At 58.5% G+C, this 55,999-nt stretch carries 59 protein-coding genes; 26 read left to right on the forward strand and 33 right to left on the reverse strand.

The features are described from left to right. Positions 1–118 precede the first annotated feature (118 nt). The 8 genes from ACTRWK_RS12735 (at position 119) to ACTRWK_RS12770 (ending at position 9,061) form a co-directional block, all read left to right on the forward strand. Positions 119–1,102, forward strand: a complete 984-nt coding sequence (locus ACTRWK_RS12735) for a response regulator (protein ID WP_037942088.1) — start codon at positions 119–121, stop codon at positions 1,100–1,102. Next, positions 1,102–1,473 carry an Hpt domain-containing protein gene (locus ACTRWK_RS12740; protein ID WP_005849092.1) on the forward strand — a complete coding sequence of 124 codons (372 nt, stop codon included), beginning with the start codon at positions 1,102–1,104 and terminating at the stop codon, positions 1,471–1,473. The genes ACTRWK_RS12735 and ACTRWK_RS12740 overlap by 1 nt, the downstream gene beginning before the upstream one ends. 169 nt (positions 1,474–1,642) lie before the next feature. Further along, on the forward strand, positions 1,643–2,920 hold the full coding sequence (locus tag ACTRWK_RS12745) for a flavin-dependent oxidoreductase (protein ID WP_289082015.1): 1,278 nt from the start codon (positions 1,643–1,645) through the stop codon (positions 2,918–2,920). A gap of 204 nt (positions 2,921–3,124) precedes the next feature. Beyond that, entirely contained in the window at positions 3,125–4,384 is a 1,260-nt protein-coding gene (locus ACTRWK_RS12750) for an imelysin family protein (protein WP_037942083.1), read from the forward strand. A gap of 45 nt (positions 4,385–4,429) precedes the next feature. Beyond that, the gene (locus ACTRWK_RS12755; RefSeq protein WP_005849086.1) at positions 4,430–5,434 is read left to right on the forward strand and encodes a porin family protein; all 1,005 of its coding nucleotides are present in this window, start codon (positions 4,430–4,432) and stop codon (positions 5,432–5,434) included. Positions 5,435–5,492: 58 nt separating this feature from the next. Continuing rightward, the gene (locus ACTRWK_RS12760) at positions 5,493–6,989 is read left to right on the forward strand and encodes a di-heme oxidoreductase family protein (RefSeq protein WP_289082014.1); all 1,497 of its coding nucleotides are present in this window, start codon (positions 5,493–5,495) and stop codon (positions 6,987–6,989) included. 1 nt (position 6,990) lies between these two features. Beyond that, entirely contained in the window at positions 6,991–8,007 is a 1,017-nt protein-coding gene (locus ACTRWK_RS12765) for an imelysin family protein (protein WP_289082013.1), read from the forward strand. Between the two features lie 4 nt (positions 8,008–8,011). Further along, positions 8,012–9,061, forward strand: a complete 1,050-nt coding sequence (locus ACTRWK_RS12770) for a DUF1513 domain-containing protein (RefSeq protein ID WP_009824322.1) — start codon at positions 8,012–8,014, stop codon at positions 9,059–9,061. A gap of 301 nt (positions 9,062–9,362) precedes the next feature. On the opposite strand, the gene ACTRWK_RS12775 is transcribed toward ACTRWK_RS12770, so the two are convergent. Further along, positions 9,363–10,328, reverse strand: coding sequence for a hypothetical protein (locus ACTRWK_RS12775; RefSeq protein ID WP_289082012.1), 966 nt, complete (start codon positions 10,326–10,328; stop codon positions 9,363–9,365). Between the two features lie 458 nt (positions 10,329–10,786). Here ACTRWK_RS12775 and ACTRWK_RS12780 point away from each other — a divergent pair, with 458 nt between their 5' ends. Further along, entirely contained in the window at positions 10,787–14,053 is a 3,267-nt protein-coding gene (locus tag ACTRWK_RS12780; RefSeq protein WP_462843948.1) for an ATP-binding protein, read from the forward strand. A gap of 12 nt (positions 14,054–14,065) precedes the next feature. On the opposite strand, the gene ACTRWK_RS12785 is transcribed toward ACTRWK_RS12780, so the two are convergent. Together ACTRWK_RS12785 and motA are read right to left on the reverse strand one after the other, a co-directional pair. After that, on the reverse strand, positions 14,066–14,494 hold the full coding sequence (locus ACTRWK_RS12785) for a flagellar motor protein (RefSeq protein WP_132997957.1): 429 nt from the start codon (positions 14,492–14,494) through the stop codon (positions 14,066–14,068). Between the two features lie 3 nt (positions 14,495–14,497). Beyond that, positions 14,498–15,367, reverse strand: a complete 870-nt coding sequence (gene motA, locus ACTRWK_RS12790; protein WP_005849072.1) for a flagellar motor stator protein MotA — start codon at positions 15,365–15,367, stop codon at positions 14,498–14,500. A 159-nt stretch (positions 15,368–15,526) separates the two neighbouring features. On the opposite strand from motA, the gene ACTRWK_RS12795 reads away from it, so the two are divergent. Next, positions 15,527–16,078, forward strand: a complete 552-nt coding sequence (locus ACTRWK_RS12795) for a flagellar motor protein (protein ID WP_289082010.1) — start codon at positions 15,527–15,529, stop codon at positions 16,076–16,078. Here ACTRWK_RS12795 and ACTRWK_RS12800 read toward each other — a convergent pair whose 3' ends face one another. The 3 genes from ACTRWK_RS12800 to ACTRWK_RS12810 form a co-directional block, all read right to left on the reverse strand. Continuing rightward, the gene (locus ACTRWK_RS12800) at positions 16,079–17,263 is read right to left on the reverse strand and encodes a flagellar motor protein MotB (RefSeq protein WP_037942066.1); all 1,185 of its coding nucleotides are present in this window, start codon (positions 17,261–17,263) and stop codon (positions 16,079–16,081) included. Positions 17,264–17,401: 138 nt separating this feature from the next. After that, positions 17,402–17,869 carry a Ros/MucR family transcriptional regulator gene (locus ACTRWK_RS12805; RefSeq protein ID WP_289082030.1) on the reverse strand — a complete coding sequence of 156 codons (468 nt, stop codon included), beginning with the start codon at positions 17,867–17,869 and terminating at the stop codon, positions 17,402–17,404. Between the two features lie 189 nt (positions 17,870–18,058). Beyond that, complete coding sequence (locus ACTRWK_RS12810) at positions 18,059–18,301, reverse strand: hypothetical protein (protein WP_074636846.1); 243 nt, start codon at positions 18,299–18,301, stop codon at positions 18,059–18,061. A 297-nt stretch (positions 18,302–18,598) separates the two neighbouring features. On the opposite strand from ACTRWK_RS12810, the gene ACTRWK_RS12815 reads away from it, so the two are divergent. The 5 genes from ACTRWK_RS12815 (at position 18,599) to ACTRWK_RS12835 (ending at position 21,911) form a co-directional block, all read left to right on the forward strand. Continuing rightward, complete coding sequence (locus tag ACTRWK_RS12815; RefSeq protein WP_289084204.1) at positions 18,599–19,279, forward strand: winged helix-turn-helix domain-containing protein; 681 nt, start codon at positions 18,599–18,601, stop codon at positions 19,277–19,279. A gap of 352 nt (positions 19,280–19,631) precedes the next feature. Beyond that, complete coding sequence (locus ACTRWK_RS12820; protein ID WP_037942062.1) at positions 19,632–20,087, forward strand: hypothetical protein; 456 nt, start codon at positions 19,632–19,634, stop codon at positions 20,085–20,087. Between the two features lie 163 nt (positions 20,088–20,250). Further along, entirely contained in the window at positions 20,251–20,652 is a 402-nt protein-coding gene (gene flaF, locus ACTRWK_RS12825) for a flagellar biosynthesis regulator FlaF (protein ID WP_005849061.1), read from the forward strand. A gap of 5 nt (positions 20,653–20,657) precedes the next feature. Beyond that, complete coding sequence (locus ACTRWK_RS12830; RefSeq protein WP_289082071.1) at positions 20,658–21,077, forward strand: flagellar biosynthesis repressor FlbT; 420 nt, start codon at positions 20,658–20,660, stop codon at positions 21,075–21,077. 9 nt (positions 21,078–21,086) lie between these two features. Beyond that, positions 21,087–21,911, forward strand: coding sequence for a DUF1217 domain-containing protein (locus tag ACTRWK_RS12835; RefSeq protein WP_064216632.1), 825 nt, complete (start codon positions 21,087–21,089; stop codon positions 21,909–21,911). On the opposite strand, the gene ACTRWK_RS12840 is transcribed toward ACTRWK_RS12835, so the two are convergent. The 5 genes from ACTRWK_RS12840 to fliF all read right to left on the reverse strand — a co-directional run bounded on the left by ACTRWK_RS12840 (position 21,912) and on the right by fliF (position 26,534). Then, positions 21,912–22,943 carry a flagellar motor switch protein FliG gene (locus ACTRWK_RS12840; RefSeq protein ID WP_009824334.1) on the reverse strand — a complete coding sequence of 344 codons (1,032 nt, stop codon included), beginning with the start codon at positions 22,941–22,943 and terminating at the stop codon, positions 21,912–21,914. Positions 22,944–23,033: 90 nt separating this feature from the next. Beyond that, positions 23,034–23,858, reverse strand: coding sequence for a flagellar type III secretion system pore protein FliP (gene fliP / locus ACTRWK_RS12845; RefSeq protein WP_132997951.1), 825 nt, complete (start codon positions 23,856–23,858; stop codon positions 23,034–23,036). Further along, positions 23,858–24,202 carry a flagellar motor switch protein FliN gene (gene fliN, locus ACTRWK_RS12850; RefSeq protein WP_064216629.1) on the reverse strand — a complete coding sequence of 115 codons (345 nt, stop codon included), beginning with the start codon at positions 24,200–24,202 and terminating at the stop codon, positions 23,858–23,860. The genes fliP and fliN overlap by 1 nt, the downstream gene beginning before the upstream one ends. Continuing rightward, a complete protein-coding gene (locus ACTRWK_RS12855) occupies positions 24,202–24,843 on the reverse strand; it encodes a FliH/SctL family protein (protein WP_132997950.1) in 642 nt (213 codons plus the stop codon). Before ACTRWK_RS12855 ends, fliN begins: the two co-directional genes overlap by 1 nt. Then, positions 24,840–26,534, reverse strand: a complete 1,695-nt coding sequence (gene fliF / locus ACTRWK_RS12860; protein WP_289082070.1) for a flagellar basal-body MS-ring/collar protein FliF — start codon at positions 26,532–26,534, stop codon at positions 24,840–24,842. Before fliF ends, ACTRWK_RS12855 begins: the two co-directional genes overlap by 4 nt. A gap of 135 nt (positions 26,535–26,669) precedes the next feature. Here fliF and ACTRWK_RS12865 point away from each other — a divergent pair, with 135 nt between their 5' ends. From ACTRWK_RS12865 to ACTRWK_RS12880, 4 genes are read left to right on the forward strand one after another with little or no spacing between them, the layout of a single operon-like run. Then, positions 26,670–27,308, forward strand: a complete 639-nt coding sequence (locus tag ACTRWK_RS12865; protein WP_064216626.1) for a flagellar basal body-associated FliL family protein — start codon at positions 26,670–26,672, stop codon at positions 27,306–27,308. A 9-nt stretch (positions 27,309–27,317) separates the two neighbouring features. Then, positions 27,318–28,274 carry a flagellar motor switch protein FliM gene (locus ACTRWK_RS12870; RefSeq protein WP_005849047.1) on the forward strand — a complete coding sequence of 319 codons (957 nt, stop codon included), beginning with the start codon at positions 27,318–27,320 and terminating at the stop codon, positions 28,272–28,274. After that, positions 28,255–28,629, forward strand: a complete 375-nt coding sequence (locus ACTRWK_RS12875; protein ID WP_037942048.1) for a hypothetical protein — start codon at positions 28,255–28,257, stop codon at positions 28,627–28,629. The genes ACTRWK_RS12870 and ACTRWK_RS12875 overlap by 20 nt, the downstream gene beginning before the upstream one ends. A gap of 3 nt (positions 28,630–28,632) precedes the next feature. Continuing rightward, positions 28,633–29,295 (forward strand): MotE family protein, encoded by a 663-nt coding sequence (locus tag ACTRWK_RS12880; protein WP_005849044.1) that lies wholly within the window; start codon positions 28,633–28,635, stop codon positions 29,293–29,295. Here the strand turns inward: ACTRWK_RS12880 and ACTRWK_RS12885 are convergent. The 8 genes from ACTRWK_RS12885 to ACTRWK_RS12920 form a co-directional block, all read right to left on the reverse strand. Beyond that, the gene (locus ACTRWK_RS12885) at positions 29,292–30,419 is read right to left on the reverse strand and encodes an EscU/YscU/HrcU family type III secretion system export apparatus switch protein (RefSeq protein ID WP_005849043.1); all 1,128 of its coding nucleotides are present in this window, start codon (positions 30,417–30,419) and stop codon (positions 29,292–29,294) included. The genes ACTRWK_RS12880 and ACTRWK_RS12885 overlap by 4 nt on opposite strands. Positions 30,420–30,421: 2 nt before the next feature. After that, entirely contained in the window at positions 30,422–31,177 is a 756-nt protein-coding gene (locus tag ACTRWK_RS12890) for a flagellar biosynthetic protein FliR (protein WP_005849041.1), read from the reverse strand. A 6-nt stretch (positions 31,178–31,183) separates the two neighbouring features. After that, entirely contained in the window at positions 31,184–33,274 is a 2,091-nt protein-coding gene (gene flhA, locus ACTRWK_RS12895) for a flagellar biosynthesis protein FlhA (RefSeq protein ID WP_009824341.1), read from the reverse strand. Positions 33,275–33,276: 2 nt separating this feature from the next. Next, positions 33,277–33,918 carry a lytic transglycosylase domain-containing protein gene (locus tag ACTRWK_RS12900; protein WP_289082069.1) on the reverse strand — a complete coding sequence of 214 codons (642 nt, stop codon included), beginning with the start codon at positions 33,916–33,918 and terminating at the stop codon, positions 33,277–33,279. A gap of 148 nt (positions 33,919–34,066) precedes the next feature. Beyond that, positions 34,067–34,336: a flagellar biosynthetic protein FliQ gene (locus tag ACTRWK_RS12905; RefSeq protein WP_005849035.1), complete on the reverse strand. Its 270-nt coding sequence runs from the start codon at positions 34,334–34,336 to the stop codon at positions 34,067–34,069. 39 nt (positions 34,337–34,375) lie between these two features. Next, complete coding sequence (locus ACTRWK_RS12910; protein WP_005849033.1) at positions 34,376–34,693, reverse strand: flagellar hook-basal body complex protein FliE; 318 nt, start codon at positions 34,691–34,693, stop codon at positions 34,376–34,378. Positions 34,694–34,702: 9 nt separating this feature from the next. After that, positions 34,703–35,113 carry a flagellar basal body rod protein FlgC gene (gene flgC / locus ACTRWK_RS12915; RefSeq protein WP_074636865.1) on the reverse strand — a complete coding sequence of 137 codons (411 nt, stop codon included), beginning with the start codon at positions 35,111–35,113 and terminating at the stop codon, positions 34,703–34,705. Positions 35,114–35,127: 14 nt separating this feature from the next. Then, complete coding sequence (locus tag ACTRWK_RS12920; RefSeq protein WP_037942041.1) at positions 35,128–35,481, reverse strand: flagellar basal body protein; 354 nt, start codon at positions 35,479–35,481, stop codon at positions 35,128–35,130. Positions 35,482–35,543: 62 nt separating this feature from the next. Between ACTRWK_RS12920 and ACTRWK_RS12925 the strand changes: the two genes are divergently transcribed. Then, a complete protein-coding gene (locus ACTRWK_RS12925; RefSeq protein ID WP_289082068.1) occupies positions 35,544–36,935 on the forward strand; it encodes a FliI/YscN family ATPase in 1,392 nt (463 codons plus the stop codon). Between the two features lie 99 nt (positions 36,936–37,034). Here ACTRWK_RS12925 and ACTRWK_RS12930 read toward each other — a convergent pair whose 3' ends face one another. The 4 genes from ACTRWK_RS12930 to ACTRWK_RS12945 form a co-directional block, all read right to left on the reverse strand. Further along, positions 37,035–37,871, reverse strand: a complete 837-nt coding sequence (locus ACTRWK_RS12930) for a flagellin N-terminal helical domain-containing protein (RefSeq protein ID WP_168592481.1) — start codon at positions 37,869–37,871, stop codon at positions 37,035–37,037. A 131-nt stretch (positions 37,872–38,002) separates the two neighbouring features. Next, a complete protein-coding gene (locus ACTRWK_RS12935) occupies positions 38,003–38,494 on the reverse strand; it encodes a flagellar biosynthesis protein FlgI (RefSeq protein ID WP_289082067.1) in 492 nt (163 codons plus the stop codon). Continuing rightward, positions 38,491–38,793 (reverse strand): hypothetical protein, encoded by a 303-nt coding sequence (locus tag ACTRWK_RS12940; protein WP_064216621.1) that lies wholly within the window; start codon positions 38,791–38,793, stop codon positions 38,491–38,493. Before ACTRWK_RS12940 ends, ACTRWK_RS12935 begins: the two co-directional genes overlap by 4 nt. After that, a complete protein-coding gene (locus ACTRWK_RS12945; RefSeq protein ID WP_039911415.1) occupies positions 38,793–39,950 on the reverse strand; it encodes a flagellar basal body P-ring protein FlgI in 1,158 nt (385 codons plus the stop codon). Before ACTRWK_RS12945 ends, ACTRWK_RS12940 begins: the two co-directional genes overlap by 1 nt. Before the next feature lie 174 nt (positions 39,951–40,124). Between ACTRWK_RS12945 and ACTRWK_RS12950 the strand changes: the two genes are divergently transcribed. After that, a complete protein-coding gene (locus tag ACTRWK_RS12950) occupies positions 40,125–40,829 on the forward strand; it encodes a response regulator transcription factor (protein ID WP_289082066.1) in 705 nt (234 codons plus the stop codon). Here ACTRWK_RS12950 and ACTRWK_RS12955 read toward each other — a convergent pair whose 3' ends face one another. From ACTRWK_RS12955 to ACTRWK_RS12970, 4 genes are all read right to left on the reverse strand, one after another. Further along, the gene (locus tag ACTRWK_RS12955) at positions 40,830–41,909 is read right to left on the reverse strand and encodes a flagellin (RefSeq protein WP_289082065.1); all 1,080 of its coding nucleotides are present in this window, start codon (positions 41,907–41,909) and stop codon (positions 40,830–40,832) included. Between the two features lie 10 nt (positions 41,910–41,919). Next, positions 41,920–43,338, reverse strand: a complete 1,419-nt coding sequence (gene flgK, locus ACTRWK_RS12960; protein WP_289082064.1) for a flagellar hook-associated protein FlgK — start codon at positions 43,336–43,338, stop codon at positions 41,920–41,922. Positions 43,339–43,364: 26 nt separating this feature from the next. Then, positions 43,365–44,666: a flagellar hook protein FlgE gene (locus ACTRWK_RS12965; RefSeq protein ID WP_005849017.1), complete on the reverse strand. Its 1,302-nt coding sequence runs from the start codon at positions 44,664–44,666 to the stop codon at positions 43,365–43,367. A gap of 129 nt (positions 44,667–44,795) precedes the next feature. Continuing rightward, positions 44,796–46,613, reverse strand: a complete 1,818-nt coding sequence (locus ACTRWK_RS12970; protein ID WP_289082063.1) for a tetratricopeptide repeat protein — start codon at positions 46,611–46,613, stop codon at positions 44,796–44,798. Between the two features lie 118 nt (positions 46,614–46,731). On the opposite strand from ACTRWK_RS12970, the gene ACTRWK_RS12975 reads away from it, so the two are divergent. From ACTRWK_RS12975 to ACTRWK_RS12995, 5 genes are read left to right on the forward strand one after another with little or no spacing between them, the layout of a single operon-like run. Beyond that, positions 46,732–47,463 (forward strand): flagellar hook-basal body complex protein, encoded by a 732-nt coding sequence (locus ACTRWK_RS12975; protein WP_240790865.1) that lies wholly within the window; start codon positions 46,732–46,734, stop codon positions 47,461–47,463. 21 nt (positions 47,464–47,484) lie between these two features. After that, positions 47,485–48,270, forward strand: a complete 786-nt coding sequence (gene flgG / locus ACTRWK_RS12980) for a flagellar basal-body rod protein FlgG (RefSeq protein WP_005849013.1) — start codon at positions 47,485–47,487, stop codon at positions 48,268–48,270. A gap of 12 nt (positions 48,271–48,282) precedes the next feature. Continuing rightward, positions 48,283–48,966, forward strand: a complete 684-nt coding sequence (gene flgA, locus ACTRWK_RS12985; RefSeq protein ID WP_037942023.1) for a flagellar basal body P-ring formation chaperone FlgA — start codon at positions 48,283–48,285, stop codon at positions 48,964–48,966. Next, complete coding sequence (locus ACTRWK_RS12990; RefSeq protein ID WP_005849010.1) at positions 48,963–49,700, forward strand: flagellar basal body L-ring protein FlgH; 738 nt, start codon at positions 48,963–48,965, stop codon at positions 49,698–49,700. The genes flgA and ACTRWK_RS12990 overlap by 4 nt, the downstream gene beginning before the upstream one ends. A 14-nt stretch (positions 49,701–49,714) precedes the next feature. Then, positions 49,715–50,170, forward strand: a complete 456-nt coding sequence (locus tag ACTRWK_RS12995) for a hypothetical protein (protein ID WP_037942022.1) — start codon at positions 49,715–49,717, stop codon at positions 50,168–50,170. A gap of 9 nt (positions 50,171–50,179) precedes the next feature. On the opposite strand, the gene ACTRWK_RS13000 is transcribed toward ACTRWK_RS12995, so the two are convergent. The 6 genes from ACTRWK_RS13000 to ACTRWK_RS13025 form a co-directional block, all read right to left on the reverse strand. Continuing rightward, on the reverse strand, positions 50,180–50,851 hold the full coding sequence (locus tag ACTRWK_RS13000) for a flagellar hook assembly protein FlgD (protein ID WP_037966661.1): 672 nt from the start codon (positions 50,849–50,851) through the stop codon (positions 50,180–50,182). 13 nt (positions 50,852–50,864) lie between these two features. Then, positions 50,865–52,313, reverse strand: a complete 1,449-nt coding sequence (locus ACTRWK_RS13005) for a flagellar hook-length control protein FliK (RefSeq protein WP_289082062.1) — start codon at positions 52,311–52,313, stop codon at positions 50,865–50,867. A 1-nt stretch (position 52,314) separates the two neighbouring features. Then, positions 52,315–52,986, reverse strand: coding sequence for a sigma-70 family RNA polymerase sigma factor (locus tag ACTRWK_RS13010; RefSeq protein ID WP_005849004.1), 672 nt, complete (start codon positions 52,984–52,986; stop codon positions 52,315–52,317). A gap of 126 nt (positions 52,987–53,112) precedes the next feature. Further along, positions 53,113–54,396, reverse strand: a complete 1,284-nt coding sequence (locus ACTRWK_RS13015; RefSeq protein WP_289082061.1) for a TRAP transporter large permease — start codon at positions 54,394–54,396, stop codon at positions 53,113–53,115. Further along, on the reverse strand, positions 54,389–54,910 hold the full coding sequence (locus tag ACTRWK_RS13020) for a TRAP transporter small permease (RefSeq protein ID WP_037942018.1): 522 nt from the start codon (positions 54,908–54,910) through the stop codon (positions 54,389–54,391). The genes ACTRWK_RS13015 and ACTRWK_RS13020 overlap by 8 nt, the downstream gene beginning before the upstream one ends. A gap of 52 nt (positions 54,911–54,962) precedes the next feature. After that, the gene (locus tag ACTRWK_RS13025; protein WP_289082060.1) at positions 54,963–55,943 is read right to left on the reverse strand and encodes a TRAP transporter substrate-binding protein; all 981 of its coding nucleotides are present in this window, start codon (positions 55,941–55,943) and stop codon (positions 54,963–54,965) included. Between the last annotated feature and the right edge of the window lie 56 nt (positions 55,944–55,999).

Raw genomic sequence — 55,999 nt, forward strand, 5'->3', positions numbered from 1 at the left:
GCCTAAATGCCTAAGTATTTAACCGAGATCGCCCCAATTATGACAAGTTTCGCCATCAGATAGAAAACAACAGAAACAGCCATACCGAGCTGTTACGGACAAGTAGTAAGGCAAACAAATGAAAATTCTTGCGGTAGATGACGACCCAATCATCCTAGAGCTTTTGTCGCATTTCATTGAAGGCATGACAGACCATACACTGGTCACTGCCGAATGCGCTGCCGATGCACTTGAGGCGATCAAGGACAACGCCCGCGCCCCGTTCGACAGCTTCCTTCTGGATATTCAGATGCCGGTCACCGACGGTATCCAGCTGGCCAGCCAGATCCGTGCGATGAAGCAATATATGGATGCGCCGATCCTGATGCTGACCGCGATGTCCGAAAAATCCTATATCGACGCCGCCTTCTCTGCCGGTGCGACCGACTATGTGACCAAGCCGTTCGAAATGACCGAGCTTAAGGCGCGGCTGTCGCTGGTTGAACGCGCGGTTGACGGGTTGGCAACCCGCACGAGCAAAGTGTTCGCGGCCAAGGCGGTTACCCATCACGACGGTCGGCCCGAACGCGCCGTGCAATTACACGAGCCGATGGCGATCCATGATGTGAACAACCTGATCGAGTTCATGGCGCTTGAGAACTATGTGCAGCAATTGTCGCGCAGCGACCTGTTCGGCTCGATCTGTTTTGCCTTCAACATCCGCGATGTCGAAATCTTCCACGAAAACATGTCGAACTTCGAATTCTGCAGCATGCTCAGCGATGTCGGAGAGATCATTTCGGATACGCTGGAAGGGTGCCAGTTCCTCATGTCTTACGCAGGCGGCGGCACGTTTGTATGCATCACAGAAAGCGGCTGGCGCCCTGATCCAAAGCTTTTGGCGAATAATATCAACATTTCGCTGGCAAAAACCGAATTGTTCGATAACCGTGGTCAACACATCAACCCACGTATTTGCGCCGGCAAGGCGGTGCGGTTGATGTGGAAGACAAATTCCTCGGTCATGGATGCGCTGTCAGAGGCGCATGCCTCTGCCGAAGAAGCGACAGCCAACTACCAGAAGGTCCAGAACGACTTCTGGAATGTGGGGAGAACAGCGTGATGCACAAGAAGCTGGAGTTACCGGGGATCGAGCGTATTCGCGCGCGGTTCCTCGATATGCTAGAGCAGCGCCAGCGTGCGCTGGCCGAGCACGCACTGGCCGCCTGGGAAGGCAGCACGCTGCAAGAGATCAACGATAACCTCGCCGAAGCCCGTACCATTCTGCACCAGATCGCGGGCACGGCCGGTTCTTTAGGGTTCGACGATCTGGGTACCGTGGCGCGCGACAACGAGCTTGCGATTGACGCGCATCTGGATGGCCCCAAGGGCAAGATCGCCAACTGCCCGACCGAGATTATCTTTGGTCTGGATGACTTCCTAAAATCCTCCGAAGCTTTGATTGCCGAACAATCCGCGCTGGAATCCGCCTAAACGGTCCTTTGCGCTTCCGGCCCCCACGGGCCATTTGCCGTTGCAGCGCCTCGCGCTCCGGCGATGCGGGGTGTGCCCCGCTTTCCCAGACATCCCATTGATTTCCGCACCATGATGTAGGACGTTCGTCGCGCAACGAATTGCCCCTAGTCGAAAGCGGAACTGCACCATGACCCAACCCCATATCCTGATCGCAGGCGGCGGTATCGGCGGCCTAGTACTGGCGCTTTCGCTGCACCAGCTTGGCCTGCGCTGCACCGTTTATGAACAGGTGCGCAGCTTGAAACCGCTGGGTGTGGGGATCAACATCCAGCCCAATGCCGTGCGCGAGCTCTTTGATCTGGGGTTGACCGAAGCGCAGCTTGACGAAATCGGCGTGCCCGCAAAGGAATGGGCGCTGGTCGGGCAGAAGGGGCAAGAGATTTACGCAGAGCCGCGCGGCACCGACGCAGGCTATCGCTGGCCGCAATATGCCGCGCATCGGGGCCAGCTGCATATGCTATTGTATCAAACGCTGGTGGACCGCGCTGGTGCCGAGGCCGTGCAGCTTGGCGCCAAGATCACCGGATACACCCACGGGCCAGCGGGTGGCGTAACCGCGCATATCGCCCATGCCGACGGGTCACAGACACGTGCCGAGGGCACCCTGCTGATCGGTGCCGACGGGATACATTCCGCCGTGCGTGCGCAGATGCATCCCGATCAGCCGCCGATCCACTGGGGTGGTGCTTTGATGTGGCGCGGCACCTCGCGGGCAAAACCGGTGCGCACGGGGTCTTCGTTTGTCGGGCTTGGCGACCACCGCCAGCGCATGGTGATCTATCCGATTTCAGCCCCCGATGCCGAGGGCTATGCCACCATCAACTGGATCGCCGAAGTCACGCTGGACGAGACCGAGGATCGCAAAAGCGGTTGGTACCGTCCGGCGGAGCTGTCGGACTTTGCACATCACTTTGACGGCTGGACTTACGATTGGCTGGATGTCCCCGCCCTGCTGCGCGGCGCGACAGAGATTTACGAGAACCCGATGATCGACCGAGATCCGATCCCCACATGGGTCGACGGCCCTGTTGCCCTGATCGGCGACGCGGCCCATGCCATGTATCCCACGGGATCGAACGGCGCGAGCCAGGCGATCATGGACGCCCGCCATCTGTGCGCGCGCTTCCTGCAAGACGGGGTAACCCCCGCGGCGCTGCGCAGTTTTGACGACGCTTATTGCGGACCGATATCAGAGCTGATCCTACGCAATCGCGGGGCCGGTCCTTTCGGGCTGCTGAACATGGTGAACGACCGTTGTGGCGGTGCCTTCGACCAGATCGACGACGTGATCCCTCCTCAGGAACGGGCCGAGTATATGGCGCAGTACAAGACCGCAGCAGGATTTGCCGTTGATCGGTTGAATGCTTCTGACCCTACTTTGCCCCAGGTCGCACGCCTTACATAGTAAGCCCCTAGGATCACCGCGTATTTTTTGGGCAATGCCAAAAACGTGAGCGGCAAAAAAGTTATCTTACTAAAATTGTCGGGTTGACCTTCCCCGCGATACTGTTCAGGTATTGCGCATAATTTCCATGCCTCCGGCGCGGCCCGTCGATCCGCAATTGTCGACAGCATCCGCAGGCGCGATCCGTCAAAAGGAACTGAACGTATGACCCGCAGCTTGATGACCTCTGTGCTTGCATTGACCTTGGCCTCCCCCGCTTTGGCGGTAGAGAAGTCCGAGGTGATCGACACATACGCCGACATCGCCGAAGCCGCCTACGGCGACAGCCTGATCACAGCCCAAGCGCTGGTCGACGCCGTGGATGCCCTGATCGCAGAGCCCTCCGCCGACACGATGCAAGCCGCCCGCACCGCGTGGCTGGCAGCGCGCGTCCCCTACCAGCAGACCGAAGCCTACCGTTTCGGTAACCCCATCGTTGACGACTGGGAAGGCAAGCTGAACGCCTGGCCACTGGACGAAGGTCTGATCGACTATGTTGATGCCTCATATGGCGGGGCCACCGATGAAAACGCCGCCGCCGCGTTGAACGTTATCGCGAACGCGACCTTCACACTGTCGGGCACCGAAGTTGACGCCAGCACAATCACCCCCGACTTCCTTGCCGAAACCTTGCACGAAGCCGACGGGAACGAAGCCAATGTGGCGTCGGGCTACCACGCGGTTGAATTCCTGCTCTGGGGGCAGGATCTGAACGGCACGGAACACGGGGCCGGTGGGCGTGACTGGACAGACTACGCCACGGGCGAAGACTGCACCAATGATAATTGCGACCGCCGCGGTCAGTACCTCAAGGCTGCTGCCGATCTGATCGTGACCGATCTGGAATATATGGTTGCACAATGGGCCGAAGGCGGTGCCGCGCGCACCAACCTGACCGACAACGAAGACGGCGCGATCTCGGCGATGCTGACAGGCATGGGGTCGCTGTCTTACGGTGAGCTCGCGGGCGAACGCATGCGCCTTGGTCTGATGCTGAACGACCCTGAAGAAGAGCATGACTGCTTCTCGGACAACACGCACAACAGCCACTATTACGACGGTCTGGGCATCCAGAACGTGTACCTCGGAGCCTATGCGCGTACCGACGGCACGCTGGTCACCGGCCCGTCCCTGTCCGATCTGGTCGCTGCCGAAAACGCTGATCTGGATGCGGAAATGCAGCTGAACCTGTCGACCACCATGCGCAAGCTTGGCCAGATCAAGACCGCTGCCGAAGCGGGCATGTCCTATGACCAGATGATGGCGCGCGGCAACAAGGGCGGCGAAGCCTTGGTCATGGGGGGGGTGAACGCCCTGATCGCACAGACCAAGACCATCGAACGCGTCGTTGCCACACTCGGCGTCGATGACGTGGCGATTGAAGGCTCCGACAGCCTCGATAGCCCCGGCGCCGTGTTCGAGTAATACCCCGTTTTCATGAGTTCCTCCTCCCACTGAAAGTAAACAAGAATGAAGAAACTAGCTCTCGCCGGTTGCGCTTTGGCGCTGACCGGTGCCACTCCCCTTTTGGCTCAAGAACAGGCATTTGTCTGGGGCGGTGAGTTTGAAATCGGCGTCGACAGCACCGTCACATCCGATGATCCTGCAGGCGAGTTGACCGATAACTACGCCAGCCTTTCGCTCGCCTTCGAAGCTGGTGTCGCGACCAGCATCACGCTGTTTGGTGAAGTGACCCTGGAAAGCGTCACAGACCCGGCCGAGACCCGTCAGTTCGACGATCTGGGTCTTTATGTGAACGAACTTGGCCTGCGCTTTGATCTGGCCGCAGGCGAGCTGAGCGTCGGTAAAGTAAGCCCGACCTTCGCTGTTGCATGGGACGCAGCCCCCGGTTTCTACGGCACGTCGCTGGCCGAAGACTATGAGTTGTCCGAAGTGATCGGTGCGACATTCGACATGCCCGTCGCCGCCTCCGGCGGGGTTCTGTCCTTTGCGCTGTTCTATGCGGATGACACGGCGTTCAGCGACTCGCTGGGGACAAAACGCGGCCGCAACACCACCGCGGACGGCGGCGCGGGTAACACCGGCAAGCTGAACAACGTGGCGCTACAGTACACGCAAGAAGTTGGCGACACGACCTATTGGGTTGGCGGGCGTTTCCTGACCGCGGGTGACAGCGATGTATCCGACGAAAAAGGGGCCGTCATCGGGATGGCGCATGACTTTGGCAACGGTTTCGACCTGATCGCCGAAGTGGCCTATTTCGACGGGTTCGCAGGCACGGGCGAGGATTCCACCTATGCGACATTGGGCGGTTCTTACGTTCAGGGGCCGTGGGCCTACTCTGCCAGCTACACCGGCATCGACAACACCGCGAATGGTTACGACGATTTGATCACCGTGGGTGTAGACTACACGTTCGAGAATGATATGTCGCTTGGTGGTGGCGTCGGCTTCTACGATGTAGACGGCAACGACTTTACCGCTGTCGGGGCATCGCTGGTGATCCCCTTCTAATATCGAAATAGGGCAGAATATGCATTTCCTCCGGTCTTTTATCCCTCAGGCCCTGGTGATGTCCCTGCCCCTATTGAGCGGTCCGGTCTACGCCGGGCCGCTTGATGAACCCCATCTGGATATCATCCCGCGTACCGCCGATGAGACGGCCCGTATCGCCGATGTGACCGCCCCACCCGACAGTTTTGACGCCCCCAGCCCGTTCGAGGTGAACAGCGGCGGCGCGGCCACCGTTCGCCCGCGCATGAACGCCGATGCGTTTTCGCAGGCCTCGGGTAATATGTCGTTCGAGGACGAGCTGACCTTCAAGCTGGGCAATGGGCTGTTTCGCAAGCTGTGGGTGTCGTCGCCTTCCTCGACGCTGGCCTCTGACGGGTTGGGGCCCTTGTTCAACGCGCGGTCGTGCCAAAGCTGCCACATCAAGGACGGGCGCGGCCACCCGCCCGAGGGCCCCGACGACAGCGCGATTTCCATGTTCCTCCGCGTGTCTATTCCGGGCAACGAAGACGCCGGCAACATAAAAGAGATCGAAGGGTATCTGGCCACGCTCGCCGAACCCACCTACGGCACGCAGATGCAGGATTTCGCCGTCTCGGGGCATAGTGCCGAGTACCGCTTGCAGATCGATTATACCGAAGTCCCCGTGACCCTGTCGGGCGGGCAGGTCGTGTCCTTGCGGCACCCGACATACACCGCGGCTGATCTTGGCTATGGTCCGCTGCACCCCGACGCGATGCTGTCGCCCCGTGTGACGCCGCAAATGATCGGGCTTGGGCTTCTCGAAGCGATCCCTGCCGCGGATATTCTGGCGCTCGCAGACCCGAATGACGCGGATAGTGACGGTATTTCGGGCCGCGCCAATATCGTCTGGTCGCAGGAATACAACATGCCGATGCTGGGCCGTTTCGGGCTCAAGGCCGGGATGCCCACGATCCGCGAACAATCAGCTGGGGCCTTTGCGGGCGATATCGGCATCTCTAACCCGATCTTCGGCGATCCGTTTGGCGATTGTTCGACCATTCAGGATGCCTGCGTAAACGCGCCTCATGGGGCCGGTGACGTGCGCGGGTTCGAGATTGACGCTGAAGGGCTGGATCTGGTCACCTTCTACAGCCGTAACCTTGCCGTGCCCGCCCGTCGTGACGCGGACACACCCGAGGTGCTGCGCGGCAAACAGGTGTTCCATGAGACGGGCTGCGCCGACTGCCACCAGCCCAGCTTTGTCACCCATCGTCTGAAGGACCAGCCAGAGCAAAGCTTTCAGCTGATCTGGCCCTATACCGATATGTTGCTGCATGACATGGGCGAAGGCTTGGCCGATCACCGCCCCGAGGCCCGCGCCACCGGCACCGAATGGCGCACCGCGCCGCTGTGGGGGATTGGCATGACCGAAACCGTATCGGGACATACGCAATTCCTGCACGACGGGCGCGCGCGGTCACTGCTGGAAGCCGTGCTTTGGCATGGCGGAGAGGCCGAGCCCGCCAAGAACCGCGTCATTGACATGCCACCCGCAGACCGTGATGCTTTGATCCACTATCTGGAAAGTTTGTAACATGAAAAAACTGGTCCTCGCCCTTGGTCTTTTCTGCGCACCATTGGGTGCTGCGGCCGAGGTAGGCTCCGCCGTTTTGCGCGATGTGGTCGATCATCACATCCTGCCCCGCTATACCACACTGGCAGAGCGTACGGATGCATTGGCCGCCGTTGCCCAGCAGAATTGCGCTGCCGATGACGCCGCGTTGCGCAATGCCTACCACGAAGCCTTTGACGCGTGGATCGCGGTGAGCCATCTGCGTTTTGGCCCGTCCGAGACCGACAACCGCGCCTTTGCGCTGGCCTTCTGGCCCGACAGCCGTGGGGCCACACCCAAAACGCTCGCGGGGCTCATCACGGATGCCGATCCCGTGGGCCGTGACGCGCAGGCTTATGCCGATGTTTCCATCGCGGGGCGCGGTTTCTATGCGCTCGAATTCCTGCTGTATGACGACCAGATCAGCACGATGGGCGATGCTGGCTATCGCTGCGCCTTGGTGCAGACGGTAACTGCCGATATCGCCACGCAGTCCCAAGCCATTCTGGACGGCTGGACCTCTGGCTATGCCGAGGCCCTTGCCACCCCCGCCGAAGGAGGTCCCTACCGCAGCACCGAGGAAGCCGCGCAAGAGCTTTTCAAGGCGCTGAACCTCGGGCTGGAATTTACCGCCGACACCCGCATCGGACGCCCCATGGGCAGCTTTGACCGCCCGCGCCCCAATCGGGCAGAGACGCGGCGATCGGGGCGGTCTTTGCGCAATGTCGTGGTCGCGCTCACCTCTCTGCAGGATCTGGCGGAGCGGTTGGCGGCGGATGACGTGGCCGTGGTGGCCGCCTTTGACGACCGGTTTGACGAGGCGCTGGCAATCGCTGCCGACCTGGACGACCCTGTGTTCGTTGGAACGGCCAAGCCGCAATCCCGTCTGCGTGTAGAGGTGTTGCAGCAGTCTGTTGCCGCGATCCGCGATGTGGCCCGCCAAGATCTGGGCCCGCATTTGGGCGTCGCTTCGGGCTTTAACGCATTGGACGGAGATTGATCCCATGACCAACCGCCGCCATTTCATTGCAGGGATGCTGGCATCAGGATTGGTGCCCGCCCCGACTTGGGCCGATGCGGGTGGGCCGGCCTATCTTGCCGCTGCCGGTCTGCGCGATGGCAGCTTTGTGCTCTGCGGCATTGACGCGGCGCTTGAGGTGGTGTTCGAAATCCCCCTGCCCGGTCGCGGCCACGCGGCGGCGGCGCATCCGTCCAAGCCGCAAGCTGTCGCCTTTGCACGGCGCCCCGGCAATTTCGCACTGGTGATCGACTGCATGTCGGGGCGGGTCAAGGCCACGCTGCACGCGCCCGAGGGGCGGCACTTCTACGGGCACGGGGCTTTTTCCGCCGACGGGAGCCTGCTTTACACGACCGAAAATGACTATGCCAACGGCATCGGACGCATTGGTGTCTGGGACGTGGCGCTTGGCTATGTACGCGTCGATGAATTTGCCAGCGGCGGTGTCGGCCCTCATGATATCAAACGTCTGCCCGGTGGCGACACGCTGGTCGTGGCGAACGGCGGGATTGATACGCATCCCGATTCAGGGCGCGCCAAGTTGAATATCCCCACCATGCGGCCCAACCTCACCTACATCAACGACCGTCGTATTCTAGAGCAGATAGAACTGCCCCATGACATGCACCGCAACTCGATCCGGCATCTGGCCGTAGGGTCCGACGGGCGTGTCGCTTTCGGGATGCAATGGCAAGGCGACGGCGATGCCCCCGCGCTTGTCGGGCTGCATCAGCAAGGAGAGACACCGCTCTTGCTGGACGGTGCCGAAGATATGCACGGGTACATCGGCAGTATTGCCCTGTCGGACGACGGGTCCGAGATTGCCGTAACCTCGCCCCGTGCCGGTTTGGTGCAGGTATTTGACGCAGCAACCGCGTCATACACCCGTAGTATCGCGCTTACCGATGTCTGCGGTGTTGCCGCGGCACCGGAAGATTTTGTTGTGACCAGCGGTACCGGTATCGTTCAGCGTCTCTCTGGCAGGTTGAACCCGGAAAAACCGCTGATGTGGGACAATCACCTCGTCCGGCTTTAAGCCCTGGCGGGTTGGCTTGATGTCACCGGCTTAAATCTTCGAAAACGCAAAAAGCCCCCGTGGCCGGCATCTACGCCGGTCCACAGGGCAAAGTAGTAAGGGCCGGAGCAGGCCCGAAAATCGATTAAGCTGATGAACTCTGCCCCGCGAAAATTCGCGCGTTGAGGGTTCACGAGAAAGGGAAAGCGCCGCATTCGATGCCCGTCTGCTGTTAAGTCCTTTCAAATCATATCGGGTCGAACACGGTGCTTTCTCGGGCCCTGGCTGCGGCGAGGCATGCCGCTTTGACAGGACAAACCAGTTAACTTTGACGCATACCTCCTTTCGTTGCCGGGCTTTTGCCCCACAAAAGGGCATCTATTGTTGTGGCTCCCATGTGGTCCGCCATCGCGCCGACCACAGTCTCGTTCACGCCGCTCAGGAAATTCACGAGTTCCGTCAGCGTCAGCTCTTCGAGCAGCAGCTTGAGCGTGCCGGCACCTACATTGTGCAGCAGCTCGTCCAGTTCTTCCGCCTCGAGCACATTCAACAGGCGCGTCGCGGCAGGGGTGTCGAGGTTTGCAAGCAACACCGCAGCGCTGCCGACGCCAAAGGCGCGGTCGAATTCATCGGTGCCGAGGGCGGTCACAAAGGCGTCGATCTCGGCCGAGGTCGCGTTGTTCAGCGCGTCGGCCAGTTTGAAGGCTGTCTGCCCTTCGGCAGAAAAATCAAACACAGCGTCGATCAGATCTTCGGCCTGGGCAGCGACACCCACGAAGACCGCGCGGGCCCCGTTTTCCATCGTGATGATGACGTCACCGTCGCGCACATCGCGGGACCCGGTCAGGCACATGGCAGCGCGCAGATCGGCGCGGGAAGAAAACTGACCCAGGAAGGTGATCGCATCGCCGCGGGCGACGTCAAAATTATTGACGACGATATGCGTGTCGGAGGGTACCACGATAAAGTCAGGCGTGGCGATGGTCATTGTCTCCTGGGTCAGGTCGGGTTGTGCAGTCTGGGGCGCGGCCCAGACGTCCTGCACATGAGAGAAGCCAGCGTTGATCTGGATGGCCTGCGTCGGGTCCGCATCTGTCGGCATGACATAGCGGGCGCAGCGCATCCGGTCCGCCGCGAGTTTAAGCGCGGTGCTGTCGGCCGTGATGTCCAAGACGGAGTCGGTAGCGTTTCCCGAAACATGGATGCCAAGTACTGCACCCAAAACCGCCTCGCGCAGGGAGGAGTTGTTGGCGATCTGGGCCAGTTCTAGGAATGTTGCGTTTGCCATCGTCTTCACCTTGGGTTTGTTTCAGCCTGTGTTTGGTAGCTGTTAAGATGAAATTAACGCTAAATCCCAAGGGCGTCGCGGGCCTAGGCGGGTAGTCCAAAGCAGCTTGTGGCTATGGCGCTATCCCAAAGGATAGGTACCTGCTGCTGCAGGGGCACTATTCACCCTGCCCTGCAGGCAGAAACGGAGTTTACCATTGCCAAAAAAGCCCTCCCCGCCTAGCCTTTTCGCAACTGCAAAAAGCGCCCGATCAACGAGGCGCAGCAAAAAACGCAGTTCGAGCAGTAGTGAAAGGACAGCACCAGACGACATCCAAGTTGCCATGCTCCGCAGCATATGCCGTGGGGGCGCAATGGAATCGATCGCTTTGGATGCTTTTACAAGTGGTTTGACGTTGTGATGTTTGATAGCAGGAGGCGGGCTTTGACTATGCTTTCCGGCGTCCGCAAAGCGACGAGATGAACCAGAAAGAGAATATGGCGGGCGCTAAAATCGTGAAACAGGCATGGGGCAAGCTGCGTCGAACGCTTTTGGGTGCCGCTATAGCCCTGATCGGTGCACTGCAACCGGCGGCTGGTCAGCAGGTCGACACGATGGATGCGCCCCGTGACATCACCATCGGTATTCTCGCCTCCGAAGGGATCACCCGCGCGCTGGACAGCTGGTTGCCAATGGCCGCCGCGCTGAACACCGCCGCACAGGGCGCGGAACTGAACTACCGTTTCAAGATCGCGCCTTACACCGACGCCACAATGATCAATAAAATCTCGCAAGGCGCGCTGGATTTCTTCCTTGTCGATCCCGCGGCCTTTGTCGTGGCAGAGGTCGAAAGCAACGCCCGCCCGCTGCTCTCTGTCGCCCAGATGTGGGAGGGGCAGGTCTATGATAAAACCAGCGTCGTCGTCTTTACCACCGCTGACAGCGATATTCGCGCCATCCCGGATATCGCGGGTCGCAGCATCATGGGGGTGTCGGCCGACGAAATGACCGGTTGGAAGCTCGCGCTGCAAGAGTTTCGCAAGTACCGGCTGGATATCGACGATATCGCGTCCCGCGCGCTGTTTTCGGGCGGGAACCAGCGCGAGGTCGTCTATGCCGTGCAAGCCGGTCTGGTGGATGTGGGCGTCGTGCGCGCCGGTGTGCTCGAAGGGCTGGCCCGCGACGGCGTGATCGATATGAACGATTTCCGCCCCGTGTCCCCTGTCGATCATCCGGGCTATCCGTTCTGGGCCAGTACCATATTGTACCCCGATTGGGTGCTGGGGACGATCCCCGGTGTGCCGCAGGCGGCGTTAACCATTCTTGTCGACACCCTGTTGGGCCAAGATACCGGCAGCCCCGAGGCGATTGCCGCCGGTGGCACCGTCTGGCTGCCCCCGCAAAATTATCAATCCGTGCACGAGCTGCTGATCTCATTGCGCGCACGCCCCTACGAGAATTACCTGCAACGTTCCGCCTTGCGCATTGCCTCAACCTACAAGTGGCTGGTGTTGGGCACATTGCTGCTGATCGTGTTTTCGCTGTTGTTCCTGATTTTCCAACTGCGCGAAAACGCGCGACAGGCCCATGCCCGCAAGGATGTGCTGAAGTCGGAGGTTCGGTCCAAGCAATTTTATCGCAACGCGGTAGAGGCCCATACCGTGTTCTGCATGCTGAACCAGAACGGCGCGATCACCCATGTGAACGACCAGTTTGTCCAGGCCAGCGGCCGGTCCCGCGAGGCGCTGATCAGCACGCCGTTGGTTGATGTCATGGATGCCGGCAATCGCGGTGTGCTGACGGGCGATGTCTTGCCCGCCATGATGTCGGGCACCCCGTGGAAAGGCACCATCGTTCTGCATAAAACCGACGGCAAGGCGGTCTGGCTGCAATGTAGCTTTATTCCGATCACCGACGGCGAAAAACAGCTGCGCGAGATCGCGATTGTCGCTTCGGATATGACCAAGACCCGCGAAGGCGTGTCAGAGGCGCGGTTCAACAACACGTTGGAACTGTTGCAGGATCATGTTGTTGTCTTCCAGCCGCAAACCTATGCGGTGATGTATGCCAATGCATCGGTCGCACGACACCTGATGCGACATGATGAAAGCGACGACTGGCGCGGCAAGAGCCTGTCCGACCTGATTGGCAAACGGGATTATGACAGTCTGCGCGAACGCTGCGCCGGCCTTATCAAGGGGCCAGAGCGGCGCGTCACCTGGGAAGTCGAGGCGAAATCAGGCATTACCTACGACATCAGCCTTGAATATGTCTGCCCCGCCCAGGACGAACCGCGGTTCATCGCTATCTACCGCGATGTGTCGCAGCGCAAGGTGGCCGAAAAAGCAAAGACCGAATTCCTGTCCACCGTCAGCCACGAATTGCGCACGCCGCTGACCTCTATCAAAGGGGCCTTGGGGCTGGTGCTATCAGGTGCCACGGGGCAGTTGCCTGACAAGATGAAGGGGCTGATCACCATCGCCGCCTCAAGCTGTGACCGGCTGATCCTGCTGATCAACAGTATTCTGGATATGGAGAAAATCGAAACCGGCACGCTTGATTTCCGGATGAAGACGCTGAACCTGTCCGAGACGCTGAATACGGCGCTGGTGCCGAACCAGCTTTATGCCGAACGCGCAGGCGTATCGCTGCGCCGTGTCGATACGCCCGATGACCATGTAATGCTGACCTATGGCGACTCCAAACGGTTGGTGCAGGTGCTGGATAACCTCTTGTCCAACGCGGTGAAGTTTTCGGAACACGGCGGGGAGATCCTGATCGCCCTGCACGCGGTCGGGGATCAGCTGCGCATTTCGATCCGCGACTTCGGCACCGGCATTCAGGCTGCCGCGCAGGCGTCGGTGTTTGAAAAATTCACCCAAGGCGACAGTTCTGACAGCCGGTCCAAGGGGGGCACGGGGCTGGGGCTGACCATCGCCAAAGTCATCATCGATCACCATCAGGGACAGATCACGTTCTTCAGCCGCGAAGACGTGGGGACAGAAATTATCATCTCCCTCCCCCGCCTCGCGCAAGAGGACGCGCCGGCACCCGACACGCCGGTGCAAGTCGCCCCGCCAACGGCCTTTTCTGCCGCATTGGAACAGCAGGCCCGCAAGACGCCGTCTGTCATCAAAAAGACCGCCGCGGAACATCTGGTGCAACAGATCACACGCGCGGGATACGGACCGGAGTTCGAGCTTGGCAAAGCCGACGTCGGGCGTCTGGCCGCAGGTGTCGAAATCGTCGGCGCGCCGTTGCTAAATAAATGGATCACCCAGAACGAACGCGACACGCTCTCGCAGTTGATCGGCGCGGGCGCGATTGCGGATGCGGCGGTCTGTGTGATCGAAGCCGCCTCGGACACGGATCACAGCGCGGCGGGCAGCGCATCCACCGCCGTGGCTCAGCTGCGGGCATGGTTCGCCACCTGTGCCGAACCCATCGGCAATCCCGCGCAACCGCTGACCATCGCGGCGGTCGATCACCCGGATGTTGCCAGCTGGCTTGAAACCGAAAGCATCGTGACCTTTGACGATACCGTGGATCTCGCAAAATCAGTCGCGACGTCGCAGGCGGATGTCGTGCTGACCTTTGCCATCAACGACGGGTCGGCCAGCGTCATGGCGGTGCCAACCTCGCAAGGTTTGATGCCCTCGGGCTGGCCGGTCTGCGTGCTTGTCATCCGGAATGTAGAGAACAAGAATTCGCTGGGTGTGGTGTCAAAATTCAGCAGCGGGCGCTAAGGCAAAGGGGGGTTACCGGCGCTGCAATGCGAACAGCGCGCGCGACGCATCGTCTAGTGCGGCCTGTTCTGCCCTGTCGGCATCGGCTTTCGCCTCGGTTTGCGCTTTCGACAGCACCGTTTGCGTGGTCTTAAGCGCGCGGAACTGCGCAAAAAGCGCATCCTCTAGCGTGTCGATCTGCCCTGACAGCGCATCCCCCTCCGCCGCCAAGCCACGTTGTTGCCGGTCAACCGAGGATAGGTAGGCGGGCAAATAGGCCTGTGTTTCCAAGGTGCTGCCCGTCTGTTCAGCAATCGCCCGCTGGGTCAGCGCCGCACTTTGTTCCGTCAGCGATGTTTGCTGTGCCCGTAGACCCGAAAGCTGTGCCCCGATGGCATCCAGCTCGTGTTGCCGGATGGTGTTGATCAGCTTGAGCGCAGCGATCTGACGGCGTCCGGCCATGGGTTATGCGGCCTCTGGCATCTGTTTGCGGGCCTCTTCCATCTCGTAAAAGCTGGGCTGCAGGCTGGTGGGAATGTTACCGCGACCGATCTCGGTGCAGATCGCGGGCGAATGGCCATGCAGGATCGCGATAAAGATGTCGCGGATCACGGCGTAATAAATGCCGTCCTGCTCTTCGATGGCTTGCAGACGGTTGGCGACCGGAGAGACGAAAAGATAGGCAAGGAAAACCCCAAGGAATGTCCCGACCAACGCGCCGCCGATCATCGCCCCCAGAACCGCAGGCGGCTTGTCGATCGACGACATCGTCTTGATCACGCCTAAAACCGCCGCAACAATCCCGATGGCGGGTAGCGCGTCGGAGACGGTGGTCAGCCCGTGGGGGGCTACCAACGCTTCATGGTGGTGCTTCTTGAGCTTGCGGTTAATGACATCTTCCGCCTGATACGGGTCATCGAACTGCATCGCCAGCATACGGAAACTATCGGTGATCAGATCAATGGCAAAGTGGTCTTTCTGCAACTTGGGATACTGCGAAAAGATCGAACTTTCTTGCGGGTTTTCAATATGTTCATCTAGTGCCAGCATGCCATTTTGCTGGTACTTGCGGGCCAGCGTATACATGAGGTTCAGCAGGTCCACATAGTCGCCCGAATTCCACTTGGGGCCCTTGAATGCCTTGACCAGTGCGCGCCCTGCCCCCGCGATATTGGCAAAGGAATTCGCCGCAATAAACGAGCCAAGCGCGGCACCGCCGATCATCATACCTTCGAACGGTAGCGCGTGGGTGATGATGCCCATGTCGCCGCCAGAGAGCATATACCCCCCAAAGACCATGCCCATCACGACCACGAAGCCCAGAATAATCGTCATTTGTTTTCCACTTGCAAGTTTCCAAGCACTTTAGGCATTTTCATTGAAATCTCAAGAACAGTTCATTGTGTTCCAAGTTTAAAAATTTGTCGCTCAAGACCAATTGCTATCTTTCCATGGTGTGACTAAGGTAAACCTCAGAATAAGCTGGAGAGTGCCGTGATCTCGGATGTTGAAACCACAATGATTGTCCTGATTGATGCGGACGATGTGAAATTCGCATTCTCGGGCTGGCCGGATCACATTTGCCTCGCGGCGTGCCTGTCCAGCTTTGGGACCTGCAGCATGATCGTGTTTCGCCGCGATGAACGCCACTTGATGCCGGATCGTTTGGTTAAGCTGCTGAAGCTGCGCCGCGAAAACACCTGCTTTGTCCCCGAGGTCGACGGCTTCAAGACCAAGCAATTCCTATATTCCGACGAACGCCGGTTGATGGCGCTGGTCGCATCGGACCCGGTGGTGCTGGAAGAAGCGGTCGATTACGCCGTGAACTACAACTACGCGCTGGAAGAAGGGCTGGACCCCGCCAAGATGCTCGGCCTGGATATTCCCACTGCCGACCCCGTGGTCGCTGCACCGCGCGGCACAATGGTAAATGAAGAAGCAAACTCCATGCTGCCAGAGTTTCTGCGCCGCTCGGTCGAACGATCCCGCCGGCCGATCTTTGCCAGCCGACGGGTCCCCACCTTGGGCGAGTTGATCAGAGCCTGATCACCGCAGCGCGTTGCGCAGGTTCAAGAATACATCATCCTTCAAAGGTGCCGCCACAGGCTCGACATTCTGTGCGACCCGTTGCACCTCGCCACTGTTTTGTGGCGCTACGGGCGCAGGGATCGACGCCTTATACAGCTTCTCGCCGGTCTCGGCTGGCGGTGTCGCCGCATCAATCTGCGTCGGGGCTACGTCATCGCCGGCATAATCCTCGACCTTCTGATATTGAACCGACACCGTGATCCGTCGGTTAGACGCGTCGGTCGGGTTTTCGGGCACCAGCGGCGCGGTATCGGCAAGGCCCGACACGCGGATGATACGATCACGTGCGACGCCCGAGGCTTCGAAAACACGGCGCGTGGCGTTGGCACGATCCGAGGACAGATCCCAGTTGTCGTATTTCTGGCTATTGGCAAAGCGGACAGCATCGGTGTGCCCTGACAGCGTGATTTTATTCGGCAGGCGCGCCAAAGACTTACCCAAATTCGCGAGCAGCTGATCTGTGGCACCCTGCATTTCGGCACGGCCACTATAGAACATCGGCTGCCCTTCCTGATCGATGATCTGGATCTGCAAGCCTTCGGGGGTTTGCTGGAAAATCAGGTTCTTCTTCAGCGGATCAAGGTCGGGATTCTCCTGCATCGCCTGCAAGATATCCTGCTCCAACTTTTTGAACTTTTCATTGTCCAATGCGTGCACATTATCAATGGTCGCATCGCCAGCCGATTTTGACCCATCGGATGCGGTTTGCGACGCGCTGGCAACATTGGCCGCGGCGGGGTTTTCATGGGCACCGTCTTCGGAGCCGATTTGCGTCTCGTCTGGTACCGACGTCGCGGTTTCGTCGCGGATTTCCCACTTGGCCGAGGCCGGATCGTCGATTTTCCCAAGCTCGCTGCCACGGGCCACAATCGCCCCATTCGAGGCGGTCAATGTACCGGGTGGCCCCAGGGTAGCACCGTCCAATACACCACTGCCGCCGGGCAGGGTCGCATTGGTAAAGTATTCGGCAATCCCGCGCAGCTTTTGCTCGTCCGCGCTCGAGAGAATCCACATCAGCAGAAAGAACGCCATCATCGCGGTCATGAAATCAGCATAGGCGACCTTCCAGCCGCCACCGTGATGTCCACCGCCTTCGATAACTTCTACTTTTTTAAATACGCGCGGCTGTGTCGTCGCTGCCATATGTCCTGCCTCTATTCTCGCGACCACGGGGGCCGGTTCGGCAGACGTGCTTCTGCACCGACTGCCTCAGAGACATGTATCGAGGGGGATTAGGTGCTCCGCAGGACAAAACGGTGGCAAAGGAAAGGCATTTGAACTTTACAGCTGCGACCCAAGATTTGCCTGCACCGCCTCGTCGCGGGCATAGCGACCAAGGCCGGCTTTCTTTGCATAATCCGCTTTGCGCAAAGAATAGTTCGGTGCGACGAGGGGATGATCATCATCAAGATTGAACTTGATCCGGTATTCGCTCTCGCTCAAGCCGTGCTCTGCGCGCAGGTGACGCTTGAGCATGGTAAAGGATCGGCCGCAGCACAGGCAGGTGACGGAATCATCGGTAAAAGACTCGGCAACCGGCACCGCGGGAATGGCGGCTTCAGTCGTAAACTGCGCTGCTACCTTGCTGATTTCGGCCTTGGCGGCTGCGGGCTGGAGCCCGGCGAGTGCGGCGGGAAGCGCCTGCGACAACGCCAGAATGTCTTGCACGGTTGCGGATTCTCGGCCAGCGAATGCGGTAATCACGCGAATTGCGGCCTCGGAAACGGGGGGATCTGTAAACTCTGTCACTTTCGTATGCGCCTTTACTACGTCGGTGCGGGATGAAGCCTCGTGAACAAATCTTGGAAACTCTACTAGAATACCAGGATTGTCCGCCAACCTCACAAAAATTGTCAATGTCTCTTAAGTATAGGTTGGCCCGCCGCAAGGAATGGCGAAAGGACAACAACTTATGAACTCAAGATAAACTGCGGTGGATTAATTCAACCGGTGGCGGGCGGGATGCAAGCTCGGCAGGTCAGATGTGGCAAAACCTTGCCGTTTTTGACCACTCTCAGCGACTGCGGACAGAACACCCGACTTGGCCACAATTTCTGCCGCGTGAAGGATCACCGCGCGCATGTTTTCATCCTGCACCGCCTCGTCGCGCAAATGGACCAGCCGTTTGGCCGCCGCGAGCGCACGCCGCTTTGGCGCAACAATTTCAAGTATGTCTGCCATTTTCTAGCGCCTATTCTTGAGGTTCTCTCAGACGCGTTCTGCAGTCTGCAAGGATATACATAGCGTGGAAGGTTAAAGAATAGTGAACGTATGGCTTTTTCATGACAAGCAAGCCCAATTACTGCCGCATAACTCTGACTTTGATTTCGCCCACGGGTTCGTGCAACAAAGGGATAACCCAGTTCATCGCTCCCTTTCCTAGTATATGGCCGTTATCATCGTGTCCTTTCCGCGTCTCGCCGCAATGCTATCCTTTTCCGAACATCCATCGGTCAACCCATTGGGGCAGCGCGATAAATGACCAAGATCCTACTCGTCTCTACGTCACCTTCGGTGCGCAACGCCCTGAACTATTTATTTACGGTTATCCTAAAATTTGACTTTGAATGTATAGACTTTGACGCCTGCGAAGATTGGCTACACAACAATGAAAACGTTAATGCCATTTTCGTCGATATGACCGAAGCGAACAGCAACCCGGCTCCGCTGATCAGCACGCTCACCACCCACGCGCAGCCCGGAGTCGTGCTCGCAATACAAGAGCTGAAGGGGGTATGGGGTGCCGATGCGTTTGAAGCGGGTGCGATCGATGTCCTCACATGGCCCTGCAATCTGCGCGAACTGTCTTTGCGACTGAACCGACGGCTACCAACCCCTACGCCGTCAGTTGAACAACCTCACGATGTGAGCTGGGATGTCGAAGCGTATATCGCTCTGCGCGCCGGATTAACGACGGCGGAAGCTCAGATCATGCGGGTATTATTCGCGCAGGACGGGCAAATCGTGACCCGCGATGCGCTAAGTCTCGCCGTAGAATCTCGGCCGTGGCGCTATGGTGATCGGAAATTTGATGTCCACGTCGCGAAAATCCGTAAGAAATTTGCGGACACATTTGATGAACGCATTTCCGTCGAAACGGTACGGTCCAGTGGCTACATGCTGCGCACGGGCGGGCTGAATGCATTCGATCCGACGTAAGGGGGCCTGTACCTGCATCGTGAGAGAATCGCACCTTTCCGCATTCACACCTACCGCACATTCTCAACACATTTATTGTAAATTCGCATACAGGTGAACATGCAGCCATATTTTGCCCCGCCCACCAATACTTGTGCTGTGGATAACATTTCGCCCCATATTTGGTTCCCAAAAATATGGGTGATTGGGGGAATTTTGCCGAAATCACCGCAAGCGTCAGCGCAAAACCGCTGCGCTGATCGTTGTTGGAATTCAAGAACAGCTTGCGAAGTTTAACAAATCCGGAATTCAAAAAACCGTGTCGGGAAGATACCTTGGGGTTGCACACGCGACACTTGGGGAAGTTTTAACTATGCGTTCTGATTTGATGGGGCACATCTGGGGCGGTCGGCTGGAATTTTGCGCCGATCCTTGCAACACGCCCTTGGGCCGCATCCTGTCGTCACTGCTGGCGTCGCCGATCACCCGTTTCACCGTCGCCGTAGAGGACGCTGATCTTACGCCCTTCGCGATCTACGCCGGAGAAGAGATCATTTCCGGCGCTTCCCTGGCCGATGTTCTAGATCAGGAGTTTGGCCTTGATCTGGAAGATGACGCCATCGTTTTGATCGAACCCTGCGCCCAACCAACCCTGACGCCTACGTGCCCCGTTCAACTTGGCCACCACATCGGCCATATCATCGTTTCCCTCGCCCAGTCCGAGCGTGACGGCACCGCCCCTGACGGCTTGCTTTCCTCTGATAATATCGCCCATAGCTTTCACCGCGAAATGCTGCGCACGGTTACTCCGGGCCAGCACATTCATTAACACTGCGGCCCCCCGAAAACCCCGCCACAGTGTGACATGCAAAGCATGATTTAAAAACAAGTGCTTAAAATTATCCTTGCTTTCAAGAAATTAAGGATTTTTTAATTCTCCCTTAACTCTGCCACCCTATAGTTGAACCGAGGCAGAATAAAAAGGCAGTGAAATGAGTGTAACCGCGTATAAGCGGACCATCTCGCACACCGAAGATCCGCGCCAGATTGAGCGTCGGATTTTGGCGAGCGTGACATCCAAACTTGAAAACAAATTCGAAGCATTTGACGGTGCTGCGGAAAAATCTCAAAAGCTTCAGATGCTTGCAGATGGCCTGCGCGATACCCTGTGGGAGAACCAGCGCGTTTGGCTCACGTTCAAGGCCGATTTGGCCGAGAAGGATAACGGGCTGACGGCCGATTTGCGCGCTGCGCTGATCTCGCTGGCTCTTTGGGTGGAAAACCACACCAAAGCGGTCCTGTCAGGGTCTAAAAATGTGAAGCCTTTGATTGATATTAACCGCAGTATTATCGACGGTCTGAGCGGACGGGCTGCAAAAGTCGCGGCGGAGTAAGCTTTATGGCGCTGCGATTAACCCTGAAACCGAACGAGCGGATCCTGATTAATGGCTGTGTCGTGCGCAACGCCGATCGCCGTCAGATGATTGTTATCGAGAATCAGGCAGACATTGTGCGTGAAGCCGATCTGTTAAAAGAGGATGAAGAGCGCACCCCTGTAAAAGAGGTCTATTTCTTCATCCAGACCGCCTTGCTTGAGCCAACGACCCGCAAAAAATTGGTGTCGATCATCCAAAGGAAACTAGGCGCGCTAGCGCCGGTTTTCCACGACGAGATGGCCGGCCACATCTTTGAAGCCGCGGCTCACGTGTCTTCGGCTGACTTCTACAAAGCGATGCGCACATTGCGGCCCCTGATCGAGTATGAAGAAAAATTGTTCAAAATGATCCGGGAAAAGAACACAGCCACGGCGGCGGAATAGGGTAAACCTATGATCAGCATTTCAGGTTTAGGCAGTTCCACCGCGCTCAAGCTGATTGACGCAACGCGGGACAAACAGCTTGATCTGATGCGTGATTCCGCCGCCAACAAACGCGCGGAAGAAGCGTTTCGCGACAGAATCGGCGATATCTCCAGCCCGGAAGAGCTGATCGCGGATTTCGAAGTCTACAGTTTTGTGATGCGGGCCTTTGACCTGGAAGACCAGATTTTCGGCAAAGGGCTGATCCGCAAAATGCTGGAATCCGATCCGGTCGAACCTTCATCCCTGCTGAACCGACTGACCGACAGCCGCTTCCGCGAAATGCATCTGGCCCTTGGCTTCACGACTGAGGCAGGTCCGCAAACCCCTGATCTGACGGACCCTAATTTCCTGAATGATGTGACGACGCGCTTCTATAATCGGCAGTACATCAACGAAAATGACGCCCAGAACGAGACCGTGGGCACGGTATTAGAATTTCGTGACAAGTTTAGCGGTATTAATAACTGGTTCGAAGTACTGGCCAGCGAGAAGCTAACCAATTTCTTCCAGGTCGCCTTGTCGCTCCCCGAACAGATGTCTGCCCTTGATCTCGACAAACAAAAGGCCCTTCTCGCTGATAAATTCGACCTCGAAAAACTGGCGGATCCGGCGGAGCGTGAGAAGCTGATCGCGCGCTACGTTGCCATTTCAGATGCCGTTAACCCACAGGGATTTCAGGCAAATTCAATAGCGCTTGATCTGCTGCAGTCTTATAATCTGGGCGGCCAGTTCGTGCCGATCACAATCGATGTGACGGCTGTCACATTCTCTGCATCGCGCCTGTATCGCTGATCAGCTCGGCATATCCGACATCATATCGTCGTCATTTTCGGGCAAGGACACCTCCCCTTCCGACATCAAACGCAATGCGGCTTCGACCAACTGAGCCTGCGCGCCTTTAACATCTTTGGACCGGACAGGGCCCATAGAAGACATTTCATCCTGCAGCATTCCGCGTGATCGCGAAGGCAGGGACGCCAGGAAATGTTCACGCACTTCCTTCTTGGCACCACGCAGCGCCATCGGCAGGGTATTCCCGCTCACTTCGCGCATGATTTTACCCAACATCATTTCGTTGAATTTAACCAAATCGTCGAAAACAAACATTTTTTGCTTGATGGACAAGAGCTTATCGGGCTGGCGCTCTTCCAGGTTGCGGGTGAGATTAACCAACATATCTTCATCGAGTTTGTTGAAAATCGACACCAACTGGCTCTCGATCCGGGCTTCAGCGCTGTTTCCGGCCTTGGCCAACACATCTTCACGCAGTGTATTCTCAATATTCTGAATCGTATCGATCGGCAGCTTGTCCATGCCCATGATGCGCTCTATCAGATCAGCGGCGCGTTCGGCCCCCAAAAGCGGCAATACTTTCGCTGCGACGTCAGGCCGGATTCGTGTCAGGATGACCGCGATCGTCTGGTTGTGTTCCTTCTGAAGAAAGGCGACCAACTCCTTCTCGTCCAGATCCGACAGGTCTTTCCAAACGTTATCGATCTTTTTGCCGTCAATTTCCTGCAAAATTTCAGCAACACGATCTTCAGGGAGGAATTCTTTCAGCAATCCGCGCGCAGCATCAATCGAGCCGACCACACTGCCGCTGTGATTCACTTTTTCATCAAATTCCGCGATTATTTCTTCGACGATACCAGCGTCGACTTCGCCCATCGTCGAGATAGCGGTAGTGATCTGGCGGATCTCATCAACATCAAGCTGCTGCATGATCGCGCCGCCCCTCTCCTCGCCCAGACACAGGAAAAGGATCGCCGATTTTTGCGCGCCGGACATGTGGCGATGTTTGCGAAGGGGTACAAACTGGTTCATGAGATCGTCGATTCCCGCAGGCTGGATATTATCGCACAAGGATAGCCGAAACTATTCTTGTTTGACATGGCTATTTATGACCGCGGCGGTTTATCCGGAAACGTAGGATTGAATCAGCGATCCAGCCAGCATGTACCACCCATCGATCAGTACGAAAAAGATGACCTTGAAGGGCAGCGAAACCAACACGGGCGGCAGCATCATCATGCCTGCGCTCATCAAAACCGATGCCACGATCAGGTCGATCGCGATGAATGGAAGGTAAATCAGGAAGCCGATGGTAAACGCGCGACGCAGCTCCGAAATCATGAAGGAGGGCACCAGCACCCGCCAGCTTGGCAGCGCAGCAGGCCCATCCGAGGGCGGCGAGGCTTCATCCGCAATATCGGTGAAAAGCTGGAGATCCTTGTCGCGCGTATTAACCAACATGAAGTTGTAAAACGGCTCGGATATATTGCGCACGGCCTGCTCTTCGATGATGGCGTTTTCCATCAAGGGCACTAGCCCGCCCTCCCACGCATCCTCGAACACCGGCTGCATCACAAAGAAGGTCATGAACAGAGCCATAGCGTTCAACACGATGTTCGGTGGCGTTTGGTTCAGCCCAAGCGCAAGCCGTAACATCGAGAAAACAATGACGAATCTGGTGAAGCTCGTGACCATCACCAAAAGCCCCGGTGCCACGCTCAGGACCGTGATGATCGCGAAGAGCTGGATCAGACGGCCTGACAGGCTGGCCCCCTCGTCCGTGCCCGGCGTTACGTCACCGAAAGCCGAAGAGAGGTCCCGCACCATGCTGCCAAGGTCTGCCTCTTGCGCCCATCCAGTCGATGCGGACGCGACGACACCGGCCAAAACCAAGACCAGACCGCACATCACGCGCGGTGCAAACAGGGGCAGCAAACGGGGGGACATCAGATTTCTGAGACGAAGTCTTTGACGATCTCACGCAGCGCAACTCCAAGGGAATCCCCCTGCACGCGCACCAGATCACCGCGCGCGACCATGCGATCGTTAATCATGATGTCGACGGGTTCACCCACGCGGCGGTCAAGCTCGATCACCGACCCTTTGGTCAGGTTCAGCAGCTCCGAGATCGGCATACGGCTGCGCCCCAGAACGACACGGACGTCCAGTTTGACCCCAAAGATCGCATCAAGGCTTTTGCCGTCCAGACCCGCCGGCGCTTTGGTTTCTGCATCCTGCGCGTTGCTGTCAGTCAGGTCTGCTTGGGTTTTATCCTGGTCATTATGTAGCATTATTCAGCAATCCTTGTGGTTGCGGTCAGTTCAACGGCGGCGGTTTGCAAGGCGCTGCGCACGGCCGTGGTTGCCTCTTCGAGATCGTATTCCAGCTTCCCGCCCTGCCAGACGACCCGCGCCGCACCGCGGGGAAGATCGCTATCCGCGACAATCTTGATCGACGCGGCGTCTGTTGATGCAGGTAGCCAAACCGGCGGCTCGGCTTTCAGCCGCGCGGCGACTTCGGGGCAGGCGGTAATGGACAGAACCGGTGTACTGCGACTTAGGGCGACGCTTTCACGGATGCGACCAATGGCCAGATCGACGCCGTAGTTTTGCAGCAACTCTGGTACAAGCCGGTCGCCGATGCCGAGGAAGAGTTCCACGATATCCGTCTCTGTTGCGCGGCACTGTCTCGTATCTTGCGCGATCAGCGCGTCAAGCTGCGCACGGATTTCAGCGCTCTCCGCCTCTAGTCGTGCATCCTCTTGCGCGTCAAACTCCGCCTTTGCATCTTGCTGCCCGACGGCGCGCCCGGCATCAAAGCCCTGCTTGCGCGCTTCGGCAAGACGCAGGTTCAGCTCTTCCTCGTCGATTGTAGTGACGGGCGCCGCGGGCGCATTGTCGCTGTCAAAATTTCGGGCGAAAAGATCGATCATGCGCCTGCCTCGGCAGGAAGCCACGACCGGATCACGCGCAGAACCTCTTGGGGTTTCTCATCTGCAAGCTGTTGGATCGTCTCGATCTTTTTCTTGTGCAGATTCCCGCGGATGCCTTCCTTGCGGACGTATTCAGCCACTTCAGCAGCTTCGATATCCTCATCCGTGACAGTCAGCGGGTCGTCATCCTCGGCAATATCCGCGACGGCTGGCGTGGTGCCGGGCAGCTTGGGGCGCTGGCCTTCCGCTGTCAGTGCGGCGGGTTCGGCGGCCTTTTCTGCGGTCAGGGCGGGATCTTCGTAACTGTTGAGCTGATCGCCTTCGCTGAACTTGCGCAGCATGGGCCGCACGCCAAAGACGAGGATCAGGCCGACAACCAGCAGGGCCAGAACACCGCGCACAATAGACACAACATTCTCGGTCAGCTCATCCCCGATAGATTTGTCGATCGGATCGCCAAGATCCATCGAATAATCCATGAACCGCATACTATCGACAGAGACACTATCCCCACGTGTAGTGTCGAATCCGACGGCAGTTTTGACCAGTTCGCCTAGCCGCGCGAGCTCTTCCGGCGTGCGTTCAGCGTAGATCACATCTGACCCGTCAACGTTGTAGATCCCATTCACCAGAACCGCGACCGACATGCGCCGCACGTCGCCGGCTTCGCGCACGATCTCGCGGCGGGTGTTGCCGATCTCATATTGCACGATCTCATCAGCCTCGGACCGGCGGGTCGATGTCCCTGCCCCATTGCCATCGGCCAAAGCGGCAGGGATGTTGTTTTCCACACCGACGTTGCCAGCCTCTTTCGTGCCGGTCTGGTCTTCGGACTTCGTCTCGGTCGACCGCACGACCTGCTGGTCGGGGTCGTATGTCTGCTCGACAATGACTTCGCGCTGCGTGGTCAATTCGACGTTCACATGGACGCGCGCGTTCCCCGCGCCGACCCGCGCTGTCAGGATGTTCTGGATCTCTTGCGACAGGCGGTCTTCAATGCCTGCTTTGGCGGATTGGACACCACCTTGGCTGCTGCCGTCCGGCCCTTCCGCCAGGATCGTCTCGCCACTGGCCGACAGAACGGTGACGCGCGAAATATCCAGGTCAGCAACGGCAGAGGCGACCAGATTGCTGACCGCCACAGCCTGTTTACGGGTCACCGCACGGCCGGATTCGGGGCGCAGGATGATAGAGGCACGCGGCGCTGGCGCATCGCGGGAGAAAGGCTCGCGGTCGGGCAACACCAGATGAACCCGCGCAGACGAGATCCCGTCAAGCGTCTGGATGGAGCGGGCGAGCTCCCCCTCCATCGCGCGCATCTTATTGATCTTCTGCAGGAAGGAGTTCATCGCCAGCCCGCTGCTTTCGTCGAACAGCTCCCATCCCGGATCCCCATCGATGGGCATGCCGGTCTCCGCCAAAACCATACGCGCCCGCACCGCGTCCCCGCGGGGAACCGAGATGCTGGTACCGTCTTCAGAGACCATCGCGTTGAAGCCCGCGTTTGCCAGAGTCGCCTCGATCGAATTGGCGGAGGTGATCGACAGATTCGAATAGAGCGGCGCGTAGTCCGGACGGGTCACAGCACCAATGCCGAGAATCATCAACAGCACAACACCAATGCCCGCCCCACCAAGCATCATGAGCTTGTTTTTACCGAGCGACGTGAGATTGTCGATTAATCCTTGCATGGGGCCCCTCAGCATCGATTTGTTGTGAATATATTGATCAATTCATGCCTCAAGGCAAGTATTAAACAATTTTTAACCTTGTGTTTTTGCCCTTAAAAGGGGAATGTGGCATTAACACCAAGTTAAGGTTTCCACATGGCCGACAAAGCGAAAAAAAAGCCAGCTGCGGCAAAGCAGGCCGCCTCTGCTGACGCAGCGGACCGGCCACGCGGGTCGCGTAAAATGCTGATCGCGGCCGCGCTCATGTGCGTGGTATCCTTGGGCGGCGGCTTTTTCCTTGCCCGTGCGGCCTACGTCAAAGACGCCGAAGCCTTCGAGCCCGAGTATAAAAGCGAAGAAGCCGATCAGACGGACACCAAGGATGATCACGCCGACGCGGAAGATCATGGTAAAGACGACCACGCCAAGGACGAGGGTGATGCCGAAGACCACGCCGATGACACCAAGGCCGCAAGCACAGGGCTGATTGATCTAGGCGAGATGTTGACCAACATCCAAGGCTTCGATCAGAACGGCACGCCGACATCGGCGTTTCTTAAGGTGAACCTGATGGTCGCCTACCGGCCCGATGAGGGCGCGGACAAGCTGATGGTCGAACGCCAGCCCTTCATGCGCGATCTTTTCAACGGCTACCTGCGGGGGCTGACCGAAAACGACGTGCGCGGCATGGCGGGCATTCTTTATATCAAGGCCGAACTGCTGAAACGGGCGCGCGCCGCCGTGGGCAGCGATCTGCCACAGGAAATCCTGATCAAAGACCTGATCGTGCAGTAGGAGGCGGCGATGAGCGAGAGCGACACAACAGCACGGCGACCCGACGAAGCAGGCAGCACCCTGATCGACGAGATCATCCGCATGTCGGATTTCACCTTTGATCGCCTGCCCATGCTCGACATCATTGGCGATCGCATGGTCGAAAACCTGTCGGTTGCCCTGCCCGACCTGATGCGCGCCATGTGTGAAGCCTCACTCGCCTCGCTTGACTATATCCCCATGGGCAAAGTGATCGAAGGGCTGCCCAAGCCCACGTTTCTGGCCGTTGGCACAGGTCACCCCTTTGTTGGTGAAATCCTTGTGGTGATGGATCAAGCGGTGCTTATGACCGCGGTTGAACTGATGCTGGGCGGGAACGCCAAGAACGTCGATCTCGACAACACCGATCCCTTTACCGCGATCGAGCTTGGCTTTGGCGAACGGCTCGCCTCTGCCGTCTTTGCCGAGCTTGAGCGGTCGTTGTCGGTTGTGGGGGCTGCGAACCTCGAACTCGATCGCATCGAAACCGAGGCCGAAGGTGCCGCGATTGCCAAAAACACGAGCCTTTGCGCGCGGTTACGGCTCTCGTTGACCCTTGCAGGAAATACCGGAAACCTTGATCTTGTTATCCCCTATGACGCACTTGAACAGATCTTGCCCGACTTGGGCAAAGTCTATTTCGGCGACCGTATGGTGTCGCAAGACCAGTGGCGCGGGTTGATCGGGGCGCAGATCGAACGGGCGAACGTCGATCTGGATGTCGTCCTGTCCGAAAACGTCTTTCCGCTCCAAAAAATCATGTCATGGCGGCCCGGCGACACCATTGATTTCGGCATCGAGGAAGGCCGCGATGCCACTGTGACCTGTGCCGACACCCCGATGTTCAACGTGTCGTTGGGCAAACGCAACAACGGCTATGTGGCTGTGCAAATTACCGAAAAGCTGGAAATTCTGGAGGACCACGAAGATGATGGCAACGATAATTGACAGCCTGATCGTCGTATTGCTGATCGGCAGCATCGGCTATGGCTACGTGGTTTCGATGAAATTGCGCAAGTTGACGGCGACGTTGAAACAGCTTGAACCGCTGGTCGAACAATTTTCCTCTGCGGTCGATAAATCCGAACAATCTGTGCACCACATGCGCGAAAGCATCGAAACCGCGCAACGTGCGCCGGCCCCCGTCGAAGCGCCTCCCCCGCCCGAAGAAACAGCCGCCTCTTTCGCCAGCCGCCGCGCGACCAAGCAAGCGTCGGCAGAACGCAACGGCGTGCGTGTGGTACGGGATAAAAAAGAGATGGTGCGCGCGTTTTTCGAAAATTCTTCTGCGGCAAAGGGCTGATAGATGTTTGGACCAGGTATGTTGAACGGGAAAATTATCCTTGGGGGGCTGGCCCTGACGCTCTGCGCCAAAGCCGCGCTATCCTTTCCTGAATTGCCCTTGTTCAAGGATAGCGCGCTGCCGCAGCAGCCGATGGTCGTTCTTGCCGCTGAAACCAAAGAGGAAACGGGCCTGCAACCAGTTCAGGATGCACCGCCGCTGGTGGGCAACCTGCCCGAACTTTCAAACGGCTGCGAAGCGCCCGAAGACGTTTTGATCTCGCTCACGAAAGAGCGCGAATTGGTGCGGTTGCAGCAGGAAGAGCTGGAAAACCAACGTGCTGAATTTGCGCTGGCCCGCGAGCGGCTTAACATCGAAAAAGCATCTCTGACCGAGCTCAAGACCTCTATCGAGGATCTGCTGGGTCGCGTTGATGCCGCGCAAACCGAAGACCTTGATCGTCTGATCCAGCTTTACACGAATATGAAGCCGACCGATGCGGCGCGTATCATGGATGATCTGGACATCGAGACGACGATTATGATCCTTGGCACCATGAAGCCAAGAACAGCTGCGCCTATCCTTGCAAAGATCCCGCCTGTACGGGCGCGCGCCGTCTCCAAAATCATTCTGGAACGTTCGCAGCTTCCGGCGGACCAAGACCTTACAGGTATCAAGCTTCGTTAATATGGATCGGTCCGCAGGGTAGACCCCTGCGGTGCCGCCCGCTTTTTATTGTTGCGCAGGTCAAAGACGAAGCTGATGATCTCGGCGACAATTTCCCAATGGGCGACGGGAATGACCTGATCGACGTCGATCTCGTCATACAGCATTCGCGTTAACGGTTTATTCTCGATCATCGGAATATCGTGCTCCGCAGCCACTTCGCGGATGCGCCGCGCCAGATGATCTGCGCCTTTGGCGATACAGACCGGGGCCATATCCTGCGCCGGGTCGTATTTCAGCGCGATCGAATAGTGGGTCGGGTTGGTCAGAATGACATCCGCCAAAGGCACAGCAGTGATTGTACGCTGTTGTGACAGCTCACGCCGGCGACGCGCCCGTTTCTGCCGGATTTCGGGGGAGCCTTCGGATTCCTTATGTTCGTCCTTGATGTCTTTCTGGCTCATCCTTTGCTTGCGCCGCCAATCAAAACGACGCCACAGAATGTCGGCAATCGCGATTGGCACAAGCAGAATTGCAGCCGCAATCAACAGCTTAACAGCAGCGGCGGTCAGATAGCCGGGCAGATGCTCGGGGATAAAGCCCGACGAGGTCCAGATGCGCCGCACCGCTTCATTCGTGAACCACACGGCAAGCCCACCGATTGCCAAGACTTTTACGATACTTTTCGCGAATTCGACCAGCGCATTGGCCGAAAAAAGACGCTTCAACCCCTCCAGCGGTGACAATTTGGAAAGCTTTGGTTTGATACGCTCTGCCGCAACGACGGTTTCACCCTGAATCACAGCGCCAATCGCGCCGCCCAAAAACAAAACGCCAAAGATAGGAAGGACTGCCCACACGATCATATAAAAAAATTCGCTCATGATCTGCCCCAGCCGGATCACCCCCGGCTCCCCCGTGGCGACCATCAGATTTGGGGAATGGTCCAGCAGAACCGACAGCGCGACGACGATTTGCGGGGCCTGATAGGGCAAGACCAAGGCGGCGATCCCTAACATCGCCACGACAACGACCATGTTTCCCGTCTCCTTTGACGACGGGACATCCCCTTTCTTGCGCGCGTCCTTAAGCTTCTTTTCGGTCGGCTCTAGGGTCTTTTCCGTGCTGTCGCTATTCTCGGCCATGATTAGATCCTAAAGCCCATGATCCACTCCTGGAATCGCACTAGAAAGTAATCAAGCATGGCCGGCAGGGCGATAGCAAGGATCAGCAGCCCTGCCCCGATCAACAGCGATGCCGCCACGAAAAACACGGGCAGTTGTGGCATCATCCGGTTTGCCAGCCCCATGCCAAGGTTCAAAATCACCCCCATCACAAAGAAGGGGGCCGCAATTGCCGTCCCGATGTAAAGGCTCGCACTCGCGACACGGAGTATTTGATCAGCAAGATCGGCGAGCACGAACTGTCCGGGCGGGAACACCTGATAGCTGGCAAGCAATGCGCGGATGATCAGATGATGGGTGTCTGTGACAAAGATCATGGTCACCGCGCTCATCAGCAGCAAGGTCGCCACCATCGTCGCGCCTTCAAACGACCCGAACGACGGGCCAAAAGCGTTTGCCAAACCAGACACCTGCCCGACCTGGAACCCCGCAAACTGCAATGCTGACAATAGGATACGCGCACAAAGACCAATCCAAAGCCCGATCAGCACCTCGGCGCCCAACAGGAACACCGCGGTCACCGCGCTATCAGGCAGCGCGCTTGCAATGGGCGTCAGCGGAAGCAGGGAAAGACTGATCAGCACCGCCAAGGACAGCCGCGGGCGCACCGGAATCTGCACCTCCCCAAACCCGGGCATAAACATCAGCGCCGTGCCAATGCGGGCAAACACCACAAAAAAAGAGAAAAATAGCGTCGAGATGAAGGGTTCGATTGCCACGATCGGTTAACCGACGGTGCCAACAGTACGTAGCGACGCTTTGCGGTGGACTTCGTTGTGCGAAATCACTTGGGTCATGGGGCTCACCCGTTCGAGGATCGACCGGACGTAGGGCCGCGCTTGCGGGCTGACCAAAATGGCCGGCCATTCATCTGCGCTCGAAAACTTCTGGATTTCCTTGCGTACTGCAAGAACAAACTCCTGCACCCGCGACGGCGACATCAAGAAGGTCTCTTCCCCGTTCGCTTTAGAGATCGAACTCGCAAGCTCGCGCTCCCAATCTCCACCCAGATTTATGACGGGCACATATCCTTGAGAATCCTTCAAGGATTGGCAAATTTGTTTAGCCAGTTTGCTACGGGCGTGCTCGATCACTGTGCGGATATTCTTGGACGTGGCGCTTGCCTCCGCGACCGCTTCGATGATCATCGACAGATTTCGGATCGACACCCGCTCTGCAAGCAGCGCCTGCAAGACGTGCTGCAACATAACAGCAGAACTGCTGTCAGAGCCGCTTGAAAGCAGTTTCTGATATTCCTTGCCCTGCCCCTCGATCAATTCCTGCGTCGCGGCATAGGTCAGGATCTCGGGCATATGCTCCTTGATCACCTCGGTCAGATGCGTGGTAATCACGCTTTCCGGATCAACGACAGTCATCCCCATGAGCTCTGCTTCGGATGCGCGCGTTTCGTCAACCCAAATCGCTTCCAACCCGAAGGTCGGTTCGCGCGTGCGTTTGCCGGGAAGGTTAATTTCTTGGCCCGACGGGTTAATCACCATCATCATCATCGGGTCCACTTCCCCACGGGCGGCCTCCACCCCTTGCAGGGAAATGGCGTAGGTATAGGCGGGAAGCTCCGCATCGTCCTTGATCCGAACCAACGGCAAGACAAACCCGAAGTCTTTTATAAACAACGACCTCAGGCTTTTAACCTTACCCGGCAGCGCCGCATTGACCGAGGTAATCATCGGCACGAGACCAGAGCCGAGATCCAGCCGGACATCATCAACGCGCAGCATATCCGACAGCTTGTCTTCAGCACTCTCAACAGGTGCCGCGTCACGCGCGGCGGCGAGTTTCTCGGCCTTGTCCCGCTCTACAAAGGACTTCTGCATGATATAGCCAAAGCCCGCCATCCCGGCAGAGAGCGCGAGAAAGATCATCAACGGAAAGCCGGGCAGCCAACCGATACAGAATGTCAGTCCCGCCGCGACATACAAAGCCTTGGGGAAATTGCTGAGCTGCCCCAAGACGGCTTCGTTCGCCGCACCCAGTGTTCCGCCCTTGGTCACCAGCAAACCAGCGGCAAGAGACACGACCAACGCCGGGATTTGCGTGACCAAACCGTCACCGATCGTTAGCACTGTATAGCGGCTCATCGCGTCGCCCACGCTCAGTCCGTGGCTGATCATACCGATCATAATGCCGCCAAAAACGTTGATCAGCGTGATGATCAACCCAGCAACTGCATCCCCGCGGACGAACTTGGACGCACCGTCCATCGCCCCGAAGAACGCGCTTTCTTCCTCGACCGTTTTACGCCGTAGTTTCGCCTCCTCCTCCGTAATGGCACCGGCGCCGAGGTCAGCATCGATCGCCATCTGTTTGCCCGGCATCGCATCCAGCGAGAATCGCGCCGCAACCTCCGCGATTCGAGTAGAGCCCTTAGTGATGACGATAAAGTTAATGATCACCAGAATTGTGAAAACAATAATGCCGATGATGAAGTCGCCGCCCAGAATGAACTGCGAAAATCCCTCGATGACATTCCCCGCAGCGCCCGGTCCGTTATGACCTTCACTCAAAATTAATCTGGTGGAGGATACGTTGAGTGCCAGACGCAGCATCGTGACAACCAGCAAAAGCGTCGGAAAGGAGTTAAATTCCAAGGGTGTACCGATCCACAGAGCCACCATGAGAATCAGAACGGACAACGCGAGGGAAATCGCCAAACCCAGATCCAGAAAGAAGGGCGGCAAAGGAATAAACAACATCGCCAGGATGAGAACCATCCCCACGGCGAACCCGATGTCGCGATTGGCACCGCTCAGCTTGGCAAAGCTGAAGGGCTGCGGATTTGTGTCTGGTGTCGCCACGCTCAGTTGACCTCTGCGTAATGGGGCAGGATGGGGGCCAACGCCTGCGTAGAATAGATAGACAGCGCGCCGCCCGCTTTTCCGGAGTTTGCACCGCTCAGATCGGCGCTCCAGTTGAAATCGGGCATCTCGCGGGTGACTGCAACCTGCTGCGGGGTGCTATTGCCCGAGCTAACATCGCTTGCAAAGCGGGTCAGGAATGCCTGGGCGATGCGCTGGTTCTGCTGCAACTTCTGCAGATAAACAGCTTTGTAGCTGGGGTTAGACGAATGGTACCGGCCGGCGGCTTGCCACCAATCACCTGTCTCGTGATACAGTGCGGTCAGGAAACGTGCGGCATAATCGACGTTATGCGCTGGCGTCGTCGCCTCTTCTAGCGAGGAGAACTGGTCTCCATGCCATCGTTGGTTAATCTGCATGCATCCCACATCCGTGGACCGGATGCCGCGGCCCTCTGTCTCGCGCACATGCGCTTCTAATGCGAGCTTGCTGCCAAAGAACGTGCCGGTACCGTTTGTGTTTGCGGTCCACGGCCATACCACCAGCTTGTTGTTCACCTGACGGCCAGCTTCCTGAATCCCGATCGCCAACAATAGGTTACCGGGAATGTTATAGCGCTGTTCAGCCGAAAGGATCTCGTCCACGCAGACGCGCATCGGGTTTGACGTGGCGTTTTGCCGACCCAACTTCACGGCAGGAGCGGATGACGTGTAAAACCCCGTCCAACCGCCTTTGTCCGCCAAGGCAGACACTGGCAGCAAGAGAACCATGAACAAGGCGGTAAGCCGCACCCTAGAGCCCCCCGTTAGAGACAAGATCAAACACCCGGTCCGAGAGCCCGACAAGTGTCGAAAAAATAAAAGGAATACTGATGGCGAGCGTCACAAAAATCGCCGCGATCTTGGGCACGAACGTTAGCGTCATTTCCTGAATCTGTGTCAAAGCCTGGAAAAACGCGATGGCAAGCCCGACGCCAAGCGCCACAACAAGCACAGGTGCCGATCCGATCAATGTCACGGTTAACGTCTGCCGGATGATTTCGTAGATAGTGACAGAATCCACAGCGGACCTCCGAAAAACATGGCGCGTGTTAACCTGACGTTAAACCGGCATACGCATAACTTCTTGGTACGCTTCCACCAGTTTGTCACGCAGCGCGACCGAAACCTGAACTGTCTGCTCCATCGCCATGGTGGCCTGAACAACCTCTTGCAGGCTGGCTTGCCCTGTCAGCCCCTTGATCGCCATCTGGTCGCCTTCGCGCACCGAATCCACCGCCTGCGACGCGGCATCGCCGACCATCTGGGCAAAATCCTTGGGGGCGGGACCAGCGGGTTTTGCACCCCGCGTTTCGCCCTGCACCGTCTTTGCATAGGCGGCTTCAACATAGGACGATCGGATGGCGGAAAAATCTGTCATTCTGGCACCTTACTTCAACAGCTCGACCAACTGACGGCGCATGTCACGCGCCTTGTCCAGCATCGAAAGGTTTGCTTCATAGCTGCGCGCGGCTTCACGCATATTGCTCATTTCGATCAGCGGGTTCACGTTCGGCATCTTGATATAGCCGTTCTGATCCGCCGCGGGGTGCGATGGTTCATACCGCAGTGTGAAATCGGCATCATCCCGCAGCACGCCTGCAGATTGCACAATCGCTGCCCCCGTTGACGGATCCGTAGCGCTTTCAAAAGAAATCGTCTTGCGCTGGTACGGGTCGCCCCCCGCCGTTTGCGCGGTCGAACTGGCATTGGCAAGGTTTTCAGAGACGATGCGCAACCGGTCACCCTGCGCCCGCATCCCGCTGGCTGCTGTTGCCGAAATTCTGGAAAGGGAATCCATCGCGCGTCTCTCCGTTATTTCCGGCCAGCGACGGCGTAAACCATCTCGTGCGCTTTGCGGTACAGGCTCGCGGCCATTTGAAACTGACCCGAGGCGCTGTTCGCCTCGACCAACTGCTCTTCCAGGTTCACGTTATTCCCGGTTGCCGTAGTGCCACCCAGAACCCGCGCCTCAACCACCTCGGCCTCCTGCAAACGTTGCGACCGACCTGCGTCTTCCAAATAGCTGGCAAAGCTTTGCACATCCTGCGCGCGGTATCCCGCAACGTCAGAATTCGCGATGTTCTCCGACACGACATTCTGCCGCGTGGCAAGCCACTGCAAACGCTTGGGTGCAAGACTGAACAAGGATGTGGGATCTGTATTCATACTAGACTCATTATTTATCCTTGTTATATAGCAAGGATAGAATATTTTCGAAAGAGTATATTTTGACTTCTGCCTTCGCAAACCTGCAAAAGTCCATCTATTCATGCGCCAGCGCAAAGATCTCGGGCACCGTCAGGTCCATCACTGGCATGACCCTCACCGTCAGCGGGCTAGAGGCGATGGCAGCGATCGGCAGCCAATGCCGGGTGCACACCCCCGCAGGACACATCGATGGCGAAGTCGTCAGCGCACAGAGCAGTGATCTTTGCGTTCTGCCGTTCGGCACATGGGAGGGCGTGTCCGTCGGGAATACCGTCGAATTGATTGAGCATGACGATATGGTATCCCCCGACGACAGCTGGATCGGCACGGTGGTCGATGCGCTTGGCCGCCCGCTCACGCAATACACCCGCGCGCGCCGCCCGCGCCGCAAAACCCGCTTTCGCGCCAACCCACCCGGTGCATTCGACCGCAAGAAAGTGGGCGAGAAGCTGGAAACACAGATCAAATGTATTGATATTTTCACACCGATTTGCCGCGGCCAGAGGATGGGTGTTTTCGCGGGTTCAGGTGTCGGCAAATCGACCATGATGGCCATGCTGGCCCGCAATACGGATGCCGATGTGATTGTCATCGGGCTGATCGGCGAACGCGGCCGCGAGGTGCAACAGTTCATCCAGGAGGATCTGGGCGAAGAAGGCATGGCCCGCGCCGTTGTCGTCGTCTCTACCGGGGACGAGGCACCGCTGCTGCGCAAACAGGCCGCATTAACCACGACCGCAATTGCCGAATACTTCAAATCGACGGGAAAGCAGGTGCTGCTGCTGCTGGATAGCGTCACCCGTTTTGCGATGGCGCAGCGTGAAATCGGCCTCGCCCGCGGCGAGCCGCCAACCCTGCGGGGCTATCCGCCGTCGGTGTTCAGCGAATTGCCCCATTTGTTGGAACGTGCGGGCCCCGGCATGGCGGCAGAAGGTGACATTACCGGTCTTTATACGGTGCTGGTAGATGGGGACGATATGAACGAACCCATCGCGGATGCGGTGCGCGGGATCGTGGACGGGCATCTGGTGCTCGACCGGCGCATCGCCGAACAGGGGCGTTTCCCCGCGATCGACCTGCAAAAATCGCTGTCACGGATGCTGCCGGGCTGCCACTCTCCCGAAGAATACGAGATCACCAAAGTCGCGCGCAAGGCCTTGGGCCGCTATGCCGACATGGAAGATCTGATCCGTTTGGGGGCGTATAAAGCCGGGTCCGACCCGGAAACGGACCAAGCCATCACATTTTTCCGCGCGGCCAGCCCGTTCCTGTCACAAAGCCGCGGCGACAAGACCTCAGCCGCCGAAGGCTTTGCCGACACCTACCGGATGATCCTTGAATCCGGCATCGATGACCCGCTGCGTAGTTTTTTCGAGGAACGCGCCCGCGCCGAAGCGACGCCAGCGCAATAAAAAAACCGGCGGGACGTATGTCCAAGCCGGTGGCCACTTCGTCAGGGCCCCTCCCCACCAGTGGCGGAGAGGGGTTTTTCATATAACGCCTGAACCGAATTAACGGAACAAGCTCAGGATGTTCTGAGGCGCCTGGTTTGCAATCGACAAGGACTGCGTCGCCAGCTGCTGCTGAACCTGATAGGCCTGCAAACGCGCCGCTTCTTCTTCCATATCCGCATCAACCATCGAGCTCACGCCGGAATCCAGCGTGTCTGTCAGGCTGTCGATGAACTCCATCTGACCGTCGAGAGCGTTTTCGGTAATGCCCAATGATGTCGATGCAGTGATCGAAGCCGCCAGCTGACCTTCGGCGGTTGCCAGATCGGCTGCAAGATCGGTGGAGGTCCCAACGTCGATGGCTTCCATCGCTGTCTTGATCGCACCCAAGTCAACACCTTCGAAGGTGAAAGACGTCGTCCCGAAGGTCGCGCCGGTACGTTTCACACCGTTAACCACGGTGACCTCGTTACCAACACCAACTTTCGTCCCGTCGACCAGGTTGTCGCCGTTGAAAGTCGCCTGCTCGATTGCGGTACCCATGTTCTTGACCAGTGCATCGATTTCCAGCTGGACGTCAGCGCGATCCACGCCGTCGGTTTGAGCAAAAGCAACACGCTCGACGATCTGCTGCGCGATGTCGGAAACGGTTTCGGCACCCAGACGGGCTGTCGCGACGGAGTTCTTGGTCGCGGTCATGCCTTCGTTGATGGCTTTGAACATGCCGCTGTCGCCTTTCATCGTCTCGGAGACGGCGAAATAGGCGGCGTTGTCTTTGCCAGACGCCACTTTCAGACCCGTGGAAACACGGTCCTGTGTTTGGTTCAGCCCACGGTTCACGTCTTTCAACGTGGCCAGAGCGTTCATTGCGGAGCTATTGGTGAGAATGGACGACATTTAATGTTCTCCTTGCTTCTCGTATTGATCCAGTCTTCTGACTGAGGTCAGCCGTAAAGGCTAACCTGAACTACATAGCAGTTCAGGTTAAAGCAGGGTTAACAAATTGGGTAAAATCGACGGAACGCGCGTTAGAATTTCTGATCGACGTGCATATTCTTATCCGCAACGCCGCTCACACGCTGGCCCATCTTGCCATAATTTCCGTCTAGCGCATTGCGATTGCTGATCTTTTTGACCTCGCGCAGAATGGTGCGGGCGGCGACGGCCATGCGCGACAAAATTGCGCTATCCTCTTCAATCGCACCCTTTAACTGCTTGAGGTGCGCTTTCACCTCCAGCTCAACCATAATCGGGTGATCCATAAAGGGTTCGACCAGCGGGGTTTGTAGCTCCAGCCACTTCAACGCGCGGGATTTTTCGTCGAAGATCGCACTGACGACATCCAGATTGCCGGCTTTGATCGCCTGGACCTCGCAGTTCAGCACGTCGATGGTGTCGTGGATTTTCGCCACATAAGCGTGGATGTTTTCCTCGTCCTGCGAGGTCAGCACCAGCTGGTCAGGGGCCTCGCCCTCGGGCGCGGTGCCGCGTTGACCGAAACGGAAGGTGCGCGGGGTCATTCGCCCTGCTCCGCAAATTTGGCTTTGCCTTGCCCGTAGGCGTCCAGCATTTGCGACACGCTACCGGAAAAGCCCAGGCCGCCCTGCTCTACCAATTGGCCAGCGACGGCTTCGGACATGAAGGACCGCCACATATCCGCCTGCTGTTCCCCGCCGAAAGCAGAGGCACCGGCGGTTTTCATCATCTCGTCGACGAACTGGGTTAAGAACACCTTTTCGAATTCTTTACCTGTCTGCACCGCGCGGTCGGGTTTGGCGATATCGAAACTAGGCAGTGACGGGGGGATTGAGCCGGTCATCAGATAATCTCCAGATCGGCGTGAAGCGCCCCTGCGGCTTTGATGGCCTGCAAAATCGCAATCGTTTGCCGTGCGCCGACGCCGATGGCGTTCAGCCCGTCGACAAGCTCTTGCAGGCTCACGTCACCGTTGAGAATGGTAAAGCTGCCGTCAGTTTCTTCGATATCAATCTCGGTCTCCGGCACGATCACGGTCGTCCCCCCGATAGAGATAGGTTCCTCGCTGATCACGGCCGTATTCCCGCCAAGGCTGATCGGACCGGGCTGGCTGACGCCGAAATTCTCGCGCACGCGCACGGTCAGCCCCCCCTGGCTGATCGCGACCTGCGCGATCCGCACGTCCGAGCCCATGACGATGGTGCCCGACTTTTCGTCAATCACGACCCGCGCCACGGCGTCCGGCGTGACCAGCAGGTTTTCCACCGCCATGATCGTCTCGGGCGCGTTGCGTTTGTCACCGACCCAGACCTCGATCGTGCCAGAATCCAACACCTCGACCTGACTGGACCCAAGGTGTTTCGCAATGGCTTCGCGCACGCGATCCGCCGTGGTGAAATCAGGGTTGTTCAGCGCAATCCGGATACTGTCGAGCTGAAAGAGGCTGAATTCGATCTCGCGTTCGACGATGGCCCCGTTTTCGATCCGCGCGATGGTCGGCACGCCATCCACAACGCTCGCGGCATTGCCATCCACCCGGTAGCCCGAGGCCGCAACTGCGCCCTGCCCCACGGCATAGACTTCACCATCCGCGCCCGTCAGCGGGGTGATCAACAAGGTGCCGCCCCGCAAACTCGTCGCATCTCCTAGCGAAGAGACCGTGATATCGATGGGAGAGCCACGCCGCGCAAACGGGGGTAGCTTGGCCGTCACCATTACAGCGGCGGTGTTCTTGGTTTTCAGCGCCTCGCCATCAAGGTTCGCAACGCCAAGCCGTTCAAGCATCCCCCGAATGGATTCACGGGTGAACGGGCTGGAGTTCAGCTTGTCCCCCGTCCCCAAAAGCCCGACAACGAGGCCATACCCGATCAGATGATTTTCTCGCACACCCTCAAAATGCGCAATATCCTTGATCCGGACCTCGGCCCAGGACGGCATCGCGGGCACAACCAAAAGTGTTGCGGCGGCAAGCGCCTGCAGGCAGCGCAACAGGCGGGTCATGGGGCGTCGCTGGCCGTGCGCCATTGCGAAATCTCCGGTACAAGAACAGTTCAACTATCCTTGTCATAATCACGTAATAACCGGATTTATACAAGTTAAATCATCTATTAATTGTTGCTACCGCAGAATATACTTGCTACCGATAGGAATAGTCAGGGTTTAGGGCACACAAACATGCGCATGTATATTTTCGAACAGCGGAAAGAACGATGCGCCGGCCTTACGGCAGAGCTGCGCAGCGCAGGTATCGAGCTTCAGTTCGTCACCGCCGAGTTTTTCACGACGGGCCTTGGCCCTTTGCTGCAACCCGGCCACCAGACCAATGCGGTTCTGATCGGTGAATGCGACGATACGCGTGAATATATCCGCGCGATGCGTACCGCAGGCTGCGTTAACCCTGTCATCGTGCTCAAGGATTTCCGCAACGCCAAGGATACGTCGGACCTGCTGAACCTTGGCGCGGATGATGTGATCGTCAGCCCGATCCGTGGGGCCGAAGTGCTGTCGCGGACCAATTCGATCATCCGGCGCCACTATGGCCATGCCTCTGAAAGCGTGATCGTCGGAGAACTGACCGCCTATTTCGACGGGCGCGATCCGATTGTATCGGGCAGCCGCATCAAACTGTCGAAACGGGAATATTCGGTGTTCCAGCATCTTGCGCTGAACTCGAACAAAGTCATCTCTAAAGACGCGATTTATGACGCAATTTACGGCAGCAGCATCGATCAGCCCTTCGATAAGGTCATCGACGTCTACATCTGCAAACTGCGCAAAAAGCTCGCTTCCGCGTCGAAATCAGGCTGGCAGTATATCGAAACCGTGCATGGCCGCGGCTACAAGCTAAGCTCGCCCGAGGTGACGTCGAAAGTCGGTTGATCAGCGCAGGTAATTCAGGATCGAAAGGCTCGAAAGCCGCGAGGAGACCTGATAGCTCGCCTGCAACTGTGTCTCCAGACTATTCATGCGCGTGATCGCCTCGTAGGGATCAACACTTTCGTAGTTCGAGATTTGCGTCCGCTGCACCAGCGACAGATCGTTCAGCTGCGTTTGGGTCTTCTCGACGATCTGCTGGTTGAACCCGATCCGCGCCGAAATATCCAACATACCCTCTTGCGACGCCGACAGGCTATCGACCACCTCTGACATCCAGGTGCTATAGGCCGCTTCGTCCATCTGGCTCACGTCGGTCACGGCCAGCATCGCCAACCCTTTGTAGGCATCGCGGAACGACTGGTCGTTGGCGCGCACACCGTAGACGACCTCTTGGCCGGTATTCACCCAGGCGCTGATCTGCTTTGTCTCGGCCCCACTGGCATCACGCTCGGGCGAGCCTTGATAGAAGGTGCCCTGAAAGTTCCGGCTGGCGTCGGCGTCTTGCGAGTTGAACACGGTCTCTAGCTGATCCGCGATGGCTTGGGCGCTGGCTGGGTCGGTTGGACCGGCGCCAAAAATCTCTTCGACCACCGATTGCGGTGAACGGCCTGTGTCGGCACTGGTTTCGGGCCAGCGGGTCAGCGAGGTCTTGTTGGATTCCAGCCCCGAAAACAGGTTCTCGCCATTATACGACGTGTTCATCGTCGACACGAGGCTTTCCAGCGCGGCGCGGGCTTGCATCTGCAACACCTCGGCCCCGTTGCCATTGCGTGTGGCATTGACCAGCGCGCTTTCCAGCACCGATTGTACCTGCGTGCGTGCCGCATCGACGGACGCAAGCATCGCGTCAAGCTTGCTCGCCAGCACGTCGTTCGATGTCATGAAGGTCTGGGTATTCGCCTCGCGCCCGTGCAGCTTCATCACCGAGGCCGCGCGCGGGCCCAGATCGGCATAGATGTCGGCCTTCTTTCCGGTAGAGACTTCTTCGCTCACCCGTTGCAATTCCAGTGTCGTGCGCTGCACGTTCTGACGGTTGAAAAGGTTAAACTGGAACGACGAAAAACTGCTGATACCTAGAACCATTGTCCCTGCCTCATACCGCTGCGATCAGCGTGTCGATCATCTCTGACACTGCTGTAAGCACTCTGGAGTTTGCCGCATAGCTTTGTTCGATCAACAGCAGTTGCTGCATCTCGTCGTCAATATTCACACCTTCAGAGTTGCGCCGCGCCGACATCACGACCTCGGCCGCAGAGGCCGCAGCGTTAAAGTCATTCTCTGCCCGCGCGCGCGTGGCCGCTTGGCTGGTGATCATCTCTGCCGAAAAATCGCGCAAAGTGACCTCGGCCGGAATACCCGTGCCCGTCGCCGCATTCATCGAGGTGTCGAGCCCTTCCAGAAAGGCGTTGATCTGCACCGTTTCAGACCCTGCACCGGGGGACGTGGCCCCCAGACCATCGCGGATACGCCAAACCTCCGCCTCGCCGGTAGAGGAGATCTTGCTGTTTATTTGCAAGCGGCTCGCCAGACCGGTGATATTCGCCGGATCAAACGCGATCCCATTATCTGTGAACAGCCCCGCCTCGCCCGGCGCAAGGCTGGCATCGGCCTCTTCAAAGGTCTGGATCAGCCCCCGCGCGTATTCGTCCAACTGTTGACTAAACTGCGGTATAGTCTCTCTCTTCAGCTCGGAAAGCCCCGCAAGACTGCCGTGCTGAATACCACGCACACCGTCTTTGAACGGGGTGATGTCCTGATTACCCGCCATCAATGTGCCGTCGCTGGGGTTAAAGGTTACATCCTGCACGACGCGCCCCTCCAGCAATGCGGCCCCGCTGACCGTATAAAGGCTGATCGACCCGTTCGAAGACCGATGTATCCGCGTGTCAACGATCCCGGAAATCTGGTCAAGGATCGTGTCGACCTTTTCATCAAACTGCGCGGCCTCCAGCGAACCGGGGGTAAAGCCGCTGCCCGAGGCATTCAGATCACGCAACTGGTATAGGGCCGTGTTCAGGTCCGCGACTTCATAGCGGATTTCCATATTCACGTCGTTCAACGTCGTCGACAGCGTTGTCGCCGCCCCTTTGACCGACCGCACCAGATCCTCTGCCGCCAGCGCAACGGATGTCTGCGCCCCGTTCGACGACGGCATATTGACCAACGTTGTCAGGCTGTTCTGGAAATCGTTAAACCGGTCTGCGGGCGATGTGCCGTCACCGGGCTGCCCCAGATAGGCGGTATAGGTGGTCAGCCCCTCCTGAATAGACTGATACTGCGTCATCCGACTGTTTTCGAGCCGCGACATCCGTTGCAGCGTCGCATCGACCTCGCGGCGGACCTCGCTGATGACGGCACCGCCCTGCCCGCCGCTGGCGGTGACCAGCACCGCCTCGCGCCGGACATAACCGGGGGTCATCGCATTCGACACGTTATCGGCCGCGATCCGCGACTGACCCTGTGTCGTATGCAAACCGGCTGTGGCCGAATTCAGCGCGCCCGAAAGGCTCATGTCATGCTCCGGTCAGACCGTCTGGCTTATCGTTTCAGACGGGTGGTTTCATCCATCATATCGTCGACGGTGGTGATCACTTTGGCATTGGTCGAAAACGCCCGCTGCGCCTTGATCAGGTCGGTCATCTCTTGCGCAATGTCCACGTTAGACCCTTCAAGCGCACCGGCGTTGATCGACCCCACGGTCGAAGAATTGGCCTGCAAAGCAGAGAACGACCCTGTTTCACCCGACAGGCGATAGGCGTTGCCCTTCACTTCGACCAGCCCATTGGGGTTGGCGACGACAGCGACAGGAATGTCATAAAGCGCGCGGCGCATGCCATTGTCAAAAACGCCGAACAATGTGCCGTCTTCGGTAATCTCGGTGCGCACAAGCTCACCCGCGCTGGACCCGTCCCGATCAAACGCGAGGCTGAAATCCCCCGCGAACTGGCTGATCCCGTCAAATGCGCCGGGCTTGCCAAGAGTGATGTCGATCTCTTGCGGGACAACCCCGTTATCAAGGGTGATCGTCGCCACGCCTGTCGCAGGGTCCACGGTAAAGGCGGCAGGTGCCGTCGCGGTGGAATTGATGTTGCTATAGCTCAGCGGAGAGCCCGCCGCAGGTCCGGCGTTGTTGAACTCGATCGTGACACTGCCCAGCCCATTGCCGTTCTGATCCGCAATCGCCAGATCCCATGTGTTCGCCGTGGTGCCAGGTGCCCAGGAAAAGCTCACGCGCTGGCTTTCACCCAAGGCGGTGAACACTTCGGACGAGGTGACAAAAGGTGCGCCGGGATCGGCTTGGCCAGTGTCCTGCGATGGCAGGTTGCCAAAGGCAGTGATGGTCGACGTCACGCCGGCAGAGATGTTCAGATTGCCGATGTTGACCGTTTCCATATCCTTGAAGGACGTCCGGTCGACCGACCCGATGTCCCCTTCCAGCCCGTAGGGGTAGCCCGCAAGATAATATCCCGCCGCGTTCTTCAGGTTGCCCTGCTCGTCCGGCAGGAACGATCCCGCGCGGGTCAGCATGTAGTTGGTCTGCACTGTCTCGTTCGGGTTCATCGACACTGCGAAAAAACCGTTCCCGCCAATCGCCAGATCGGTAGAGGAGTTGGTCGAGATCAGGCCGCCTGCTGTCGCGATGTCCAGCTCTTCAACGGCGTTGACCGACAGGACCCCGTCGCCATTCCCGCCCGAGGCAGTGGTCGTGACCATATGCGCGAACCCGCGGCGGTACCCCACCGTGTTCGAGTTTGCGATGTTCTCGGAGATGCTGCCAACCGCCTTGGAGTTGGCGCGCAGCCCGCTGACACCCGTCTGAAGCGCACTTGAAATGCTCATTTTCCTACCTCGTTGTCGTTCTTGGTATTCTTGCCTAACAGGACAAATAATCGAATTGGTTTAAAGAAGGTTAAATTTTCGCGATTTATTTTTGTCTAACCTTGGTTTAGCCGAAATTTGCAGCCGAGTTCATGGAGATATCCCTGAATTCGCGATGCTTTCAAAGGCATTCTCTAGCTGCTCCAACCGCTTCGCCGCCCCGCCCGCGCTCAGCGGCAGCACGTTATCGCGCACCTCGGATATGCTATTTGCCAGCGAAATCAAATCTTTAGATGGCGTGAGACTGGGAAACGAACGCGTCACCTGCTGTAGCGTCTCTTGATCTTCGGACCGATAGGCCGCGATCAACAGGCGCGTGGCATCCTGCAAGGAAAAATCCTGCGGATATGTCCGCCAAAGCTGCGAAAGAACGTCCGCCGCTTGCGGCCAGCGCTCTTCTTCTGACAGCGCGAGGCCCACATCTCGCAAATGCTGTGCCGTTGGCGCATCGACGGACGCCTTCAGTAACGCAGGCTTATCCCCCAGTTTCGAGAGGGTTTGCGCCAGCAAACTCTGATGCGCCTCCTCCATCTCGGGGGCGACGCTGACGTCCATCAGTTCCAACGTCAGCCGTGCATCGGCGAATTGCCCCCCCTGCACCTGCGCTTGCGCAAGCTTCATGTTCAGGCGGAAAATCTCGGCCGCGCGGGAGGTGCCTTGTTCTTCCTGCTTTTCTTGCAAGATACGCACGGCACGACGGTATTCCTTGGCCGCCAGATCGGTCGACCCCAGTTTCAGGACGTAGTCACCCAGTGTTTCAATCTGCGCCGTGAACCCGTCGGTATAGCGGAAATAGGGCAGCAAACGCAGATGCAGCGCGACCCAAGCCGACAGCGGATACTGCCCCTCGCCCCCTGCTTTATAGATATCTGCCAGCAATTCTTGCGCCTGCGCCTCAATCGGGGCGGCTTCGGCAGGTTCGGGGAACCGCAGCAGAATACGGCCAAGGGTCAACACGGCTTCGGGATGATTGCCCAATGCGTGGTACACCCGTTCAAGCCGGCGCAATACTTCCAGCTCGTACCGCCCGCCGCGCCACGCCTCTGATCCGCCTTCTAGGGTCGATTGCGCCGCCAGCAGCGCCCCTCTTCCGCCATCGGCAAGCGCCATATCCGCAACCGCCAAACGGGCGCGCACGGCGTATTGGTCCCAGCCCTCTGCCGCTTCCAGATAGATCTTGAGCGCGGTCGCCGCGTCCCCCCGCTTTTGCGCGGCCCGTGCGCGCAGGAATGTACCGGATTCGGCCCCGGCCAGCTCTGGCATTTCGTCCAGCAGGCGCAGCGTCGCGTCGACATATTCACGCTTATCCAGCTCAATCGCCGCTTCAAGCAGCACCGGCAGAACGGCCCGCACGACGGACTCCGGCTGTGTGCTCAGCCCGCCAAAGCTTGGCTCGATATTATCCGACAAGCGCCGAACGTCGGAGGTGGCAATCGCGTCCAGACTGGCCCAAAAGGCGCGATCCGGTCGGTTGCCTGCCAGCGGAGACGTGCTGAAAGGTGGCGTTACCGCCGTCGGTGCCTCCCCCGCCAGCAGACGCACCGCGTCGGACAGCGCACGGTGACGGCGTTTATGGACCGGCGTGTCAGGGGTTACTTCGGCAAGGATAGAGCCCGCCTCGAACAGCAGCATATGGGCCATATACAGTTCGGCCACATCCATCATCACCCGCGTCTGGTCGCTGCCCCGTTGGCTGCCGAGCTTGGCAATGCTGTGTCGCAAATCATCGCGCAACCCGTCCGGGGACCAGCGCCGCAAATCCAGATCCCGCCGCCATGTCTGCCCTGCGTCCAACGCGCTGTGATCCAGCGTATCAACCGCATCAGAGGGCGCGGCCACAAGTACACCCGCCGGAACCGCAAGAACCAGCAACGCCTTAACCACCGTTATGCAAATATACTGGCGCACACCTATCCTTGAGAGTGTAAATAGAACTTGCCTTATCCTTGTATTCATGAAAATTTGTATTTGCAATGACATGTACAATGCGTTTTTTCGTGATGCTTCAGCACCGCCGGAGGATGAGATGAGCAATATCAGTTATGTGGCGCTTTCTCAGGCAACCGCGCTGACCCGCAGCATGGACACGACGGCGCATAACCTCGCCAACGCCACGACTTCGGGCTACAAGGCGATCCACCCCGTGCTGGAATCCATACCCGATGGCAGCGGTGATAACGCGATCAACTATGTGCGCGAAAGCGGGACGTACCTTGAGCTTGCCGACGGCCCCTTGATGCAGACCGGCAACCCGATGGACATCGCCGTGGCCGGTGATGGCTGGCTCAGCTTCCAGCTGCCTGGCGGCGAAACCGGATACAGCCGTCACGGGCGTCTTGTGGTCGATGTCGACGGCCAGTTGAAAACCGCAGGTGGTATGCCCCTGCTTGGCGTGGGCGGCGGGCCTGTCGTGCTGCCCGATGATGTGGGTGACGAGGTGGTGATCACCACCAGCGGCACCGTGACCAACCCCCAAGGCGCGGTGCTTGGCGCGGTCAGCGTTGTCGCGATCAACGAGGCGGCGCAGATGCTGCCCATGGGCGCGGGCATGTACCAGTTGCCCCCGAACGCAGGCCAGCCACAGCAGATGGAGAACCCGCAGGTCAAACAGGGCTTTATCGAGGGCAGCAACGTGAACGCCGTCCTTGAAATGACCCGTCTGATCGACATCCAGCGGGCCTATGAGAATTCGGTCAAACTGATGGGGTCGGACGATGATCTGACCCGCACGGCCATCCAGAAACTTGGGCGCGTATAACGCCGCCGGAAGGAGCATAAGATGAAAGCACTCGGGATCGCGGCCACGGGCATGTTGGCGCAACAGACCAACGTTGACGTCATCGCCAACAACATCGCCAACGCCAATACCACCGGCTTTAAAAGCGGGCGCGCCGCGTTTCAGGATCTGGTCTATCAAAGCTTTGCGAGCGCCGGATCGCTGACCTCCGAAGAAGGCACTGCGCGTCCTGTAGGCACTGATATCGGCTTGGGCGTGCAGGCGGCGGGCGTGATCCGTCACAACATCCAGGGCGGCTTGATCCAGACCGAAAACCAGTTGGACCTCGCGATCGAGGGGCGCGGCTATTTCACCGTGAACCGTCCCGATGGCACACAGGCCTTTACCCGCGACGGGAACTTCCAGCTCAGCGCCGAAGGCCAGTTGGTCACCCTGAACGGCTATGAGGTAGAGCCCGCGATCATCGTGCCCGAACTGACCCGTCAGGTCGAAATCAACCAAGAAGGCGTGGTCATGGCCTATGTTGAAAACGACCCTGAACCGGTGGAACTGGGCCAGTTGAACTTTGCGACCTTCCTGAACGAAGCGGGCCTGAAACCTGTCGGTGACAACTTGATGGAGCAGACCGCCGCGTCGGGTGAGCCTGTGCAGAACGTCCCCGGCACCCCCGGCGTCGGCATCACGCGGCAGGGATATCTTGAACAGTCGAACGTCAATATCATCCAGCAGATCACCGACCTGATTTCGGCACAGCGCGCCTACGAGATGAACTCCAAGGCGATCGAGACCGCCGATCAGATCATGACCACCACGAACCAGATCAAGTAACGGGTTGAACCGATGAAACGTGTTGCCATTGCCCTTTTCGTGTTGTTCCAGCTTGCCGCCGCTCTTGTGGTGGCGGGCCCTGCGCTTGCACAAGCCGTGCCCGTGACCGACCTGATCGAGGAACGCGCCGTCGCCGAACTGGGGGCAACTTTGCCCGCGAAAGCCAAGCTGGATATCCGCATGGCCGAGGGGATGATCAAGAAGGGTAACTTCGTGCAGGAGTTCTGGATCGACCCTGACTCGGGCCAATTCATCGCAAATGTGGTCACCGACAGCGGTGTCCCGCAACGCGTATGGGGTCTGGCGATGGTGACATTGACCGTGCCTGTTCCCAACCGGCGCATCGTGCCCGATGAAATCGTCCGCGCCCAGGACGTATCGCTGGTCGAAATGCCGATGCAGCGGGTCGGTAGCTATGCGATCAATGAGTATGATCAACTCGTCGGCCAGCAGGTGCGTCGTATGCTGGTCACCGGCCGCCCCGTCCCGCGCAATTCGGTCATGCCGCCCCGTATCATCAGCCGCGGTGAAAAGGTCAAAATCCGCCTGACCCACGGCGGGCTGCAGCTAACGGCCAAAGGACGTGCCCTGGATGATGCCCATAAGGGTCAGGAACTGCGCGTCGTCAATCTTTCCAGCAACAAGGCCCTGTCGACCATCGCGATGGCAGCAGGCGTCGTCGAGGTCGTACAATGACATCCCTTCGTTTTCCCGCTCGGCTCGGCTGTCTGCTTGCAGCTTCGGCGCTTTTTCTGGCGGCCTGTGGTGATTTTCAGGAAACCCACAACCCCACGGTCAGCGATCTGACGCTCAGCCCCGACCACATGGGCGAGGTCAACCGCGTGAGCATCCCGATGCCTCTGCCCAAAGCGCCCGAACAGCCCAAACGCGCCGATCAGGCCAGCCTCTGGAGCAATTCAACACCGCGTCTGTTTCAGGATCGTCGCGCCGGCGACGTGGGCGATCTGGTCACCGTTCTGATCGATATCGATGACCGCGCGCAGTTGCAAAATGCCACAGGGCGCAGCCGGTCCTCCTCCACTGGGGTGGACGACCCCGATATCCTGAACTTCGACACCTCGACCGACAGCGGGCAGCTGATTGGCCTGTCGAGCAGCTCGTCCAGCGAAGGCGAAGGGTCGATCCGCCGGAACGAGACCATACGTCTGCGGGTGGCCGCCCTTGTGATCCAGACCCTACCCAACGGGAATTTCGTGATCGCCGGACGGCAAGAGGTCAAGGTGAACAACGAACTGCGCGAGCTGCGCATCGCTGGCATCATCCGCCAGTCCGATATCAACGTCGGGAACACCATCGACTACGACAAGATCGCCGAGGCACGGATCACCTATGGCGGACGCGGGCAGATTTCGACGGTGCAAACCGCGCGCTACGGTCAGGACGCGCTTGAAGTGTTCCTGCCCTACTAAGGCAGGACGCGGGTGTGATCAAATACATCATCATCGCCGTTTGCGTGATTGGTGCGGGGGCCATGGGCTATGTCGGGGAACGCTTTATGCGGCCAACGACATCAGCCCCCTCGGATCAGGCGGCGTCGCAAGAGCTGATGTTCAAGATGCCTTTGGGCAAATTCACCATGCAAATCATCCAGAGCCGCAAAATCCTGCATCTGGTGTTTGACATGGATGTCTATGTCATGGGGGCTTCGTCGTTTCACGAGATCAACGGTGCCGTCGGGCGCGCCCGTTTGCGTGACGCAACCGTGTCAGCGATCGCCGAGCTTGCAGAAACCGACCTGAGCCTCGCCCAACCGATCGAAGAAGAAGCCCGCAAAGCGGAGCTTGCCGCGCAAATCGTGCGTAAGCTCTACGTTAATTTCCCGGCAGTACGTACGGCACGGCTGAACAGCTTTTACGCCAATACCAGCCTGCGGAACTGACAGACCCGATCAGCTTGCCGATTTCACGGTGATCGACGACGCCGTTTCGCCGCCGTCCAGTCCAAAGATGATCTCTCCCTCGCGGAAACGTACATCTTCGACGCGGGCACTGCGCGACGGCTGGATCGCGATATTGTTGCCAGCGGCATCTTTCGCCGTCAGCACCACGGTGTATTTCCCCGCCAACTGCGCGTTGCCGTAATCGTCCTTGCCATCCCACCCCAGCGGGTTCGTGGTGCCGGATACTGTGGACAGGCCGTTGATCGTACGCACATTGCGTCCCAGCGGATCATAGATTTTCGCGCTGACCTCGGCTGCGCCGGCCCCCACCTCGTAGGAGGTCGAGGTCGTGCCATCTTCCAGCATTACCACATCGGATTGCACTGTGACATCGCGCCCCAAAAGATCGGTGCCCCCCAGATTCAGCAAGCCGCTGATCTGGCTGGTCAAAGTCTCAAGCTGCGTGTTTGTCTGCACCGCTTGTTCCACCTGCGACAACTGCGCAAGCTGTGCGACGAACTGCGTGCTATCGACCGGCTCAAGCGGATCCTGGTTCTGGATCTGCGCGGTCAGCAGGGTCAGGAACTTGGTATAATCCTCGCCCAACTGGCCCAGTGAATCCTGCGCCGAGCTTTGGTTCGTGCTTGTGAAATTGTTCAACAGTGTCTGGCTTGTCAGCATGGATCACACCCCCTTAGGTGAGAATATCAAGTTGTCCGTCATCCACCACATTTTTGTGCTGAACGCCAGCGGTCACAGGGCCTGCGCCGTCATCAATGCCCCCACCGAACCCCGCGGCAGAGCGTTGTTGATCGCGCGCACCGTCGTCCGAGAACCCCTGCTGGAATTCAAAGCTGCCCGCGTCGGTAAACCCAAGCCCCTGCGCCAAAAGCTGGCGTTCATCGCGCAGCGTTTGCAGCACGGCAGGGTTCTCGACACGGACCACAACGCGGGTGCCGCTATCCTTGTCGGTGACGACCTCGATCTCGATTTGCCCCAAACCGCGCGGATGCAAGCTGACCGAGGTGCGGCCCTCTTTCGCCTCGACGGCCTTCACTTGGGAAATCAGCGCATCGGCAAAGGGTTTCGGTGCGGGTTTGGCCTGCGTCTCGGCACTTGGCGCGGCGGCTTTCAGATCGCTTGCTTGGTCGGCGAGGATCAGCGCGTTGCTTTCGACGGGCTGCGCCTGAACCACCTCAGCGGGCCGGAAGGTCGCGGTGACATCAACGGGCGCTTTGCCCTGTGCGGCTGCGCCATTCTGACCTGCGTTCAAGAAGGTCGGCTGCTCTGCCCCGAAAGCGGCCTGTCGCAACGGCGCGACGGGCGTATCCGCGTCGATCGATGGTTCTGGCGGGGCGGTTCCCTCAACAGCGGCTGCGGCTTGGGGTGCTGCACGCGGCGGGGTCGAAACCTTGTCACTAACCTGCGGTTTAGGGACAGGTTGCACCCCCGCCACCCCCTGCGTTTGCGCAACGCTTTGAACCTCTGCCGTGGCAGCGATTGGTTGCTGTGCCGCTACTGGTGTCGCGGGGGCAGCAACGGGCTGCGGCACAGCAGAGGGTTGCGGTGCGGGTGCCGCGATTTTGACATCGGTTTTCGCCTCGACAGGGGATCGCGCCGCAGGTGCAGCCGTTTCGGGCGCGACCTTAACAGCGGTTTGCGTCACGTTGGCCGCTACCGCGTCAGCGGCCAATGGTGGCGCGGCCAACGGCAACTGAGGGTCAGTTTCGCCCGCGACACCTTGCACGAATGCCTGTGGCACAGCGACTGCGGGGGCGCCGACCGTGGTTGCGGTGGTTACTTGCCCAGTTGCTTGAACGATAGCCCCCTCGCCCGTCGGTTGGGCGGCCGACATCAGACCGGTGAAGGATGCCTCCATCGACAGGGCCGTCGGATCGCCCGCTTGCTCTGTGGTCAGCGAAAGCCCCAGCACATCTGCCATCCCTTCGGCGGTAGCATCGTCACTACCCAGCAGAATAGGCTCACCATCGGGGTCGAGGGTGAAGGGCGGCACCGCGGCACCTGCCTCGCCAATTGCGACGGTCCCCATCAGCGCGGCGAACCCTTCGGGCACGGCGCTGGAGCCCTTGCCGGTTTTCACACCAGCCTGCCCCGTCATCAATGCGGATAAAGCGACATTCATCTCAGTGCATCTTGCTTGTCATCACGCCACGCGCCGCGAGCTCATACTTCAACCGCGACATCGCGCGGCGTTCGATCTGGCGCAGCTTGGCGGGGGTGACCTCCATCCGCGTGGCAAGATCCTGAATGCTTTCGGGGGGCTGCTGCAAGGTCCGCGCCCGCAGCACCTCGCGGTCCATCGGTTGAAGCCGTTCCATCGCCTCAAGCAGTCGCGCGCGGATCAGGGTTTGCGACGACTGCGCGATCACGGCCTCTTCGGGGTTGGGGTCTTCCGAGGCCAGCAGCGCAAAGCTGTCATCATCGTCAATGGAATGCTGCACTGTTTTCTGCACGCCCGCCGGAGTCTCGACAATAGCACGCAGGTGGTTGCGGGCGGTCATCGTGGCGTTCTTGACCCACCATTTCGCATAGGTCGAAAACCGTACGTCCCGATCCAGATCAAACAGATCGGCGGCGTGGATCAGCCCCAGTATCCCTTCGGAAATCAGGTCTTCGCGTTCGGCCTGATCATCGCTGAGCTTGCGCGCCCAGTAGAACACGATACGCGCATGGGACAGCACCAAGGATTCAAGCGCGAACTTATCTTTGCTAACCTGCCAATCCTTTAACAGGACACGTTCATCTTCCAACGCCAACATCGGCGCATTGCGCGCTGCTGCATAAGTTATTGTCATTGCCTGCCCAACTTTTTCCCCAACATGACCACACTTCACGAATCTGGGAAAGTTTATTTTGCTTAAGGCACGGTTAAATTGGGTTTTATCCTTGGCAAACAACCCGATATCAAAGGACAGTTCCCCCTAGAACCCGCTAAGCGTCGGCAACCACGTGGACAGCGCAGGGATAAAGGTGATCAACAGCAACGCCCCCATCAGTGCGATAAAGAACGGTGGCATTTCCTTGATCAGGGCCGATGGCTTGATGTTCACCGCCGACGAGACGACAAAAATCAGGCTTCCCACCGGCGGTGTGGTCAGACCAAGGGTCAGGTTCACAATCACGATAATCGCGAAATGATCCGGGTCGATGCCAAGCGCAAAGCTGATCGGCGCAAGGATCGGCACAAGGATCATCACCCCGGGCAGCGGGTCCATAAACAGGCCAAAGACCAGCAACAGCGCATTCACCGCCAGCAAAAAGACAATCGGCGACAGATCCCAGGCAATGATCGTCTCTGCCAGAAACTGCGGCACGCCTTCGATGATCAACACCCAGGCAAAGGCCCGCGCCGCGCCAAGGATCAACAGCACCGCCCCCGACACCAGGGCCGCGCGCAGAATGATCGCGGGCAGATCCGCGACCCGCAGCGACCGGTAAATGAACATGCCGACGAACAGCGCGTAGAAGACCGCGATCACCGACGCCTCGGTCGGGGTGAACACACCAAAACGGATACCGCCGACGATCAGCACCACCAACATCAGCGCGGGCAGCGCGTATAGCGCGATCCGCGCGATCTCTCCCAAGGGAGGCATCGGCGCGCCGCTGGCATAGCCGCGTTTGTGGCTGACCCGCGCATTGGCCAGCAGCACCGCTGCGGTGATCAGGATACCCGGCAGCACACCCGCCATGAACAGCGACCCGACCGATACCTGTTGGTCCTGCATGGCGTAGATAATCATCGTGATCGACGGCGGGATAATCGGCCCCACGACCGAGCTCGAGATGGTGAGCGCTCCGGCATAGGCACGGCCATAGCCGCCCTTCTCCATCATGCGGATCATCATCGTCCCCGGCCCCGCAGCATCGGCCAGCGCCGAGCCGGAGATCCCCGCGAACATGGCAGAGCTGACGACATTCGCATGACCCAACCCGCCTTTCAGATGTCCCACCAGCGATTGCGCCAAGCGCAGCATCGCAAGGGTCACCGCCCCGCCGGTCATGATCTCCGCCGCGAGGATAAAGAACGGCACCGCCAGCAGCGGGAAACTATCAAGACCCGAGAACATCTCTTTCACCACAACGAGGTTGGGGTAGGACGACCCGAAGCTCAGCGCGACAAAGACGGATATCGCCATCGCAAAGGCCACGGGCAGACCAAGGGCGAGCAGTACGAAAAGCGCGGGAAAAAGGATCTCAGCCATTTGCGCCTCCGGGCAGCGGATCGGCGGTGGCCCCATCCATACGTTTATAATCCCCCGCCATGATGAAGGGGCGCGCAATCAGCAGCAGGTGGGCGATCAGCAGCGCAAACCCGACCGGCATCGCGGCGTAGACATACAGGAAGGGCATCCGCAGTGCGGGCGTCACCTGATACTGCATGCGCTGCGCATACTGGATGCCGACGTAGACCATGAAACCGAAAAAGACCAAAAGCCCCAAGGCAATCCCCGCCCGCAGCAGCTTTTGCCCCATGCTGGGTAGTGCATCCTGCAGGTTGGTGATCGCGACATGCCCGCCGGTGCGCAGCACAAGACCCGCGCCGCCAAAGGTCATCCAGATCATCAGATAGCGCGCCGCCTCATCCGCCCAAGGCAGCGAATGGGCGGTCACATAGCGCAGGGTGATATTGGCACCGACGACCAGCGTCATCGCCGAAAGCATGAGGATCAGCGCCCAACCGTTCAACGCCACGAAAATGGTTTCCAGTCTCTTCACGGCTTCCCCTCGCCCGATGTCGCCGGCACCCGTTGGATGCCGGCGGTATTGCTCACTCGAAGTTTACGATCGAGTCGACCAGCTCTTGGCCGTAGGTGTCATAGTAGCCTTCATAGGCCGATTTGATCGACGCCTGAAACGCGGCTTTCTCTTCGGCGGACAGGGCGTTTACTTCCATGCCACGCTCTTTCAGCGTTTCCACACCCGAGGTTTCCACATTGTCGACATAGCCCCGCATCGCGGCAGCCGCTTGCGTCGCGGCTTTCTCCATCGCGGCTTTCTGATCGTCGTCCAGCCCGTCCCAGAAAGGTTTGGACACCAGCAGCATCGCGGGCGAATAGACGTGGCCCGACAAGGTCAGATATTTCTGAACTTCGTTCAGCTTGACCGAAACGATCACCGACAGCGGGTTTTCCTGACCGTCGATCACACCTTGCTGCAACGACGAAATCACCTCGGGCCAAGCCATCGGCGTGGGGGCGGCCCCCATGGCGTCGAAGGCGGCGAGGTGCACGGGGTTTTCCATCGTGCGGATCTTCAGCCCTTCGACATCGGCAGGCGTGTGGATCGCATTGCGGTTGTTGGTGATGTGGCGAAAGCCCTGTTCGCCCCATGCCAGACCGTGCAGGCCGACAGTGTCGAACTCGCCCAGAATGTCCTGACCGATGGGCCCGTCCAGCACGGCGCGGGCGTGGTCCAACCCGCTGAACAGGAACGGAATGTCAAAAACACCGGTGGAGGGGACGAAGTTCGCCAGCGTGCCCGAGGACACGATTGTTGCCTCGATGGTGCCCAGTTGCAGCCCCTCGATCACTTCGCGTTCACCGCCCAGACCCGAGGACGGGAAATGCTTGAAGCTGAACTGGTCGCCGGTCTCCGCCAGCACGACCTCTTCGAATTTCTGCGCCGCGACGCCGTAGTGGCTGTCGGGGGCCAGAGCATAGCCGATCTTGATCTCGGTCTGCGCGGCGGCGGCACCCGCCAGCGCGACAAAGGCGCTTGCGGCCGCAAAATGTGTCAGATTGAATTTCATGGTAACCTCCCAGTAACCTTGTGGATGTGCTATCTAAACCCACCAAAGCTGACAAG

It is taken from the genome of Sulfitobacter sp. G5_S2_6_S6, from assembly GCF_054968505.1.

Bases quoted from the DNA above. Each gene is read 5' to 3' on its own strand.
- ACTRWK_RS13025 (WP_289082060.1), bottom strand. From the start codon at position 55,943: ATGAAATTCAATCTGACACATTTTGCGGCCGCAAGCGCCTTTGTCGCG.
- ACTRWK_RS13015 (WP_289082061.1), bottom strand. From the start codon at position 54,396: ATGGCTGAGATCCTTTTTCCCGCGCTTTTCGTACTGCTCGCCCTTGGT.
- ACTRWK_RS12740 (WP_005849092.1), top strand. From the start codon at position 1,102: ATGCACAAGAAGCTGGAGTTACCGGGGATCGAGCGTATTCGCGCGCGG.
- ACTRWK_RS12755 (WP_005849086.1), top strand. From the start codon at position 4,430: ATGAAGAAACTAGCTCTCGCCGGTTGCGCTTTGGCGCTGACCGGTGCC.
- ACTRWK_RS12880 (WP_005849044.1), top strand. From the start codon at position 28,633: ATGTTTGGACCAGGTATGTTGAACGGGAAAATTATCCTTGGGGGGCTG.
- ACTRWK_RS12840 (WP_009824334.1), bottom strand. From the start codon at position 22,943: ATGAACCAGTTTGTACCCCTTCGCAAACATCGCCACATGTCCGGCGCG.
- ACTRWK_RS12820 (WP_037942062.1), top strand. From the start codon at position 19,632: ATGCGTTCTGATTTGATGGGGCACATCTGGGGCGGTCGGCTGGAATTT.
- ACTRWK_RS12750 (WP_037942083.1), top strand. From the start codon at position 3,125: ATGACCCGCAGCTTGATGACCTCTGTGCTTGCATTGACCTTGGCCTCC.
- ACTRWK_RS12780 (WP_462843948.1), top strand. From the start codon at position 10,787: ATGAACCAGAAAGAGAATATGGCGGGCGCTAAAATCGTGAAACAGGCA.
- flgC (WP_074636865.1), bottom strand. From the start codon at position 35,113: ATGGATTCCCTTTCCAGAATTTCGGCAACAGCAGCCAGCGGGATGCGG.
- flaF (WP_005849061.1), top strand. From the start codon at position 20,251: ATGAGTGTAACCGCGTATAAGCGGACCATCTCGCACACCGAAGATCCG.
- ACTRWK_RS12815 (WP_289084204.1), top strand. From the start codon at position 18,599: ATGACCAAGATCCTACTCGTCTCTACGTCACCTTCGGTGCGCAACGCC.
- ACTRWK_RS12870 (WP_005849047.1), top strand. From the start codon at position 27,318: ATGAGCGAGAGCGACACAACAGCACGGCGACCCGACGAAGCAGGCAGC.
- ACTRWK_RS12930 (WP_168592481.1), bottom strand. From the start codon at position 37,871: ATGTCGTCCATTCTCACCAATAGCTCCGCAATGAACGCTCTGGCCACG.
- fliP (WP_132997951.1), bottom strand. From the start codon at position 23,858: ATGTCCCCCCGTTTGCTGCCCCTGTTTGCACCGCGCGTGATGTGCGGT.
- ACTRWK_RS12835 (WP_064216632.1), top strand. From the start codon at position 21,087: ATGATCAGCATTTCAGGTTTAGGCAGTTCCACCGCGCTCAAGCTGATT.
- ACTRWK_RS12865 (WP_064216626.1), top strand. From the start codon at position 26,670: ATGGCCGACAAAGCGAAAAAAAAGCCAGCTGCGGCAAAGCAGGCCGCC.
- ACTRWK_RS12910 (WP_005849033.1), bottom strand. From the start codon at position 34,693: ATGACAGATTTTTCCGCCATCCGATCGTCCTATGTTGAAGCCGCCTAT.
- ACTRWK_RS12800 (WP_037942066.1), bottom strand. From the start codon at position 17,263: ATGGCAGCGACGACACAGCCGCGCGTATTTAAAAAAGTAGAAGTTATC.
- ACTRWK_RS13010 (WP_005849004.1), bottom strand. From the start codon at position 52,986: ATGACAATAACTTATGCAGCAGCGCGCAATGCGCCGATGTTGGCGTTG.
- flgK (WP_289082064.1), bottom strand. From the start codon at position 43,338: ATGAGCCTTTCGGGCGCGCTGAATTCGGCCACAGCCGGTTTGCATACG.
- ACTRWK_RS12810 (WP_074636846.1), bottom strand. From the start codon at position 18,301: ATGGCAGACATACTTGAAATTGTTGCGCCAAAGCGGCGTGCGCTCGCG.
- ACTRWK_RS12875 (WP_037942048.1), top strand. From the start codon at position 28,255: ATGATGGCAACGATAATTGACAGCCTGATCGTCGTATTGCTGATCGGC.
- ACTRWK_RS12735 (WP_037942088.1), top strand. From the start codon at position 119: ATGAAAATTCTTGCGGTAGATGACGACCCAATCATCCTAGAGCTTTTG.
- ACTRWK_RS12770 (WP_009824322.1), top strand. From the start codon at position 8,012: ATGACCAACCGCCGCCATTTCATTGCAGGGATGCTGGCATCAGGATTG.
- fliN (WP_064216629.1), bottom strand. From the start codon at position 24,202: ATGCTACATAATGACCAGGATAAAACCCAAGCAGACCTGACTGACAGC.
- ACTRWK_RS12885 (WP_005849043.1), bottom strand. From the start codon at position 30,419: ATGGCCGAGAATAGCGACAGCACGGAAAAGACCCTAGAGCCGACCGAA.
- ACTRWK_RS12765 (WP_289082013.1), top strand. From the start codon at position 6,991: ATGAAAAAACTGGTCCTCGCCCTTGGTCTTTTCTGCGCACCATTGGGT.
- ACTRWK_RS12950 (WP_289082066.1), top strand. From the start codon at position 40,125: ATGCGCATGTATATTTTCGAACAGCGGAAAGAACGATGCGCCGGCCTT.
- ACTRWK_RS13000 (WP_037966661.1), bottom strand. From the start codon at position 50,851: ATGCTGACAAGCCAGACACTGTTGAACAATTTCACAAGCACGAACCAA.
- ACTRWK_RS12785 (WP_132997957.1), bottom strand. From the start codon at position 14,494: ATGGCCGGACGCCGTCAGATCGCTGCGCTCAAGCTGATCAACACCATC.
- flgG (WP_005849013.1), top strand. From the start codon at position 47,485: ATGAAAGCACTCGGGATCGCGGCCACGGGCATGTTGGCGCAACAGACC.
- ACTRWK_RS12940 (WP_064216621.1), bottom strand. From the start codon at position 38,793: ATGACCGGCTCAATCCCCCCGTCACTGCCTAGTTTCGATATCGCCAAA.
- ACTRWK_RS12760 (WP_289082014.1), top strand. From the start codon at position 5,493: ATGTCCCTGCCCCTATTGAGCGGTCCGGTCTACGCCGGGCCGCTTGAT.
- ACTRWK_RS12775 (WP_289082012.1), bottom strand. From the start codon at position 10,328: ATGGCAAACGCAACATTCCTAGAACTGGCCCAGATCGCCAACAACTCC.
- ACTRWK_RS12935 (WP_289082067.1), bottom strand. From the start codon at position 38,494: ATGACCCCGCGCACCTTCCGTTTCGGTCAACGCGGCACCGCGCCCGAG.
- ACTRWK_RS12745 (WP_289082015.1), top strand. From the start codon at position 1,643: ATGACCCAACCCCATATCCTGATCGCAGGCGGCGGTATCGGCGGCCTA.
- ACTRWK_RS12955 (WP_289082065.1), bottom strand. From the start codon at position 41,909: ATGGTTCTAGGTATCAGCAGTTTTTCGTCGTTCCAGTTTAACCTTTTC.
- ACTRWK_RS12830 (WP_289082071.1), top strand. From the start codon at position 20,658: ATGGCGCTGCGATTAACCCTGAAACCGAACGAGCGGATCCTGATTAAT.
- ACTRWK_RS12990 (WP_005849010.1), top strand. From the start codon at position 48,963: ATGACATCCCTTCGTTTTCCCGCTCGGCTCGGCTGTCTGCTTGCAGCT.
- ACTRWK_RS12975 (WP_240790865.1), top strand. From the start codon at position 46,732: ATGAGCAATATCAGTTATGTGGCGCTTTCTCAGGCAACCGCGCTGACC.
- ACTRWK_RS12945 (WP_039911415.1), bottom strand. From the start codon at position 39,950: ATGACCCGCCTGTTGCGCTGCCTGCAGGCGCTTGCCGCCGCAACACTT.
- ACTRWK_RS12855 (WP_132997950.1), bottom strand. From the start codon at position 24,843: ATGATCGATCTTTTCGCCCGAAATTTTGACAGCGACAATGCGCCCGCG.
- motA (WP_005849072.1), bottom strand. From the start codon at position 15,367: ATGACGATTATTCTGGGCTTCGTGGTCGTGATGGGCATGGTCTTTGGG.
- fliF (WP_289082070.1), bottom strand. From the start codon at position 26,534: ATGCAAGGATTAATCGACAATCTCACGTCGCTCGGTAAAAACAAGCTC.
- ACTRWK_RS12920 (WP_037942041.1), bottom strand. From the start codon at position 35,481: ATGAATACAGATCCCACATCCTTGTTCAGTCTTGCACCCAAGCGTTTG.
- ACTRWK_RS12965 (WP_005849017.1), bottom strand. From the start codon at position 44,666: ATGAGCATTTCAAGTGCGCTTCAGACGGGTGTCAGCGGGCTGCGCGCC.
- ACTRWK_RS13005 (WP_289082062.1), bottom strand. From the start codon at position 52,313: ATGAATGTCGCTTTATCCGCATTGATGACGGGGCAGGCTGGTGTGAAA.
- flgA (WP_037942023.1), top strand. From the start codon at position 48,283: ATGAAACGTGTTGCCATTGCCCTTTTCGTGTTGTTCCAGCTTGCCGCC.